Raw genomic sequence first — 57,671 nt, 5'->3', positions numbered from 1 at the left:
ATTTTATATTTAGATTTTTTTATATTTATATTCCTAACTATATTATAATTTTTATAGTGTTATCAGTTTTAACTATTTTTTACGCAGTTAAAGAGAATTCTGATAAAAAGAAAATTAAAATTGCTTTTGTAGTAATTTTGATTATATTATTTTTTCCCGCAAATTATTACCTTTATTCTAATAGAATAATAAAAGATAGAAATTTCGAAGCTGATATAAAACATTCTCAGGAAATATATAGACCTGCCTTTTTATCTTTAAAACAAGATGAGTTAAATAAGATAAATAGAATGGCTATTGGAAGTGTAAATAAAGTAAGGGACTTAAGAGGCATAGAAGAAATGAATGATCTAAAACAGTTGAGTGTAGATGATGATGGTTTTATCATAGATTATAGTCCTCTTTTAAAATGTAAAAGCCTAAAAATATTAAACATTTATGATGGTTGTTTAGATAAACTAGGTGAAATTGAAAACTTTGAAAATATAGAAGAGGTGGGCATTGAATGCATAAAGAAAGGTTCTTTGGAAGATATGCTATATTTTCCAAATGTAAAAAAACTTGATATTCAGACTAAGAAGCCTACTAGCCTTTTAGGTTTGAAAAATTTCCCAGAAGTTGAGAAGTTTTCACTATCTGTTACAGGGATTCCCAATTTGGAGGGTATAGAAAACCTTACTAATTTAAAAGAAATTACACTACATGATAAAGTTATTGAGAATTATGATAAATTGCTTAGTATACCTACATTGAAGAAAATATCATTATATTCACCACTTAATGTTAATGAAGAGCTTATAAAAACAGCCAAAGCTAAAGGCATAGAAATTGAGATTATGGAAGAATCTAAGATAATATTTGAATAAATTGAAGTGATATGTAAGATGAATTTATGAATAATTATAATAAATACCTATGGACTAAAACACTGTTGTGTGCCTAGTCCATAGGTATTGTTTTGTTAAAAAAAACTATGTTATATAAGTTTTTTATTAAGTTATTTTTCAATATTATATGTCATAAAATTATATTCTTTATGACTTTTTAAATATGTAGACATTAGACTTATTAGTGGTAATAAAATTAAATAAAAAGAGAATAAAATAGCTCTTGCATCTACACCTAAAGTGGTTAAAGGTACTAATACAGCTACATTCCAAGGTATTAATGGAGCTATTACAATAGCTGAATTTTCTAGATCAAGTGCCAAGTGTTCTTTATCATAACCTAATCTAATATAGGTATCATTCATAGTCATTTTTGTAAGCATTACTGCTAATACTTGAGTACAGCCAACCATGGAACTAATGATACTAGTTATTATAGTAGTGAGAAATAAAGTATAAGGTCTTTTTATTTTATTTAAATATTCTTCTATAAAATCTAGCATATTAGACCCTTGAAATATTCCGGTAAGTGCTGAAGAGAGAAATACTATAAAGGCTAACTTTATCATTGATATTATACCTCCACCCTTTATGATGCTGTAAAGAGGGTTATCAATAGGTAATTGGAAACCAAAGATGGCAGTTTTAATAATTTCACTACAGGTAGCATGTTGAAAAATGAAGGATATAATAGCAGCTACAGTCATACTGATAAACATAGAAATTTTCACTTCAATTTTAAAGAATGATAGTACAATTATAATTAATGCAGGAAGCAATGCTATTATATTTATATTAAAAGTTTCAGTTAGCTGAGATAATATATCTGAGTTACTATAATTTACAGGCATGAATAAGGATAGAAATAAATATAAACCTAGAGATAATATTAAGGGCATTAAAGAAGTTTTAGTCATTCTCTTAATATTATCGTAGAGATTGGTATTTGTAATCGATGCAACTAGATTTGCACTGGAAGACATAGGTGATGCTCTATCTCCAAGATAGGCACCAGAAAGAATTGCTCCAGCTATTATAAGTGTATTGCCACCACCAGCTCTAGCCATTACTATCAAAGAAATACCTACAGTACCAATGGTACCAAAGGAAGTTCCAAGGAGCATGGATATAAAAGCTGACAAAATAAAGGCGCTTACAGCAAAGAAGCTTGGATGAATAAGATTAATTCCATAATAAACAATTGAAGGAACTGTACCAGAAATCATCCAAAGAGAAACGATTGCTCCTATTAGAATAAATATTTTTAATACCCCTAAGGATTCTTTGCCTCCTTCAATTAAATATCTAAAACCATCCCTAATAGAGACACCTCTTTTTATTGCTATAATAAAGAATATACATAGTACCATGAATAAAGATATAACAGTATCTATATTTGTAATTACTCCTGTTATAAATATAATTGTAGAAATGATTAGCCCTAAAATTACGTCCATAAAAATCCCCCATATAAATAAATTTCACTTATATATTATCTTTAATATTATGAATTTACAATATAAAAAGAGATAAATTTATAGTCTACTGATTTTGAAAATATAGTAAACTTAGAAAGTGGAATTCTATGGAATAAATTTATTTTTATTTTATGGGATTATTTGGATGTATTTGCGTATATTATATAGAGAATATTTTAGGGAGTGATTGTTGTGAGAAGAAAAGTGATTCCTGTAATAATTTTTGCAGTAGCAGTTTTTCTTGCTGGTTGTGGTAATAAAAATAGTGAAGAAGATAAGAATATTCATGTAGATACTAATATAAATAATAATAATGTTGTAACAAACAACATTGATAATACCTTAAAAGAAGAAAAAAATACAGGTTCTAAAGAAACTACTAAAGAGAATAGCACTACTAAACCAGAAGAAAGTAATAATAACCATAAGTCAAGTTATAGTATAGATGACTATTTTAAATTTAAGGAAAATGTAAAATACAGTTATGCTGGTACAAATTCAGAGTATGCAGAATATGTTACCTACGTTGATTATATAAATGGTAATAAGGTTCAACTAAGAAGTAATAATGGAGGAACAGAAACGGTCACAGTTTTACAAAATAATAATGGAGAAATTGCAAAAATATTTGAAAGAAATGAGTGTTATTATAGAGAAAATTTCACCAATAAACCATATAACGTAAGTGAAGTATTACTAAAGGAGCCACTAGTGGTAGGTACTACATGGAAATTATCAGATGGAAGTAAAAGATATATTTCAAAGGTAGATGTAAAGATTTCAATAGGCAATGGAGATTGTAGAGCTCTTGAAGTTACAACAGAAAATACAAATGGCCAAATTGATTTACAGTATTACGCTGTTAACAAGGGGTTAATTAAATCTATTTATGATATTAAAACCATGAAAGTTACTTCAACTTTAAAAAGTATAGAAGAGAATATGAGATTAAATCAAAGTATAAGATGTTATTATCCAGATGAAAATTATAAAATTCATTATGAAGATAAAAAACTTACTTTTTCCACTAATGATATAACTAAAATTGCTATTCAAAATTTATTTAAGAACTTTCCAGGAAATAACAAGGGACAATTGTTAGGGAAAAATGTAACTATAAATAGTTTATATTTAAATGATGATGGCATGGTATATATAGATTTTAGCAGTAATTTTGTAAAAGAAATGAATGCAGGCTCAGGATTTGAAAGTGCTATCTTAGAGAGCATTGTAAATACTATAGGAAAATACTACGGAGTTAATAAAGTTTATATTACTATAGATAATAAGCCTTATAGTTCAGGTCATATAGTAAAAGCTAAGGGTGAATATTTTAAAGTAACATGTGAATAAGTTAGGAAAAATTTTTATAAAAAATGTGTTGAATATTAAAATGATATAAAAGCTATTTAAAAAGTAGTATATTAGATAAACAATTTCATTAAAAGATTACTTAATGGTATCTTTTAGGTGGAATTGTTTATTTTATGTAAAATATAATAACAACAGAAAAACCAACAATAGACACATAAATACAATAATTTATTATAAAAAGAAAATGAATTTAATAAATTAAGAAAATTTATTTGTTTATAAAACATTATATAAAACAGTAGAATAAACATAGAAAAGTTAAGATGATATTAAGATAATTATTATATAAATTAAGGGGGATATAAAGACAATGAAAACGAATAACATTTCTCAGGAAAAACGACCTAGCTTTGGAGCAGCAATATTTATAATTCTTTTCTTATGTGTTGCAATGGCTTTACAAATTTTTGTTTTTAAACAAAACTATGCTACTCATATTACACTTATCATAGTAACAGCTGTTGCTGCAGTAGTAGCATTAATATCTGGGTTTACATGGAAAGATATTGAAGATGGGATTGTATATGGATGTAATATTGCATTAGTACCAATGCTTATACTTATGCTTGTAGGAGTTCTTATTGCTACATGGATTGCAGCCGGAACTATACCAACTCTTATATATTATGGGTTAAAAATAATATCTCCATCATTCTTTCTAGTTACATCAGCATTAGTTTGTTCTATAGCTTCAGTTTCAACAGGAAGCAGTTACACTACAGGAGCTACATTTGGAGTTGCATTCATGGGAATAGGAATGGGACTAGGAATTCCAGCACCATTAACAGCAGGTGCAGTAATTTCAGGAGCTATTTTTGGTGATAAAATGTCTCCATTGTCAGATTCTACAAATCTGGCAGCTGGTGTGGCAGAAGCTAACCTTTTTGATCATATTAAATCTATGTGTTATACTACAGGACCGGCTTTTATAATATCATTAGTGCTTTATGCATTTATAGGATTTCAATTTAAAGCGGATGCTATAGATGCTTCACAAATTAATATTATACTTAACGGATTGAAAGATAACTTTACATTAAATCCATTAATGTTAATTCCACCAATTATAGTTGTTATTTTAGCAGTAAAAAAAGTTTCTGGACTTGCAGTAATGGTTATAGCATCTATTGTGGGATTAATATTTGCTGTGATATTTCAGGGGTTTGGAATTGGAGAAATGCTTGGATTTATGAATGATGGATTCATATCTAGCACGGGAATTGCAGAGATCGATGCACTTCTAAGCCGAGGAGGACTTCAAAGCATGATGTGGACAATATCACTAGGATTTATTGGAATAAGTTTTGGTGGACTACTAGAAAAAACTAAAGTTTTAGGTGTTTTATTAGAAAAGATGTCAGGGCTAGTTAGTAAACAGGGAGGATTAATCACTACACATGTTATTTCATCTATTGCAGTTAATTTATTCTCTGCAAGTCAATATATAGCATTAATAATTCCAGGAAGAATGCTTGTACCTGCTTATAAAAAACTTAAAATTCTTCCTCAAGTTTGTTCAAGAACTTGTGAAGATTCTGCAACGGTTACTTCACCATTGGTTCCATGGGGATTATGCGGGGTATATTTTTCAGGAGTTTTAGGGGTCTCTACCATTGAATATATACCTTATGTATTTTTAGCATTACTTTGTCCTTTAATTACAATTATATATGCATATACTGATAAATTTGTATTTAAAGAAGGCGACATAAAATCTTCAAGTACTTATGAAAATAAATCTGTATAGTTAGGGGTATATACTTATGAAAAGAACAGCAATTGATTATATAAATAAAGAAAGTGTTACGTGTCTTTTAAAAACACTTGTTAATATTCCGAGTCCTTACTTTCATGAAAAGGAAATTATGGATACTGTTTATACCTGGCTAGAAGAGCATAACCTAAGCCCACAATTTCATCACTACAATGAAAAGAAAATTACTCAATTTCAAGGACTAAATGTTATAGGTACTATTAAGGGGGAAAAACATGGACCTAAAGTTTATTTCAATGGACATATAGATACTGTAAATCAGTGTAATGGATGGGATACAGATCCATTTAAAGCTGTAATTAAAGAGGGAAAGCTTTATGGATTAGGAGCTTTAGATATGAAATCAGGAGTGGTAGCTATAATGCTTGCCCTTGAAGCATTCAAGTCACTTCATAATGATTTTAATGGAGAAATTGTTTATTCAATTGTTTCTGACGAAGAAGGACCATATGGATTAGGTACAGATGCGGTTATAAGGGATGGTATTGCAGACAATGTTGATGTGGCAATAGTAACAGAACCTAGTAGTGGATTTTGTAAGAAACCTTTTCCATGTGTTTGTTTAGGGGCAAGAGGTGGATTCAATTATATTGTAACTTTAAAGGGAAAATCATCACATGCAGCAAATCCTGAAAGAGGAATAAATGCATTAGTCGATTCCGCAAAATTAATGATAGAGCTTGAAAAGTCATCTCTTATTGAAGATGAAAAGTTAGGTAAGGGTTCAATATGTATTTTAGGATGCAATAGCAAAAATGAAGCTTGTAGTGTACCAGATGAAGCATCTTTTACAGTATTTAGACATGTAGTTAATGGCGAGGATGAAGATTATGTTAAGAAAGAATTATTTAATGCGGTAGCAAGAGCTGGTATTAGTTCTAAGGTTGAATATTCATTAAGAGAACATCCCAATGAAGAGACTAAGGGGTTTCTTCCATATACTATTGATGAAAATAACTCATATGTTGAAAAATTCATAGAAAGCGTAGAGGAAGCTTCTAAGAAGAAGTGCACTATTGACTATTTTAAAAGTATAGGAGATTTTAATTATGTAGGTTCAAGATTAAAGGTTCCAACTATAATATTTGGTCCTGATGGAGGTAACTATCATACAAGTAATGAATATGTGATAATAGATACTGTAATAGAAACAGCTTTGTCTATTTACAATTATTTATGTAACCTTCTATGTAATTAGAATTCTGTAGATTGTTAAAAGATTTTAAGGAGAGGTAACGTTAAAAGTTTTATTAAAACATTTTAGCGGCCTCTTTTAAATATGTATTAATAAAATTATAAGTGTTATAATGGGGTATATAATGAAAATTCGAGGTTGTTAATATGGCTGACTTAATTTTATATAATGGGAATATAATAACTTTTTCAGAGATGCAATGCTTTCAGTGGATTGCAATTAAAAATAAAATGATAACACAAATGGGATTTGAAGAAGATTACTTACATATAGCAGATAATAACACAGAGCTAATAGATTTAAAAGGAATGACTGTGCTTCCAGGATTTTATGATAGCCATGTTCATCTTGTTCAAACGGGATTGAATTCTATCAGTGTTGATTTAAGCAATGCTACAAGTTTTGATGAAATTTTTAAGCTTATTAAGAAATATTGTGATACTGCACCAAAGGATACCTTAGTTAGAGCAACAGGGCTAGATGAAACTAAACTTAAAGAGAAGAGACTTCCAACAAGATATGAAATTGATAAAGTTTCTCCAGATCATCCAGTTTGGATAAATAGAAAAGAGTATCATACTAGTATTTTAAATTCCTTAGCATTACACAAATTTACTATACCTTTAAATCTTAAAGGTGTAGTAAAGAATGAAGCTAATATTCCAACTGGTGTCCTTACCCATACTGCGAATGCATTAGTTAGAAAGCAGATATTGGAAAGTATTAGTAATAAAGCGCGATTTTCTGCAGTAAATAATACTTTAAAAAGTGCTATTGCGAAAGGTGTAACTACAATTAATGCTATGGAGGGGGGATATACTTTCCATGATAAGGATGCAGAGTTTATTTTTGATACAAAGGATGATTATCCAATAGATATCATATTATTTTATCAAACTATTAATGTGGATAAGGTGATGGAGAAAAAATTAAATAGGATTGGTGGAAGTATTTTTTTAGATGGATCTTTTGGTTCAAGAACAGCAGCGTTATGTGAACCATATGAGGATGATGTTACCAAATCAGGTATATTATATTATACTCAAGAAGAATTAAATGAATTTGTATTGAAATGCTATGAAAATAATATTCAGTTAGGTACCCATGCTATAGGTGAATTAGCTATTGAGCAAATAATTTCTGCCCATGAATTTGCAAATAGTATATATCCAGATAAAAATCTTCGTCATCGAATAGAGCATTTTGAACTTCCATCTAATGAGCATATTAATCGTGCAAAAAAGTTAGGATTGATTGCATCTGTTCAACCCACCTATGAATATTTTTGGGGGGGAAAAGGGAAGATGTATGAGAAGCGATTGGGAAAAGAACGAACTAGAAAGACAAATCCATATAGAACTATGATTCATAATAATCTTATAGTTTGTGGAGGCTCTGATAGTGATGTAACTCCTATTAATCCATTACTAGGTATTTATTCTGCAGTAAATCATCCTAATGAAAATGAGAGAATAACTGTGTTAGAAGCTATAAAAATTTTTACTATTAATAGTGCCTATGCTGTATTTGAAGAGGATAAAAAGGGATCTATAGAAGTCGGAAAATATGCTGATTTAGTTATATTAGACAAAAATCCCCTTAGCATAGATTCTAAGGAAATTAACGATATAGGTGTTGTGGCAACTATTAAAGAAGGTAATATACTATATGAATGTCGACTTAGACAGGATACTTATTAGTTAGTAGGTGATAAATATTGAGTAGAGTTCATATATGTGTTTTAGGTGAAGTAGATATCAAAGTAGATGGTGTAAGTGTAACCGATAAGCTTAGTAATAAGGCTATAGGATTGCTTTGTTTTTTATGTACTAATAAAGGTAAAAAATTTACTAGAGATAGGCTTTGTACGTTTTTTTGGAATAATGCAACTATTGAAAATGCTAGATATAATCTAAGATATAGCCTTTGGGTATTACGTAAAATATTTAATCGCGAGGATTGTGATTTATTTATTAGTTCAAAAGATAGTTGCATGATAAATCCAGAATTTGATTATTATATAGATGTTCTACAAATAAATTTTGTAATGGAAAATTTAGAAAATGAAGAAAATCCTATATTATCTTTAGAAAAATGTAAAGATATTTATAATGGTGAATTTCTTCAAGGATTTTATTTGAAGAATTGTCCTGATTTTAATGATTGGATTTTCTTTGAGAGAGAAAAATATCAGGAGTGTTATAGCACATTGTTATTTAAATTAGCTAAGCTATATTCAGAAAATAGTATGTATAATGAATCTATTATAGTATTAAATGAAGTACTAAAAATTAATCCCTATAGAGAAGATATTTATTTGGAGTTAATGAATTTATATATGCAAATTAATGATATACAAGCTGCTTTAAAGGAATATAAGAAATGTGAGTATATTTTAAGAGAAGAGTTAAATATACGTCCTAGTGAAGAAGTTATAAGCTATTACAAAAGTATTATTTGTAATAGTGAAAATACAAAAATAAATTTTTATAGGGTAGATAAAGTTAATGTGAATAATGTTAAAAAGACTAGTATAATTGTACAGTGTTATCCTATAAATGAGATTAAATATTTTGGTATAGCATGTATAGTGGAAAAAATTATGCAGAGGTATTCAATTGAGCAGTTAATGGATTTAGATGAGTTTATTCTAAAGGACCTGTTAAGAATACAGCCAAAAGTTTTGTTAATAAATAAAAATCTAAGAATTGAAGATAACTTAAACCATTATAACGAAGAGAATAGAATTTATTTTTCTTTCGAAAGTTTACTTTTATATATTGAGAAAGTTTATCCTTTAGAAATTCATATTAAAAATGTCAGTAATATTGATGATATATCGCACAATATACTTAAATTATTTAGTTTAAAAAACCCGGAATGTAAAATAAAAATCTTAGTAGATGGTAACAAAATTATATTATAGATAGAGTCAAAATAAGACTTTAACAAGAAGAATAAAATGAGTATTATCAGATATATTTAAATCTATAGGAAAAAATTTCATGAATAAAAGGTGTTGACTATTAAATTAAAATAGGATACTATGATAACAGTTAAATATGAATTTACAAATGCAACGAAAAGGGAAAGTAATTAGTATAAGTTATTACAGAGAGGGTTAATTTGCTGAGATAACCTATAATAAGTATTAGTGAAGTGCCCCTTGGAGCAGAAAAGCCGAAGCAAGTAGGTTTTTATGGGAACTCCCATTACAGAGTTAGGGTATGTAGTACCTAAAATGAGATGGATATTTTTATATCTAATAAGAGTGGAACCGCGGAAGTATACCTTCTGCCTCTGTATATTACAGGGGCAGAAGGTTTTTTGTTCTATAAGTTTACGTGGAAAATTAGTAGCTTATAGAATTTTGCTGGCCAGCAAAGAACAAATGAAATAAGGAAGCTCTACTAAAATGCTTATAAGTAAATTCAAAATTACTAAACAAAATTAAAAATAAAAGGAGATTTTAAAATGAATATAAATTTAATATTAGCAGTAATACTATCATTACTAGCAGTGTTTACCATATATGCAGTTGAAGAAAAGACTAATAAATTTACTTATACTACATTAACAGCACTTGCTTTAGGAGTTATTTTAGGAGCGATATTTAAAGAAAATATTTTGTTTTTGGATATAGTTGGAAAAGGATATATGTCCTTAATTAAAATGATAGTTGTACCTTTAGTTATGGTTTCACTAATTACAAGTATAGTTAGACTTAAAAATTTAGATACATTAAAGTCTATAGGAATAAAAACACTAGGGATTTTATTAGGAACTACAGGTATAGCAGCAGCTATAGGAATTGTAGTAGCTAAGGTATTTAACTTAGGACAAGGATTAACTTTTCCGGGAGCAGAAGACTTTGTAGCTAGGGAAATACCTACATTTACTCAAGTGCTAGTGGACATGCTACCATCAAATCCAATAGCAGCTATAGTAGATAATAGAATAATTCCCATAGTTATATTCTCACTATTTGTAGCTATAGCTTTAGTTACAGAAGATAATATAAATCCAACTAAAGCAAAACCTTTTAAAGATTTTGTGTTATCAGCTCATACTATAGTATCAAGAATAACTCAAATAGTATTAAAATTTATACCTTATGGAGTTTTTGCTTTAATTGCAAAGACTGTAGCAAGCAATGGATTAGAAACTATTAAATCCTTAATATGGGTTATTGCGGCAGTTTATATAGCAGCTATACTTCAGTTTATAGTGGTTTATACTCCACTTATTGCTTTTGTAGCGAAGAAAAATCCTTTAAAATTCTTCAAGGGAATCTTTCCAGCTCAAACAATGGCTTTTACAAGTCAAAGTAGCTATGGAACACTACCAGTAACTATAAAATCTTTAGTTGAAGGAGCTGGAGTTTCTGAAAATATAGCTAGCTTTGTAGCACCTCTTGGATCGACTATAGGAATGAATGCTTGTGGAGGATTGTATCCAGCTATAGTAGCTATATTTGTTGCTAATGTATTTAATGTGGATATGACAATTTACTCATATGCTTTAATAGTATTAACTACTATAGTATCTTCAATAGGTATTGCAGGAGTTCCAGGTTCAGCAACTATGTCTACAACAGTAGTATTAGCAACATTAGGATTACCTATAGAAGGTATGGCAATGATAATTGCCGTTGATTCTATAATTGATATGATGAGAACAGCAACTAATGTTACAGGCTCTGCAGTGGCAGCTTTAGTAGTAGATGAAACAGAAAAGAGAAAAGTTGCCAAAAAGAACAAATAGTAAACGAATATATCATTATAATATTTAAACACATTTTAACAGTGAGTTAAACTAAATTCTGAAAACAAATAATAATAAATTCAAAATAACTTCATCCTAAAGATAATTAGCTTTAGGATGAAGTTTTTTATATGCAACTTAGCATAGGATTTATGCAGCTTAGAAGGATATGATTGTCTTAATAAATTTTAAAGAATATACTTAAATTATAGATTATAGATAATTCAAATTTTTTAACTGGTTAAAGAATTTGAATAGAAAGGAAGGCGTTAAATGAAGATTATAATAAATGAAGTTGAAGATATTGAAGATGTAGAAATAGTAATTAACTGCAAAACAATAGATGAAAATGTGACAAGAATTATATCTAAACTTAAAGCCTTAGAAGAAAAAATAACAGGGAATAAGGATGGAAAGATATTTATTCTAGATACAAATGAGATATTTTACTTTGAGTCAGTTGATAAGAAAACCTTTATTTATATGGATAAGGAGGTTTTACAGACACATTTAAGACTCTATGAATTAGAAGAAAGACTTAAAAATACAGATTTTTTTAGAGGTTCTAAATCTACTATTATAAATCTGCGAAAGGTAAGAAATATAGTCCCTATGTTTGGAGGACGAATAGAGATACTTCTAGATAATGATGAAAAATTAGTAGTTTCAAGACAGTATGTACCTATCTTAAAAAATAAGTTAGATTTATAGGAGGAGTATTGTATGAAAGAATTTTTTAAGAACACATTAGAAATAAAGATAATAACATGTATGTTCTTTACATCTCAGGTTGTTATTTATACTCTTATTGCTCCTTTTTTAGGAGAAAAAAGTATTCAGCTAAGTTTAATATGGCAGATGATATTTATATCTATAATTTTAACTCTTCTCCAATATGTTATATATGCATCTAATATATTTATGAAGGTAAAGACTTGGATTAAGATAATTGTTCATTATTTGCTGCTTGTTTTTATAGGTTATATATTAGCTATGATCTTTAATTGGTTTGACTTAAGTAGTGGTAATAATTTTACTATTGCATTAAGTATATTTACTGTATGTTTTATTTCCTTTACTGGGTCTATTGCATTATACAATAAGGTTTCAGGAGAAAGATTTAATGAAAAATTGAAACTGTATAAAAGTTCAAAATTTGATGATAAATAGGGGGATAGTAATGAATATAATTGAAACTAACAAATTAACAAAGAGTTATGGAAAAAATCGAGGAATAGTAGATGTGAACTTGCAGGTTAAAGAAGGAGAAATTTTTGGATTTGTAGGTCCAAATGGAGCAGGAAAATCTACTACTATTAGAACTCTTTTAAATTTTAATTTTCCGACTTCTGGGTATGGAACAATTCTTGGAAAGGATATAGTTAAAGAAAGTAGTGAAATAAAAAAGTATATTGGATATGTACCTAGTGAAGTAAAGTTTTATGATGAATCAAAGGTTAAAGATATTATAAGATATGCTGAGAGTTTTTACGAAAATACTAATAAAGAAGATACTGATGAACTATGTAAAGAACTAGAGGTAGAGTTAGAGAAAAAAATGAGTGAATTGAGTCTTGGAAACAAGAAAAAGGTAGCTATAGTACAAGCACTTATTCATAATCCTAAGCTCTTAATTCTTGATGAACCTACTAATGGACTAGATCCACTTATACAAAAAAAACTTTTCAATATACTAGAAAAACAAAGAGCTAAGGGAACTACAATATTCTTATCTTCTCATAATTTAGTTGAAGTTGAAAATCTATGTGATAGAGTTGCAGTAATAAAAGATGGAAAGATTATTGATGTAATTGAAATAGATAAGCTTGCCAGAAAAACGGGAGTAAAAATTACCTTAAAAGCTGAGGGGATAGATAATAAGAAGGTTGAAGAGTGTAAGGGAGAGGTTATAGAAAATAATAAAGGTGAAATAACTTTTAGTTTTATAGGAGATATTGATGAATTAATTAAAGAAATTGCTAAGTTTAATGTTGAGAAGTTACTTATAGGTGAGCATACTTTAGAGGATACATTTATGGATTATTATAAGAGGGAAGGGGAGAAGTAGGATGAATATATTCAAGTTTGAATTTAGAAGACTATTAAAATCTGCTATTATTTGGTCTGTAGTATGTGTAGGACTAGTAATAATGTTTATGGCATTATTTCCTAGCATGAAGGATAGTGGAATGCAAGAAATTGTTGCTACAAAACTAGATGCTTTGCCACCTGCACTATTAGAGGCTTTTAATCTTGAAGATGCTGTAGATTTTGGAAACATTTCAGATTATTTAGCCTATGCAATTCAATATATATCTATGGCAGCTGGAATATATGGAATAATTCTTGGAATAACTGCTTTAGTAAAAGAAGAAAGTGAAGGTACCATTGAGTTTTTATATTCAAAGCCAATTACGAGAAATAAAATAGTAACTTCAAAATTAATTTCCTCAGCAATTATATTTTACTTATTTATTGTTATAGTTGGAGTTGTAACTATGGGAATTTCTATGGCTGTAAAGCCAGAAGAGGTTGAGACTATGACACTATTAATGGATATAAAAACTTTATTTATAGGAATGGCTTTTCTCGGATATATATTTATGGCCATAGGATTTTTATTATCGGTTATAATAAAATCTAGCAAACAAGGGACATCTATTGCACTAGGAGTATTCTTTACAACTTATATATTTGGAATTATAGGGAAGATGAAAGATGAACTAGAAGGATTTTTATATTTATCACCCTTTGATTATGTAGTTCCAGCTAAGCTGCTAAAGAATGGGTTTGAAGTGAAATATGTACTTTTAGGATTAGGAATAATTGCCATATCTATTGTAACTACTTATGCTATTTATAATAAAAAGGATTTAGCCTAAACAGAGTTCTTAGCTTCTTCGAAGCTTTAGAAATCGTTATCCAGGGACGTAGCAGATCTTCGCACCCACTTTGAAGAAAGATGGGAGTATTAGAGCTGGTAGTCATCGGATAAACTTATATAAATAAATACCTAGCACTTTAATTAAAGAGCTAGGTATTTATTTTCATTTAATATTTAGTTCTTCTTTGTTTCATGATAACTAATCCTACTCCTAAGAAAGCTACTGAAAAAGCTAACATTATTAACATTTCAAATAGGAGTGGAGTGAGAGTATCCATATTAAATGTTGATAGGGCATTAAGTTTATCATTTACATTTATAAACCAATATACTGGATTAAATATAGCAGTACTTTTTACTGTTTCGCTGAGAAGTTGCTGAGGAACAAAGGCACCTCCTAAGAAGCAACAACCTAAAGACACAAGGTTAGAAATTGGCCCTATGGAATTTTTAGTGGATATATTGCTAATTAAGAAGCTAAGGCATAAACAAGTTATTGTAAATATTAGAGAGTTTATACCATGTAACACTCCACTAAAAGAAAACATGTCTTTAGGATACATTACTATTGCTAGTGCCATGAATATAGTCCAAGTAGATAATGCTAAAACCATATCTCCTAAAAATATCTGCATGTTGAAGTTATAGGAATTAATAGGTGAGCATAAATTTCTCCTTTTTAAATCTGGAGAATTGAAAATATTTGATACTATAGATATTCCAAGTATTAACATACATAGCATAGGATAAGCTAAATAGTTAAAGTAATAGGTAACGCTACTTTTAGTATCTTCTTTATTATTCTTTGCTAAAGTAACTTCTGTATCTATAGATAAATCTTTATTTACTAGATCACTTATTTTTTCAAAATCTAAGTTCTTAGTATTATCAATGTAAACTTTGGTTGTGTTAAGATAATTATTTATCATTGATTTTATAAAAATACTACTGGAAGAGTTAGGTATACTTTGAGTTTCTAAAGTATAGGAATTATCTTTAAGAAAACTATCTTCAAATCCTTTAGGGATGGTGATTACAATTTCTGCTTCTCTAAAAAATAATGCATCTCTTATTCCTTCATCGGTAGTTTTAATTTTTACCAATTTAGAATTTTCTTCAATGTATGCTTCTAAATTATTTGAAAGAGGAGAATTATCATTATTTAAAACTGCTACTTTACATTTTTCAGTTTCAAAAGAGGTTGAATCTGTAGAATTCCCAACATTACTAAAAATAATTGTCATAAATATAAATATAGCCATATAAAGCAATAAAGAGGAAAGGGCACTTTTTTTTACTATTCTAAAATACTGTTTAAATACTTGCATACTTTTGCCTCCTTAAAACTAGATAAGTAACTATTGAGAATATAACTCCATACAAGGATAGAAGACCAAGATTAAGAAAATATCTATCATAGGTACTATAATAGTATAATGAATAAAATCCGTCAGTAATTAAGTTAACAGGATTTATATAGGATAAGATAGGAAATTTATCTTGAATGAAGTATTTAATCTGAACTGCCATCATTCCAGACAAAAAAGAGCATACCATTGTAAATGCCAGTAAAATGCCTTCCTTTACGCTAGCTTTTTTATTAATTAAAGAACTTACCATGGCACCCAAAGTTATTCCATTAAAACAGCCTACAAAGCAAAGTAAAATTACATAACCTATGGAGTTACCAAAGTCTATTTTTAAAACTTGAGAAATATATAGTATAACTATTAGCACTGTTGAAAAATAAAATAATAAAGTAGCACTAATTGCAGCTAAAAAGGTTTTTATTTTATTCACAGGAGCTATATTAATTCTTGCTGCTCTTTGAGATTGATTTCCTTGGATGTTTATAACATCAGTACAACCAGGGGTTGAACCTAGAATGCAAGTCATAGCTAAAAGGGTATAAAAATAAATTACAACAACGTTTGTAGAACTATTCAATTCTTTATCTTTAGTGTAGTTATTATAAAGAGCAATATTATTCATAAAATCTTCATTCATAATACTTGGGTTTATGGATACTAAATTTGATATGGTGGAATACTTTTGACTATAACTATCTACAAAAGTTTTTATTATGGACTCGTTAATACCAGACTTTGCAACAGTTATTTCAATATTATTTACAAAAGTTATATACCCTGAAATTTTACCTTTAGAAAGCAATTCTTTCGCACTATTCTCATCAGTACTTTCTATATTAAATAAATCACTTTCCTTCATAGCTGTAGAAAAGCTTTCAGGTATATTGCTATTACTTACAAGAGCAATATTAACATTCTCAAACTCTTCACCGGTGAGTATATTTGAAAAGGCTAAATTGAAAATTGTAGCTAATGCAATTGGAAATAATAAGGTCCAAAAGACACTTAATTTATCTCTAAAACGACATTTAAGTTGATACTTAAAAATATGCCAAAACATTCTATATTCCTCCTTTAATCTCTAAGCTCTTTACCTGTAATTTCCAAGAATACATCATTTAAGGTAGGTTGCTCTGAGTAAATTTTCCCATAACTTATTTTATTATCTCCAATATAACTAACAATGTCACCAAGAGAACTATGTCCACTTTTTGTTCTAATATTTAGTAAATTATTTTTATAGTCTACTGATATAACATTAGGGAGAATATTTATATTTTTTATATGATTTTCATTTAAATTAAAGGCCTCAATAGTTATTTTCTCACCTAAATCAATAATTGACTTTAGTTCTTCCTTTGTGCCCTTAGCAATGACTTTTCCCTTGTCCATAATAGCGATTGAAGTACAAAGCTGTTCAATTTCTTCCATGTAGTGCGAGGTATATATAATGGTGGCTCCTTCAGCATTTAATTTTTTTATTCCCTCTAAAATGTGATTTCTACTTTGAGGGTCAACAGCTACCGTTGGCTCGTCTAAAATGATTAGTTTTGGATTATGAGCTATACCACAAGCAATGTTTAATCGTCTAAGAAGTCCTCCACTTAACTTTTTAGGAATAAATTTTTTGTAATCTGAAAGACCAACAAAATCAATAGCCCTCTCCACAAGTACTTTCCGTTCCTTCTTATTGGTTACATATAATCCACAGAAATAATCAATGTTTTCATACACTGTTAATTCATCAAAGACGGCTACATTCTGCATGACGATTCCAATATCTTTTTTTACTTTATAAGTTGTTGGAGTCATTTCCTCTCCTAGGATTTCAATAGTCCCTTTATCATATTTAAGTAGAGATAGCATACAGTTTATAGTAGTAGTTTTACCAGAACCATTTGGACCTAAAAGACCAAATATTTCACCTTTTTTAATGTCCAAATTTAAGTGATCTAAAGCAATTAGTTCACCATATCTTTTTACCAGGTTTTCTATTTTTACAATCATAGTTAATACTCCTTACTTTATTTAGTTTATACTTATAGTTTATTAGAGAATCTCTTTGTAGGTAAGTGCTATTTGTCATTAATATTACATTACATTTGTCACATTAAGAAATTTGTATATGGTATTATAGATATATAAAGTGAGGGAGTATAGATGAATAATATATTAAATAAAATTATTTTGATTATAGGTTCGGCATTATTACTTATAGAAAATTATAGTATAGAAAAATTAATCTTACCCATTTTAGTTACAGTGGCAATAACTTGTTTTCTAGAATATTTTAGCCAGGATAAATTAAATGTAATAGTATTAATAATATATAGTATCCTTTGCATTTTATATCCTGAATTTCTTATGGGCATTCCTATAATATTTTATGATACTATTTTTTCAAAGTATAAATATATATGCATCTTAACTTTAATTCCGTACCTTATGAATATACATAAATACTCACATATTATTAGTATAATGATTCTTGGACTTCTTATTACGTCAGCAACCTTAAAGTTTAATACTGTGAAATATGAAAAATTGCATGATAAATTTATAAAACAAAGAGATGATTTAACTGAGATATCTATAGTATTAGAAGAGAAAGTAAAGGAATTACAATATAAACAAGATTTTGAAGTCAATTTTGCAACATTAAAGGAGAGAAATCGTATTTCAAGAGAAATTCACGATAATGTAGGACACCTTTTAACTAGCTCTATATTGCAAATTGGTGCTATTATGGTAGTTACTAAAGAGGAACAAACAAAAAGGCTTCTAGAGGACATTAAATCTACCTTGGACCAAGGTATGGATTCTATTAGAAGTAGTGTTCATAATTTACATGAAGATTCTATTGACTTATATGTACAACTTTCAAAGCTTATAAATGAATTTAAGTTTTGTAAGGCTACTTTAAATTATGAGTTTTCTTCTAATCCAGATGTTAAGATTAAATATGCTATTATTGCTATTGTAAAAGAGGCACTATCTAATATAATAAAACATTCAAATGCAACCACAGTAACTGTAAGTTTATATGAACATCCAAAATTATATCAAGTAATTATTTTAGATGATGGAAGTAAAAAGAAGGTAAGTATGGATGGTGGAATGGGATTACAAAGCATTGAAAAGAGAGTAAATAGCCTAAATGGTATTGTGAATTTTGATAATTCAAAAGGGTTTAAAATATTTATTTCTATTATGAAGGAGGGGAAACTATGAGAATAATTATTATAGATGATGATAAGCTTATAGCAGCATCATTAAAGACAATCATAGAGACATCAAGTGATATAAAAGTTATATCTCTTGGATATAGTGGTGAAGAAGCTATAGAGCTGTATAATAAGTATACTCCAGATATATTACTTATGGATATTCGTATGGGGGGAATGTCAGGGCTAGAGGCTGCACAGAAGATTTTAAAATCTCATAATGAGGGGAGAATATTATTTTTAACCACTTTTGAGGATGATGAATATATTATAACTGCATTAAAAGTTGGTGCTAAGGGATATATTTTAAAACAACATTTTGAAAGCATAGTACCTGCCTTAAAGGCAGTAGAACTTGGACAAAGTGTTTTTGGACAAGAAATTATATCTAAAATTCCTACCATGTTAAATAGTACTGAAAATAAAAAAGATATATCAAAGTATGATTTAATTGATAGAGACATTGAAATAATCACTTTAGTTTCTAAAGGACTTTCAAATAAAGAAATATCAGCAAAATTATTTTTGAGTGAAGGTACAATAAGAAACTATATAAGTAGTATTTTAGAAAAATTAAATCTTAGAGATAGAACACAACTTGCAATATTTTATTTTAACAATATAAAGTGAAAAAATTCTATATTTAAAAATAAATATAACTTTAATTTATTAGAAATTAAAAAATTTAATTATCCTTATATATTGTAGAAAGAAAGGATATAATAGGAAAAGCAATAAAAGAATAATAACTGTGTATATGCTTATACTATAATTATAAAAATATGCATAGGAGGTTTATTATGAAAAAAATAGCGCTTTTAATTGCAACAATAGCATTAACCACAGGACTTGTAGGATGTACTAATAATGGCACTGCAAGAAATAATAAAAATACTGGTGGTGAAATTGCTCAGAATCAAACTAAAAATGGAATAGCTAATAATGCAACTAATAATAACGGAATTAAAGAGAGTGGAGTTTTAGGTATAAATGATACGAATAGTAATAATAATACACTCTTTGGTATGGACTTAACTAACAATAATTATTCTAACGGTATATATCGTGGTTCATATATAGATGAGGATGAATTAACAGTTGAATTTACTTTAGCTAATAATCAAATTAAGGATATTAAATTTATAGCATTATCTAATAATGATGATAATTATTTAAAAGATAGTAATTTCAAGAATGTGAAAAATCATTACGAAGCTTTGATAAACTATTTAAAGGATAAAGATATAAGACAAAGTCTTAATGATTTATATAACCCTTCTTCTATAGTTAAGGATATGGATCAAAAAGTTGAAGTAGGTAAGGTAACATCAGCTATACATGATGCTTTAAATAGAGGTGTATATTCTACTACTAATGGTACTAATAAATAATATATATTAGATTGGTAATAAAAAGGGACTGTCTCAAAATGAATTACTAAACTTTACATTAAGGTTTAGCTTATTTTGAGATAGTTTTTTAGTTTAATGATATTAAAATGCTATTTATATAAGAATAGAGTAGCATTGAAATTCTATATACATATAATATACTAATAGAATAAAATCAAGGATAAAAAATTATTCGAAAATTACAGATGAATTAAATATATAATCGAAGGAAGTACTGTAATTAAAACAAAATATATTAGTGTATGAGGTGTAATATATGGATACAATTGAAAATGAATTAAAATATGTGACAAATGAAAATTCTGATTCCATAGAACTAGAGACAAATCTAATTCAAGAACAGAGTAAAGATCCAGGGCCACAAGGCACACCTCCTAAATATGGGACAGATAAAATGTTAAATCCTTGCGAATGCCCACAAGATTTTGGACAAGTAAAAATAATAGATGCTGAAACTAAATGCAGAATAGTTAAATTTTCTATTAAAGTTAAGAATCTTTGTAGAGGAAAAGAATATTTAGTTGATGTAGTATTATATAAGTGGGTTTGGGTTTGGCCTCATAAATGGGTTAGAGTACCTATCGCAGAAGATTGCAAAATTGCAAAATTTACTGGATGCGACAATTGTGGAGAAGATATAGTTTATTTTAAATTAGCTATTAAAGAACCTTTATGCTCTGGACAATATATAGGCTTTGATGTTACTGGAAACTATGTGAATTCTTGCGAATTATAGTTTTGAAATATTATTAGGTAACTTTAATAAAATAATAGGAGCTAAGATTGTCATCCTAGTACCTAACTTATAATTATTATGTAAAAACTCCTTAGAATATAACTTTCTAAGGAGTAATTTTTTTTATTAAGCTATTACGGTTTTAGTAGTCTCTTCTTTTTGATCCTTTTTCCAAGTACTATTTAATAAATAGAAAGATGTTACTGCAGAAATTAAATCTGAAGCAGGATATGCTATCCATGCACCTATGGTACCAAAAATATTTACAAAAACTATAGCTAAAGGAATGAATACTATTAACTGTCTAAATAAAGATAATCTAAATCCTTTTTTAGCTTCATCAATTGCTTGATAGTAGTATATACCTATATAATATAAACCAACTAAAGGAAGAAGGAATATACATATTCTAAGGGCCTTAACAGCCTCAGGTAATAACTTTGCATCAGTTAAAAACAAACCTATCATTTTTGGAGCAAAATACATAATAAATACTCCAAATATTAAAGAGATTATTGTTACAGTTTTTATAGATGCTTTAACTGTATTTTTAACTCTATCAAAGTTTCTTGCACCAAAGTTAAAGGCTACAATCGGCTGCATAGCAGAACTTATACCAATTATTGCAATAAACATAAACATAGATATTTTAGTAATAACACCTACTATTATTATAGCTTCGTTACCACCTCTAGAAATTAATAAGTTATTTAAAACTACAGAAACTATTGCATCTGATATTTCAATAACAAAGGTTGAAAATCCCACAGCAATTAATCCTTTAATTAATGTAATATCTATATTTGGTAGAATATTATTTATTGAAAGTTTAATTTTAAAGTGTTTAGTTACATCTTTAAACTTGTATAGAACAAAAATTAAGCCTACAAATTGAGAAACTACAGTAGCAATAGCTGCACCAGCTATACCTATATTTAAATGAGCTACTAATATGTAGTCAACTACAATATTTAGAAGTGCACCGATACTGTTAGCATAAAGTCCTATTTTAGAGTTTCCTAAGGCTGTCATTACTTGAGAGCATACTATAGTTAATCCTTGAAATATTGCTCCTATAAAAATTATAGATATATAATCATTAGTTAGCCCAAAAGTAACGTCACTTGCACCAAGTTTATATAATAATCCACCTCTAAATAAGAATAAAAGTAGAGGGATTATTGTTAAAGATCCTATTGTAATAGATATTGAATTAATTATTGTGGATTTAATCTTTTCAGGTTGTTTTTCACCGGAATATCTTGAAACGTAGGTTGAAGCTCCTACACCAATTAAGAAAGCGATTGCTATAAGAAAACGTTGAATTGGAAATGCAACTGTTAAGGCACCGATAGCATTAGGACCAATATATCTACCAACAAAAACTGTGTCTACCATGTTATAGAGTTCTGCTACTAGTAAAGAAAAAATTGCAGGTATGGCAAATTTAAATAATACTCTGTATGTTCTTCCATCCGAAAATATTTTAGGGTTAATTCCCATTAGTCTCACCTCATTTATTTGAAAATTCTGCATATTATTCTTGAGTTTATTTTATAAAAAGTTCTCTTTATTTTTATAGAAAAATACGTTTTGTCTTCATGTTTAATTTATTATTAAAATATTTTATCTTATATTAATATTATAGTTGAAAACAATTAAATAAACATTCACTTAAGTGTCCATCAAAAAGTACTATTCTGCCCAAATAGTTATTGGTTAAAAATAGGAAAAAGCACAAAAGCACCTTAATTAGGATGCTTTTGTACTTAAAATCAATATATTTTATACATAACATAATATATTTTAACTGAAAGTATATATATATTCATATAAATTGAGGTAAAATTAATTAATCTTAATAGGCTTCTGAACTTCATTGATTATAACTAATGTAGCTCCATAGGTTTTTAGGGTAACTAAAATATTTATAACTGTACTCTTCTTAAAGTATTTAAATCTAATATTAGGATAAGAAGCTTTATGAAGAATACCATTTTCATCTTTGTTAAGTCTAGTTGGTCTCCCCATATCAATCCAATAGTTATAGGATGAACCAATCTTTTCATTTATTTCATAGGTAGTTACATTAATATCTGAGTGAATATTAGTTATATTAAGAGAAAGTTTTTTCGAAGTCGCATTTTTTATACCTCTAAGCTTTGAAAAACTTGCCATAGAAATTAAATCATTGATTTTATCATGATAAGTATAAAGTAAAATCTCATATTGATTGTTAGTTTTAGTAACTACATATCCATCACCTTTAGCTACTAATGTATTACCTAATTTATTTAAAAGTGAATAGGCATAAAAGGCAGGTTTTTTTATTCCCTTATCATTTATAAGACCAGGATAACCAAAGAATAGTTCATTGGTTATATTTACTTGCTTATCAAGGACGTCAAAGGCCCTTATAAAGCTTAAATCTCCCTTATGATTTACTACATTATCAATAATAAATGGAATCATATAGGCTGTATCATATATATTATTTACTTCATTATTTATCATAAAAGGTTCTTCTTCAAAATCTAATTTATTGTAAATTAATATTTCTTCAATTGAAATCCTCAAATTTTCAGGAAAGGTAGAGGAAAATTCAAATCTAAAATTTTTGTAATTAAGAGTTTCTATTGCACTGAAATATTCCATGAAGGATAGAAGAATATTTTTAAAATCTTCATGTATATCTATAGAATTTTTAAGGGATAATATATTTTTAGAGGCAACTTCATAGCTTTCATCGTTAATGTCATTTATATGTTCTTCATAGGTGCTATTCATATCTAAAACAATTATAGGCACTATATCTAAAAATTCTATAAACTCTAGTACATCCTTTGCTCTATTCCAGTTATGAAATTTAGAGCCAGGGAAAATAGCCATATCAGTACTAAATAAATTTAGGATCCGTCCATATTCAAAATCCATTTCCCTTTGAAGTTCTTCTAGTGTATCTTTATTATCTTCAATTAAGAGGTCAAAGGCATCACCGATGGTTATAATTCTATTAAAATTCTTATCAAATTCACCTATACAATTTTCCATATTAATATTTAACTGATGAATTTTATCCTCATAATTAAACCTGTCGTAGTCCTCCAGATAATATATTACTTCATCTAGACTTTCTTCTAAAGGATGAGTTATATATTTAGTCAACTTTTCTAGGACTTCAGGAGTAGATTTATATTTTTTTCTGAATTGTAAAGGCGTAAGCTTATAGTGAAGTTTAAAGTGCTTATTAAAGTATCTAGTATGAGAAAAGCCAATTTCCTCAGAAATTTCAGATAGTGTCATATCTGTATCCAAAATTAATTTTATAGATTCTTCAACTCTAATAAGATTTAGAAAATCAGTAAAGGAATATCCTGTAGCATATTTTATTTCTCTTGATAAATAATGGGTGCTTAGATATTCGTTACTAGATATATCTTTAAGGGTTATATTATTTTGATAATTATTATAAATATATTTAGATATACTATGATATCTTTGAAGTTGATCTTTATTTTCTTTAAGTTCTTGTTTTTCATGAATTAAATAGTTAAAGTTATTTATTAGATGATAAAGGAGTTTTACAAGGATATCTTCGATTTCTTCATCATAATTATCTTGTTTTTGTACTGTTTCACAAAGCACTTGACAAAGAAATACTCTTAAATCTTCATACTCTTCACCTAATTGCGAAGCCTTACTAGAAGAGTTTGTATAAAAAAACATATTCTCAATATCGTTATAGTACTTTTGAAAAAAGTATGGATCTATTTGAAATATGAGTACTTTATTGTCAGGATCATCACTTTCAATGCTATGAACTTCATCTATATTTATAATTTCAATTTGATTTTCACTTATTACATATTTTTCAGTATTTATATATAGATTGATTGTGCCTTTTATAACATAAAGAATTTCGATGCAATAATGCCAATGGATTGGATAATTTTTAATGGTATTAAAAGAAATAGATACAGGCATATTTGCAGAATAATTAATATATTGTCTATGCATTATAAACTCTCCTTGCCAGTTTCTTTAGTATTAATAGTATTATAGCATTAATTAGAAAAAACATGCTAGGGGAATAAAAGTGAGAAAGGGGAAAACCTCAAGAAACTATTTTTCTTGAGGTTTTTGGATTTATTATGAACTTGCATAGCTAATTTTTACCTAAGCAATATTTTAAGGCTCTATAACATTTCTATAAAAGCTGCCATTCTAGTGTTAAGTTGTCCAATGTCAGCAGTAGAATAATCTGTTTCTATACTGATGTAAGGTATTTTTTTAGTGTTATTAACAAATCTTTTAATTTGCAATGTTTCTACGCTATAAGTATGACAAGCTTGAAGTACTACATCCACCACTGCATCAACTTTATATTCATCTATCATTCTATTAAGTAGCTCTGTACGGTTAGGATTAGGTGTCATACAAGAACATCCAATATTTAAATATTTACGAGCAATAGCATCATAGATATCAGGATTATTTTCATCTACTAATTCATCGATAGCTTTAGCACCAGTACAGTTTTCAAAAGCCACGACATGAGCTCCATTATCTTCTATTGCTTTTATAACTTTTTCTGTAGCTCCACCAATAGGACATCCAGTTATAAGAATACGAGGTTTCTTTTCATATTTTTTTTCTACTTCATATTCACCCTTAATTTTCTCACTTAGGGCATATATTTCTTTTGGTACCTCTGCTTTATCAAATTTAAATGTAGTACCATAAAGAACTTTAAACATATCTTGTCCTAATATCGCTGGTGGATCAAGTTTTCCAAGACCGTAGAAGGCTTTAAGAGCTTTTCTTTCTTCATTTTTTAATTTAATGGCCTTTTTAATATTTTCATCACTTATAGTAGTTTCAAATTGTTTTTCTAAAACTTCTTTAAATTTTATTACTTCTTTCTTCCAAAGCTTTAAACCTTCTTCACTTTGAGAGTTTGGTAGTTCCATAACATGAACAGGCTTAAACTCACTTAAATATTCATACATTTTTTTCTTTCCATCACAAGTAGTTTCACCTACAACTAAATCAGAAAAGTAAAAGAATGGACATTTATCTGTTTTTGCAAATCCATAACTTGATTTGATAAGTGGACATAGATTACGCGGTAATTCTTTTTCAGCTTCTGCAATTGTCTCATCAGACATAGAACAAAGAGATACAACACTTGCACCCATTGCAAGAGGTAATTCCTGTGGCATATAAGTACAAAATACTCCTACTAAAGGTATATTTTCATCTTTAAGTTTTTTGGCTGCAATAAAGGAGTTTCTCCTAGCCTCTGCAAAGTCTTCAAATATTTCAGGTAGTTCTTTTCTTATTTTCATTTTAATTCTCCTATCATTTTACGTGGTTATTAAAAAATAATCTATCTAATAAGATTATACATAGAAATTATGTAATATTATGAATTATAGTGTTATTTTATACATTTACATCTATCTATAGAATGTTATAATACTACATTGATAAAAATAGTGATAAAATTATATTGTATATAGTAGTTTAAGTAGTAAAAATTATTATTAATTTATTAGGATTTTATAGGAGGTAGGGAAAATGAAATACAGTTTTGATGAAAAAGTGGACAGGATAGGCAGTAACTGTTTAAAGTGGGACTTAATAAATAGAACATATAATGATAGTGAAATTATACCTCTATGGGTAGCAGATATGGATTTTAAAGTGCCAGAAGAAATAGGAGATGCTATAAGAAAAAGGTTAGAACATCCTATTTTTGGATATTCCCTTACACCACCATCATACTATAAAGCTGCTATAAATTGGTTTGATAAAAGATTTCAATGGAAAGTTGAAAAGGGATGGATGAAGTTTGCTCCGGGAGTTGTACCAGGTCTAAAAACTATTGTTGCTGCTTACACAAAACCAGGAGATGAAATTATAATTCAAACGCCGGTATATCATCCTTTTTATAGTATTATAAAAAATAATGGGTGTCAGGTTGTAGAAAATCCCTTAACTTGTAAAGATGGTAGATATGAAATGGACTTTGATAACTTAGAAAAGATAATTACTAAAAAAACTAAGATGATAATTCTTTGTAGTCCTCATAATCCAGTAGGAAGAGTATGGACTGTAGAAGAATTAAAAATGGTTGGAGAAATATGTATAAAGAATAATGTACTAGTGGTAGTAGATGAAATTCATGCAGATATAGTTTATAAACCTAATATACATACAGTATTTGCATCTATCAATGAAGAATTTGCTGATAATTCTATAATATGCACAGCACCAAATAAAACCTTTAATATTGCAGGGTTTAAAACTGCAAATATAATTATTAAAAATGAAAAATTAAGAAATCAATATATATTGCAAATAGAAAAAGACTGTATAGAAGGAGCAACTACTTTAGGTGCAGTAGCACAAGAAGCAGCGTATACTAGTGGAGAAGAATGGTATCAAGGTCTTATGGAATATTTAGCAGGAAATATAGACTTTACTTTAGAATTCTTTGATAAAAGAATACCTAAAATTAAGATTAGAAAACCAGAAGGAACCTATTTATTATGGCTTGATTGCTCAGGATTAAATATGAAGCCAGAAGAATTAAGTAATTTCTTCCTTAAAAAGTGTAAAGTATGGTTAAATGATGGTAGCGTGTTTGGACATGATGGAGCTATGTTCCAAAGAATGAATATAGGAACTAGTAGGGTTGTTCTTCAAGAAGCTTTAGAAAGAATAGAAAGAGAAGTAAATAAATTATAGGTTTATAATAAGAGGTTGCCTAAAAAGTAAGGCAACCTCTTAAATAGTTACTTTAAATTATAATTTTCAATAAGTTTTAGAGTTAGTTCTAAAGCATCTTCTCCATTTACCCATAGGTCGGGTTTGATACCTTCACCTTCCTTAAAAAACTTTTCATCATATAGCCTTAACCAGTTTCCGTAGGAAAATTCAATATGGGAATTGGGAAGGTAACCCAGTTCTACATTAGAACTTTCAAGAGTACCATGAGTATTAGTACCAACTACTACAATATTTTCAAAATCCTTTAGATGCTCTACAAAGAATTCAGCAGCTGAGGAGGTTTTTTTATCTGTAAGAACAAAGATAGTATTTAAATTTTTATTAAGCTCTTTTTTAGATTTAGGTATATGTTCATAATAAAAATCATGAATTTTTTCAAGTTGTAAAGTTTTTAGATCCTTATGAAAGGTGTTAAAATCGTAGTAGGAGGGGGCATCCTTAGATCTTCCATAAAGAAGTAGAAAAAGACCCTTCCCTTGAGATGAAACTCCAAAATATTCATTTATCCAGTTTAAAGCGGTCAATATATCGCCACCATTATTACCACGTAAATCTAATATACTTACAGGAGAATCCTTTACTTTAGAAGCAGTATTAATGAAATCTATTCCTTCTAAACCTATATTGTAGGGAACTTCTCTGGAAGATATTATAGGAACATCATCTATAGTTGTGTAGTCAAAAGGTGAAATAGACTCATCTGAAAGAGTATTTGATAATTTAAGTTCAATATCTTTAGTATATTCTGATTCACCTCTATAAAAAACAACATTTAAGTTCCTTGAAGCTTGTCCAGAACATTTTGCTAAAACACCTAAATTGTATAATAGCTTACCTTCAGTATTTATTGAAAGATATAAATAATTTTCGATGTTTTCATCTTTATTTATAGATTTAATGTAGTAAAAAACACCTCCATATTCTACATAATAGCCTATTCTGTTTTTGAAAATTCCTAGAGTTGAATTTGTATAATATCTAGAGGTATTTTCTAAGTCAAAGCCATTGTTACCTATATAAAAATGTCTATCAGGTATAAAAGCAAGATTATCTTTTATGGTTTTTGTTAGTTCAGCTACATTAATTACATCATTATCACCAATAAAACTTAAAACTGATTCCTTAGCCTGTAAAAAAAATTTATCACTACCATAATAATTATATGGTGCGTAGCTAGATTTTAAAGCTTTAAAATATAGTTCTACATCATAAATAGCTTCTTTTCTGGTTATAGCAGTAGGAGATATTACGTGAGGTGTTGAAAAAAGTAGAGCGTGCTCTTTAGCAGTTAGTATATCTTCATTTGGAATTTCGGATATAAATTCTCTAATATTTAATTTAGATATGGGAATATTTAAATTTTTATGATTTATCTTTTCTAAAGCTTTTTCAAAGGAAATATCTTTTTTATAATAAGGTAAATAAATTAAAATTAAACCTAAAATTATAATAAAAAGAATTTTAAAAGTTTGTTTCAAATTAAAATCCACCTCCCTATAATTCTATTAAATAAGGTTATTATACCATAAAATGTAAAAAAATAAAGACTTTATGAATAAAAATAAAACAAATTAATAATTGACTGCCTTTTAGTTACACTATGTTTTGGTTATAATGTTATTAATAAGAATTGGAAAAGTATTTCAACTAGTTTTAGTATAGATAAACCTTAATTTTGAATTAATGTAAATATATAATACAAAAAATAAATTTGGGAGTGATAAAGTGGCAAAGATTATTATAATAGAGGATACAGAAACTATTAGGCAGGAGCTTGCAACATTTTTAAATAGATATGGATATGAGGTCATAGCACCTACTAATTTTGAAAATATAATATCTATTATTGAAAAAGAAGAGCCCAATCTCATACTCCTAGATATAAACTTACCTGTATTTGATGGATTCTACATTTGTAGAGAAGTGAGGAAAACTTCTCAAGTACCTATAATTGTGGTTACAAGTAGAGATAGTGATATGGATGAGCTAATGAGTATGAATTTAGGAGCAGATGACTTTATAACTAAGCCTTATAATACACAAATACTTTTAGCAAGGATAAATTCAGTACTAAAGAGAGTAAATCAAGGGAATGAAGGGAATCAAGAAATATTAGTATATAATGATTTAAAGTTAAATCTATCTAATGGAACCATAAGCTGTGGAGATAATGCTTTGGAAATCACTAAAAACGAATTAAAAGTTCTTTATTACCTTATAAAGAATAAAGGAAACATTGTATCTAGGGAGGATCTAATGGATTATCTATGGAAGTCTAATTTGTTTGTAGATGATAACACTTTGTCAGTTAATGTGACAAGACTTAGAAAAAAATTAGAGGAAATTGGAATTAAAGATGTTATAGAAACAAGAAGGGGACTTGGATATATAATGCCATAAATATATAAATATTTATGTAGAGAACTATTTATACATAAAACTATTTAAATATGGAAAAATAAAACTATTTAAATAGTTGTTCTGTTTATGCGGGTTTGAAGGAGTTTTCTACTATAAATAGTAGAGAGGAATAGATAAAATGAAAGTTAGGGATTATCTTAAATCAAGAATTGGCTTTTTAATAATTAATGGAGTCCTATTTATGATTTTTGTATCTATTTTAATATTTTTAAATGTAGGGAGTGGACTAATATTTTTATCTTTCATATTATGGTTTACTCCATTAAGTACATATTTAACCCTTGAAGTTATTAAACATAAGAAATTTCTAGACAATATTACAGGAACTATAGATAGCTTGGATAAAAAGTATTTGCTTCCAGAGGTTATGGAAAAGCCAGATTTTTTAGAAGGTGAAATAGTTTATCAAGTTCTTAAGGAATGTAATAAAAATATGCATGAAAATGTAAAAAAGTATGAATGTACCCAAAAAGAATATAGAGAATACATAGAAATGTGGGTTCATGAAGTAAAGACGCCTATTGCTTCTGCTAGACTTATTATAGATAATAACGAAAGTACGGTAACAAATAAAATTGGACATGAATTGAAGAAGGTAGAAGATTTTATAGAACAAGTCCTTTATTACTCAAAGAGCAACGATGTAAGTAAGGACTATATTATAAGAGAATTTAATTTAGAAGAAGCTGTTATGGAGATTTTAAGAAAGAATTCTAGAGATTTCATAAATAAAAAAATATCCTTAGAGATAGGAGATATGGGAGGTAAAATTTTCAGTGATATAAAATGGGTGGAATTTATTTTAAATCAAGTTTTAGGAAACGCCATAAAGTACTCTAAGGAATCAAATGGGATAATAAAAATATATTCAACTTCTACAGAAAATAAAATAACTTTAACTATAGAAGATAATGGTGTTGGAATTTCAGAAAGAGACATTTTTAGGGTTTTTGAAAAAGGTTTTACTGGGGATAATGGAAGAAAGTTTGGTAAATCCACAGGAATGGGATTATATCTGTGTAAAAAACTTTGTAATAGACTTGGATTGGGGATAAGTATTGAGTCAAAGTTAGAATATGGAACTAAGGTGTATATAAATTTTCCCCTAGGAAGATTTACTAGTTTCTAATAATAGCTAAAATAAAAACTGATTGGATAAAAATTAATCTCAATCAGTTTTTTTGTGGTAAATATTTGATTATATTATACTTATACCTAGGACTTCAATAGTCTAAAAAACAGGGCTACTCCTAATTTTATAGATGAACTTCTAGACTTTCATTATTATCTTACGAAAATGAAAGATTAATGACATGAAATTAAATACAACATACTTTTAGAAAAATATATAATAAGCTCATAAAGTTAAGGAAAAACTTAAAATGTATTTTAGGAGGATGAATTATGGAAAATGTCTTAAAGGTTGTAAATATAGAAAAATATTATGGTGGAAAGGGAAATGTGACTAAGGCTATTGATAATATAAGTTTTGATGTAGAGAAGGGGGAGTTCCTTGGAATAATGGGACCTTCTGGAAGTGGTAAAACTACACTTTTAAATTGTATATCTACCATTGACACAGTGACTACAGGAAATATAATTATAAATAATAAAGATATAACTAGTCTTAAGAATAATGATATTGAAAAGTTTAGAAGAGATGAGCTTGGATTTATATTTCAAGATTTTAATCTTTTAGATACATTAACTGCTTATGAAAATATTGCATTGGCACTTACTATACAAGATGTAAAACCTAAAAGTATAGATGGAAGAATTAAAGCAGTAGCAAACAAATTAGGTATAAGTGAAATTATAAATAAATATCCTTATGAAATGTCTGGTGGTCAAAAACAAAGAGTTGCTTCAGCTAGAGCTATCGTTACTAATCCATCACTAATTTTAGCTGATGAACCAACAGGAGCATTAGATTCTAAGTCTTCTAGATTATTACTAGACTCCTTTGAGAAATTAAATGAAGAACTAGAAGCTACTATACTCATGGTCACACATGATGCGTTTACAGCTAGTTATGCTCATAGGATTTTATTTATAAAAGATGGAAAAGTATTTAATGAACTAATTAGAGGAAATGATAGTAGAAAAGAATTCTTTAATAGAATTATTGAGGTAGTGACATTACTTGGAGGTGACAGTGGAGATGTATTCTAAAATTGCATTAAATAATGTAAAGAAAAGTTTTAAAGACTATACCATATATTTTTTAACTTTAACCTTTGCCGTTTGTATATTTTATAGCTTTAACTCTATAGAATCACAAAAGGCAATGTTTGAAATAAGTAAGAAGGAAGCTAGTTTTATAGATATGTTAACTACAGTTATTTCTTGGGTATCTGTATTTGTGTCAGTAATTTTGGGTGGACTCATTGTTTATGCAAATAACTTTATGATAAAACGAAGAAAAAAAGAACTTGGTGTATATATGACATTGGGTATGAGTAAAAGAAAAATCTCAAGTATTTTAGTGTCTGAATCTTTTTTCATAGGTCTTATGTCTTTAGTAGCAGGGTTAATCTTTGGTATAGTTTTATCACAAGGATTATCTCTTTTTACAGCGAAGTTATTTCAGGTAGGCATGAGTGAATACAAATTTGTATTTTCACAAAATGCTGCTGTAAAGACTATAGCTTATTTTGGAATAATGTTTTTACTTATAATGATATTTAATACCTTTGTAATTTCAAAATACAAACTTATAGATATGATAAATGCTAATAAGAAAAGTGAAAATATAAAGATTAAAAATCCTATAGTATCAATTATTATCTTTATTTTAGGAGTAGGAATACTTATAACTGCTTATAAGTTTATAATAGAAGTGGGATTAGACATAACTGATTCTAGATTTACTATTTCTATAATACTGGGGATTCTAGGAACTATATTATTTTATTATGGATTAGCTGGATTTATATTGTATGTAATCAAGAATAGTAAAAATATATACCTTAAAAAACTAAATATATTTGTTACTAGACAGATAAGTAGTAAAATTAACACAAATTTTGTATCTATAACAGTTATATGTTTAATGCTCTTTATAACTATTTCTATATTATCTACGGGATTGAGTTTTAAAAATTCTTTAGAAAGTAGTCTTAAGGATACAGTACCTTTTGATGTCTCAGCTAGAATTATAAATTTTGAAGGCTCGGAAAACAAAACTATAGAACAGGCCATTAAAGAATTAGGGTTCAATTTCACAGATAAAGAAAAGTATGTAGTATTACAAGAGTATAGACTAGAAGAAAGTTATGGTGATTTATTAAAGGGATATGGAGATGGCAAAGAAGATAAATTTCTAGATAAAGGTTATAATGACATGTCAGCTCTAAAGATAAGTGATTATAATAAACTAAGAGAGTTAAATGGACAAAGTCCTATAGACTTAAAAGAAGATGAAGTATTAATAACCTCTAACTTTAGTAAATTAGTGCCTTTAGTTAAAAGCTATATGAAGGAAAACACAGTAATTAAAATAAATAATATAAACTATAATATAAAAAATCAAGAGCTTATTACAGAAGCTTATGAAAGCACAGGCTTTGCTAATAATTTCTTTACAGTAATACTTCCAGATAAAGCTTTAGAAAACCTTAAGCCCTATGACTCTATATTAAATTGTAACTTTGTAGGTGAAGATAGAGAAAAACGAGAATCAGAAATAGGAGAAATATTCAAAAATAGCAGAGATGAAAATGCTTCGGGTAAAGACTTTATAATATTAGGTGATACTAAGACTGGCATATACAGTATGACAAAAGGAGCTACTACAACAATTTTATATATAGGTATATATATAGGGATTGTATTTTTAATATCTAGTGCAGCAGTCCTTGCTCTTCAACAATTATCAGAAGCTAGTGAGAGCATTGATAGATATAAAGCTCTAAGAAGGATTGGAGCTTCAAGAAAGATGATAAATAAAACTATATTTATTCAAACTTTAATATACTTTGCAATGCCATTAGTATTAGCTATAATTCACTCCATAGTTGGAATTAGTGTAGCTAATGAATTTATATCTCTTTACGGCAATGCAGAGATAGGGGCTTCAGCCACTATAACAGCACTACTGATAATAGCTATATATGGAGGCTATTTCTACGCCACTTATATAGGCTATAAGAATGTAACTAACACTCCAAATCTATGATTTGGCTAAGTGTTAGTTACTCCAGGGAATGAAATGAATATATTTTTTAGTAGTAAAGGTAGCCTTAATGGCTACCTTTATATTTATATTTAACTGATATTACATTAATTATATACTTATACAATTTAATCCTGTAAAATAATATTATGATAGACAAATGGAAAATATAAAAATTTATTTAAAAAGAATGTTAAGGCGGTTTTTGGAAAGTTTTTATAAAAGCTTTTAATTTATAGATGTAGAGGTGGAGAAAATGAAAAAAGTCTTAGTTCTTGGAGGAAGCTATTTTATAGGAAAAGCCATTGTAGAAGCTTTATTAGGTTCTCAGAAAGATTATGAAATTTACACCTTAAATAGAGGAAGCAGAAAAACCGAAGATAAAAGAATTACTAATATAATTTGTGACAGAGAAGATTTAGATGAAATGAAAAAATGTCTTAGTGAGCATGAATTTAATTATATAATTGATGTGTCTGGACTTAATGTAAATCAGTTAGAAATTCTTCATGAAGCCTTAAATTATGAAAAGTTAGAGAAATATATTTTTATTAGTTCAAGTGCTGTCTATGATGTAGAAAATTATAAAATACCTTTTAAGGAATCATTTATGTTAGGTAAAAATAAATATTGGGGAGATTATGGAACAAACAAAATAGAGTGTGAAGAGTTTTTAGAGGATAAGTATAACTATAGTAATGTTCAGCTTATAATACTACGCCCTCCTTATGTTTATGGAGAAAATAATTATGCAGCAAGGGAAGGCTTTATTTTCCATCATATTATCAATGATAGGCCTATTCTAATTCCTAATGATGGAGAGACTAAAATTCAATTTATCTACTCTAAGGACCTAGGCAATTTAGTAGAAGGATTTTTAGAGACAAATCAAGATAATCTATCTATTTATAATGTTGGGAGTAGTGAGGCAGTGACCTTTAATACATGGATAGAATTATGTGAGAAGGCTGCTGGCAAAAAGGCAATAAAGTATCATTTTTATTATGAGGAGAAGGGGTATAATGAGAGAGACTTCTTTTCATTTTTTAATTATGACAATGTGTTGGATGTAAAAAAAGTCCATAGTATATTTAAAGAAGAAACTTCTATGGAGGAAGGCTTAAAGAAGTGCTATCAATGGTATCTTCATAATGAATCTATGGTTATGATGAAAAAGCATGTAGCAGAAAAGGAAGAAGAAATTTATAAATTACTAGAGAAATAATTTGTAATTAATTTTGAATGAACTATATGATAAAATTAATTACTTTAGAATAATTTAAATAAATGGTATAAGAGAACAATTAGATAAATTAAGAAGTATGAAGTAAGTCGCAATCGTAAGATATTGCGAAGAATTAATTATTTAAGTTACTTGAAGAGGTGAGCTTATATGAAGTTGTTTTTATCATCAAAAGCATTTGGAAATTCCGTTATAACAAAGAAAATATTAAGCCGATTAAAGAAGGATGTAGGAATAATAAGACTGCTTCTCATACCAACAGCTTTGAGTGGAATGCACCAGCCTGATAAATATATAAATGAATTGATTGTTGCTGGCTTCAGTAAAGACAATATCATTGTTTTTGATGAAGACAACTGTAAAGAATATTACAATTTGAATATTGATATTATTTACGTATGTGGCGGTAACACTTTTACATTAGTAAAATTGATAAATGAATGTGGATTTGGTTCAGAAATAGCAAAATATTTAAGTAGAGATGTGATATACATTGGAAGAAGCGCTGGCACTCATCTTGCGACAAAAAATATAGAACATGTCTTACCTTTTGATGAGAATCAAATTGGGTTAGAAAACTTTGATGCAATGGGGCTATTTGATGGCATAATATTCTGTCATTATAATGAAAGCAGAGAGAAGTATTATTTCGAAGCAATAAAAAAAGAAAAATATAATGTTTATAAAATTACTGATGAAGAAATGATTATTTGTGACAATGGACAACTCTCTATTTTGTAAAGTTTAATAGAAATTGAAGATGGAGATTAAAATGAGTAAGTTAATATTTTGGGATTTTCAAGGTACATTAGCTCATAATGAGTGGATGCTTAGTAAAGCTTTATTCAAGGTTTTATGTAAGTATGAACCATATACGGAAATAGGTATTGAAGATTTTAAGAAAATCTCATTAGTGGGATTTCCTTGGCAACAACCTGAAAAGGAATATGTGAATCTCACTTCTAGCGATGCTTGGTGGAACCATATTGAAGAGATATTAATAAAGGGATATATAAAGTTAAATATATCAGAAGAAAAAGCAGCTATCTACTCAAAAGAAATTAGACAAGTCCTTGCATCAGGAGAAAGTTTTCAAATATATGAAGATACAATAGAAGTATTACAGTACTTTATGAAAAAGGGTTATTCAAACGTAATACTCTCAAATCATATTCCTGAATTACCTAAGATAGTAGAGAAATTAGGATTATCACCGTATATAATCGATTGTATATCATCTGCTAATGTTGGATATGAGAAGCCAAATCCTAAAATATATCATTATGCTTTGAAAAAGCATTGCAATTATAGGGATATATGGATGGTTGGAGATAGTATTTTAGCTGATGTAAGAGGTCCAGAACATGTTGGAATTAAAGCAGTATTAGTAAGATCTAATACAGAAGAAAATGTTAGATATTACTCAAAGGATTTATTAGGAGTGAAAGAAATAATAGTATAGAAAATTAATATTGAAAATGGTTAGCAATAAGCTATTGAGTTCATACAAGATAAGATAATCATTAGATTTAGAAAAACTATTTATTATACTGTGATAATTAAAAATACATTGGAGGATAGCTATGATAAAACAGTACACAAATTTAAATAATTTGGATATGTCTAGAGAAATAAAAGAAAATATTGAAAGAATATTCATGGGGAATAATGGAGAAAAGACCTTAGAGCACAGTATTAATGTTGCTAAAACTAGTATTATAATTGCAGAAAAATATAACTTAGATAAAGATGTTTGTGAAATTGCTGGATATCTTCATGACATTAGTGCAATTATTAGCCCTGAAGACATGCTACAGTATGCTAAGGATAATAATTGGTATATAGATAAAGCTGAAGAAAAGTACCCATTTTTATTACATCAACGTTGTTCAGTTGAATTAGCAAAGGAAATTTTTAACATAGAAGATAATAATATACTAGATGCAATAGGTTGTCATACTACTTTAAAATTAAATCCTACACCATATGAGATGACTTTATTTATAGCTGATAAACTTTCATGGGATCAAGATGGAAGACCTCCTTTTTATGATTTGGTAAAAGAAGAATTAGACAAGTCATTATATCATGCATCTTTAGCATATATGAATTATATTGTAGATAATAAATTAATATTATATCCACATAAATGGTTTATAGAAGGAAAACAATGGCTAGAAGGGCATTGTAATACAAGGAAGGAAGTAGTTATGAATAAAGAAGAAAAGAATCAGTTTATAGTAGATACCATAGCTAAGGTAAATAAGATATTCTCTATTCATGAAAAAATAAAGGATATAGATACATCTTTATTAAAGCTTTATACAGTAGCTGTAGTAGAAGATGGGTATTTTTTTATATTTGATTTATCTGACAATGGTACTTGCTATGAATTTAAAGGTGAATATAAATCACCTATGATTGTACCAGAAAAAGTGTTGGCCTCCTTTCCACTAGATTTTTATGATATGAAGCCTGCAGCGGTAGTATCTAAGGATGCATTTAATACATTGGAGGGATATATATTTATATTTCATGAGTTTGTTCACTGCTATCAATGGGAGCAAGGAGATAGTGAAATTAGAGAAGAACTAGAAATTGCTAAAATAGCTAAAGAGAAAAAAGATTTTATGTGGGAGATAAATCATCCATTTCCTTATGAGGATAAGGTGTTCATAAATGAAACTTCTAAACTAGAATTTGTGGATAAAAAACTACAATATAAAGATATGGTAGATTATCATAGAGTTATGAAGAACCATTTAAATCAAATAGACTTTGAATATATGGTATGGCAAGAGTTTATAGAAGGATTTGCTAGATATATTGAAAATCTTATTAGAGAAAAGTTACAAGTAAAATTAAATTCTAATAAATTAGAAAAACCTTTTAGTAGAGTAATCTTTTATGAGTTAGGTAGTAGATCCATAAGTGCTATATTAAAAGAAAATCCTGAGATTAAGGGGAATATTAAATGTATATATGATAAAATTAATATATAATGGATGAACTTTAGATAAAGGGTAGGGGGAGTTTTATATGGATTTTTTATATATTGTTATAGGGGTTATAGTTGCTGAGTTTATATGTTCAATATTGTTTAAAGGAGTTAATGATAGCATTATTGGACTTTTTAAACCGATGCAGAAATTTGTATCAAAATCTAAGAAGAAGAAAATATGGAGTGCTATAGGGTATGGTATTGCTGTTTTTATTGCTTTGACAATTAAGGATAGTTTTGAACTACATTACATTTGGTATGGTATATTAATTGGAGTTTTATTGTCTCTTAATGACATAATCTTTGAGAGAGGAGTATTTGAGAAGAGAATAGACAATTTATAATAATATTAAAGTATAAAATTTTATAGTATTAATAAGGTATAAAGCTAGTTTTATGATAGCTTTATACCTTTTATTTTAATTTATTTTAGACATAACTCTTTTAAATTCGGATATTGCACCACTAAGAGAAACTAAATCTTCATCTGGTAGCACAGATAACTTTTCCTTAAGAAAGCTTTTCATTAAATCCTTTTTGATTTTAAAGACTTCATGGGCTTTTTCTGTTATTTCAATTCTAATAACTCTTCTATCCTTTGGATCTTCATATCTATTAACATAACCACACTCAAGGAGTTTATCTATTATTGGGGTCATATTGGGTTTAGATATACAAAGGTCTCGGGCTATACTAGACACCGATGAAGGTCCATTTTGAGCTAGGTAAAAAACCACTTTTACATGAGATGGTGGCACAACTGTATTTTTCATAAAGTCTTCTAATTTTATAATCTTTTTATGAAGTAGCATCATAAGAAGGAAAAAGTCCTCAGATAGTTTAGTTAAATTTTTTTCATCCATAATAATTCTCCTTTGGCTGCAGTATTGAATTTCTATATTAAAATCGTTAATTAAAAATTAAAAAATCCACAATAAAATAGTTATTGACTTATAATAGTTATAAAACTATAATTAATATATGTTTATAACTGTTATATACTTATAAATAATATAATATCATAATTTATATAAATTAATAAGTATTTTATAAGATTATTATAAATAAATTTTTTTTAAATTGCAAATAAACTGATAAATTGTAAATACTATTGTTATCTATGTTCATATAGCATAGGTAATAAAGTATTTTGTTTTTAGTTTATTTCTTAGTGATTCATTATTGTAAGAGGGAGTGGAGGAATATGTTCAAGTTAATTAAATATTTAAAGAACTCAGTGGTGCCAATTATCATCATAATTGGATTACTAATTGTTCAAGCAGTCTGTGACCTTTCTTTACCTGACTATACTTCTAATATAGTAAATGTTGGAATTCAGCAGGGGGGAGTAGAAAAAGTTACACCAGAAGTAATTAGAAAGAGTCAATTAGAAAAGTTAGAACTATTTATTAGTGAAGAGGATAGAATAGAAATTAAGAGTAATTATACTTTGTTAGATAAAGATTCTCTTAGTGATGAAGAATACAATAAATATGTGAAGAAGTATCCTTCTTTAGAAAATGAAGGTGTATATAAGCTTACAACTAAGAAAAAGGATAAAGAAACCATTGAAAAGTTAAATGGAATATTTGCAAGGCCAATGTTAGTAGTGCAAGGCTTTGAAAGTGACAGTGAAGAAAGTAAGGCCATGAAAGCAGCAATTATAGCGGAGTTTCCTCCTAATATGGGTATAGATGAAAATGCAGATATATTGGAAGTGATGTCACAGTTACCGCAGGAACAGCGAGATACTATGATGAAAGATATAGATAAAAATTTTGAGAACTTACCTAATACTATGATAGACCAAGCAGCTATTAGTTATGTAAAAAATGAGTATAATAATATTGGTTTGAATATAGACAAAATGCAAACTAACTATCTTCTTTATACAGGAGGATTAATGATACTTATAGCCCTACTAAGTATGGCTGCTACAGTAACTGTTGGATTTATTGGGGCTAGAGTGGCAGCAAACCTTGGTAAAAACCTTAGAAGTAAAGTATTTTCTAAAGTTATAGGTTTTTCTAATGCAGAATTAGATAAATTTTCTACTGCGTCACTTATAACTCGTAGTACCAACGATATTCAGCAAATTCAAATGCTTATGGTAATGCTTCTAAGAGTAGTATTCTATGCACCAATCTTAGGAATTGGTGGAGTAATAAAGGTTTTAAATACAGAAACTTCAATGGCTTGGATTATTGTTGTTGCAGTAGTTGCTATTTCAGCAGTAGTAATTGTTTTATTTACAGTAGTTATGCCAAGATTCAAGAGGGTTCAGAAACTAGTTGATAGGATTAACCTTGTAACTAGAGAAATTTTGACTGGTATGATGGTAATTCGTGCCTTTAGTACAGAAAGACATGAAGAAAAAAGATTCGATAAAGCAAATAATGATTTAACCAAGAATAATTTATTTGTCAATAGAACTATGGCTTTAATGATGCCAACTATGATGTTGATTATGAATGGAATTACTATTTTAATAGTATGGAATGGATCACATAGCATTGATGCAGGAACCATGCAAGTTGGAGATATGATGGCATTTATTCAATATACAATGCAAATTATAATGGCATTCTTAATGATATCTATGGTTTCAGTGATGTTACCTCGTGCTACAGTTTCAGCTGGGCGTATAGATGAAGTATTATCCACTGAATATGTAGTTAAGGATCCTGTAGCTCCAATAAAACTTGAAGAAGATAAAAAGGGATTTCTTAAATTTAATAATGTTTCCTTTAAGTATCCAAATGCTGAAGAAAATGTTCTAAGTAATATAACTTTTACTGCTATGCCTGGAGAGACTACCGCATTTATTGGTAGTACAGGAAGCGGTAAATCCACCCTTATTAATCTTGTACCGAGATTTTATGATGTGACTGAGGGAGAAATACTTTTAGATGGAATTGACATTAGAAAAGTAAGTCAACATGATTTAAGAGAAAAGATAGGTTATGTACCTCAAAAAGGAGTGCTATTCTCTGGTACCATTGAAAGTAACTTAAAATATTCAGGTAAAAGTATTACAGACGAAAATATGATAAAGGCTGCAGAGATTGCACAAGCCACTGACTTTATTAAAGGTACTAAGGAGAGTTATAATACTGAAATATCTCAAGGGGGTACTAATGTTTCAGGGGGCCAAAAACAAAGACTTTCTATTGCAAGAGCTATTGCTAAAAAACCAGAGGTATATATTTTTGATGATAGTTTCTCAGCTTTAGATTTTAAGACTGATGCGGCATTACGAAAAGCCCTTAAAAAAGAAACATTAAATAGTACAGTTCTAATTGTAGCTCAAAGAATAAGTACGATTCTACATGCAGAGCAGATAATAGTTTTAGAGGAAGGTAGAATTGCAGGTATTGGAACTCACAATGAGTTAATGAAAACTTGTGATGTGTATAAACAAATAGCACTATCTCAACTTTCAAAGGAGGAGTTAGCTAATGAGTAAGGAGCAAAATATGAAAAAAGGGCCTATGGGTGGTGGAGGACCTATGGGACGTGGACCAATGGGAGGTCCTGGAGAAAAAGCTAAAAACTTTAAGGGCACCATGAAAAAGCTTATTAGTTATCTTAAACCTTTTACTGCATCCATAATAATTGTTATAATATTTGCCGTTGGAAGTGCTGCTTTTTCTATAATTGGACCTAAGGTTTTAGGTAAAGCTACCACTAACATTTTTAAGGGACTTGTAGGTAAGATAACAGGTTCAGGAGTAGGCATAGACTTTGAATATATAGGAAGAATTTTATTATTACTTTTGATTTTATATATAATTAGTACATTATTCTCTTTTGTACAAGGTTTTATAATGTCAGGAGTTACTCAAAAGGTTTCATATAATCTTAGAAAAGAGATTTCTGAAAAAATTAATAGAATGCCTCTTAAATATTTTGATAATAAGACTCATGGTGAAGTTTTATCTAGGATAACAAATGATGTAGATACCGTAAGTCAAAACTTAAACCAAAGTATGACTCAAGTTATAACTTCAATTACTACATTAATTGGAGTACTAATAATGATGATTTCAATAAGTGGTATCATGACAGGGGCAACTCTCCTTATATTGCCAATATCTATGTTTTTAATATCGGTAGTAGTTAAGAAATCTCAAAAACACTTTAGAAATCAACAGAAATATTTAGGAAATGTTAATGGTCAAGTAGAAGAGGTTTATGGAGGTCATAATATAGTTAAGGCCTTTAATGGAGAAGAAGAGGCAATTAGAGAATTTAATAAGTTAAATGATAAATTATACGACTCGGCTTGGAAGTCTCAATTTTTATCTGGAATGATGATGCCTATTATGACCTTTGTAGGAAACATAGGCTATGTAGTAGTATCTATTTTAGGTGGATGGCTGGCTATTAAGAAAACTATTGAAGTTGGAGATATTCAATCCTTCATTCAATATGTAAGATCTTTTAATCAACCAATAGCTCAGTCAGCTCAGATAGCAAATCTAATGCAATCTACAGCAGCGGCTGCAGAAAGAGTTTTTGAATTCTTAGCAGAAGAAGAGGAAGTGCAATTTGCAGAAAACCCTATTAAAATAAAAAATCTGTTATTGTCAGAAGATGAGGGAGAAGAAATTCAAGGTGAAGTAAACTTTGAAAATGTTCACTTTGGGTATAAAGAAGATAAGATTATTATCAATGATTTTTCAGCACATGTAAAACCAGGACAGAAGGTTGCTATAGTTGGACCTACTGGAGCAGGAAAAACTACCATGGTTAAATTGCTTATGAGATTTTACGATGTGAATAGTGGAGCTATCTTAATAGATGGTCATAATATTCAAGATTTCAACCGTCAAGATTTACGTAGTATATTTGGTATGGTACTTCAAGATACTTGGTTATTTAATGGCTCTATTAAGGAAAATATCAGATATGGTAGATTAAATGCCAATGATGAAGAAGTTATTGCTGCAGCTAAGGCTGCCAATGTGGATCACTTTGTAAAAACTTTACCTGATGGATATGATATGATTTTAAATGAAGAAGCTAATAACGTGTCTGCAGGTCAAAAGCAATTACTTACTATAGCTCGTGCAATTCTTGCAGATCCTAAGATTCTAATTTTAGATGAAGCCACTAGTTCTGTAGATACTCGTACTGAGGTTTTAATACAAAAGGCAATGGATAATTTGATGAAGGGTAGAACTAGTTTTGTAATTGCTCATAGATTATCTACTATAAGGGATGCAGATTTAATCCTTGTAATGAAAGATGGAGATATAGTAGAACAAGGAAATCATAATGAGTTACTTGCAGCCAATGGCTTCTATGCAAACTTATATAATAGTCAATTTGAAGACATTAAAGAAGATGTAGTTTAATAACTAAATAAAAAGTAAATAGAGTTTTTTAACTAGGATAGAGTTTATTCCATCTGAAGTTTATTGACATAGTTTTTAAGAACTAGCTTAAATTAAGTAAATTAATTTGAGTTAGTTCTTTTTATTTTAGAGATAAGTATAACCTAGTATTTAGGAAATAATAATAAAGTAATTAATTAAATATATAATAAATATAAGTTCATTTAATATATAAATAATTAATAGACAAATATGAAAAAGATGATATAATTACCATTAATAAATGTGTAATATTAAATATGCTAAAAAATAATTATAGTAAACTGAATAAAATTCATGTTTATTAAATATATGGAATATTAGAAGGAGATTTATCATGAAGGCAAAACAGGTTTTAGATATAGCTCTTTCAGCAGGTGAACTACTTATTAGTAATGGATCAGAATCCTATAGAGTAGAGGAAACTATTGAAAGGATATGTAAAGCATATAATTATAAAAGTGAATGCATAACTACAGGAAAAGGAATTTTTATATCTATTTTAGATGAGGATCAAGAAAAGGTTACATCACTAAAAAAGGTTAGAAGCAAGAGTGTTGATTTATATAGCATAGAGCTAGTAAATAGTTTTTCTCGAAGCATCGAGTCAGAGAAGATTTCCTATGAGGAAGCAATGGAAAGACTAGAAGATATAAGAAAAACGCCTACTTTTAAATTACCTATTAGAGTGTTAGCTGGTGGAATGACTTGTTTTATTTATTCATTATTTTTCAACGGAACAATTTTTGCAGCCTTTATATCTACAATTATTGGTATGATAATATATTATATGGTAGATAAGGTATCCAATGTAGGATTTTTTCAGTTCTTTATCTTCTTTTTCTCAGGATTTCTTATAGCTAGTATAAGTATTTTATTTGAAAATATTATAACTATAGTGAACAAGGACAAGATTATACTAGGGTCTATCATGGTACTATTACCTGGTGTAGCCCTTACTAATGGAATAAAAGATATAATTTATGGTGATTTTACATCAGGAATTTCAAAGGTGGGTGAGGCTGTTTTAATAATTACAGCAATTGGTTCAGGAATTGGTACTGCATTAGCCTTTAGAAATTTTCTAGGAATCTTTTAGATATAATATATTTAGATGAAAGTAGAGGCTATGTTATGATTAGACAAATTGTTTTAGCGTTTTTTGGAAGTGTATTTCCTGCCATATTATTTAATATAGATAGAAAAAAATTAGCTTGGGCTGGGATTTCAGGAACTCTTGCATGGTTAAGCTATTTAATAGTGTTCAACTATGGAGGAAGTGTAATTATTGCTACTTTCATGGGGGCATTTGTAGTAGGAGTTTATAGTGAAGTAATGGCAAGAAGGTTAAAGGCTCCAAGTATGCAGTTTTCAATACCAGGAATATTCCCGTTAGTACCAGGAGTCATGGCCTATAACACAGTATTATATATAGTAGCTCAAAATTATGACCTTGCTTATAGCAGTGCAATGAAAACTATTATAGTAGGTGGAGCTATTGCCTTTGGAATGATGTTATCTTCAACTACTTATAAATTTTTTAGCAAAATTCAAAGAGATATAGAAACAAAGAAAGCAGCACAAAATAAAATAAAATAAAATATTAGGCTATGTTTTAAACTGTTGTTAAAACATAGCCTATATTTAAATTAAGTTTAAATTTATACTTAATTATTGAGCCTTCTTTTCGTTTTCCTTGTTATCTTCAGGGTTACACTTATTATCACACTCTGGTTTTCTCATATGTTTTCCAGGAGTCTTTGTATTTTGTTTTTTCTCATCAGTTTCGTTTAGAGTTGGTTTCTTTTCATCTTCTTTAGGAGCTTTTTCATTCTCAGGCTTAGACTCACTTATAGTTTGCTTCTTTTCATCAGGTTTTTTTGTCTTTTCTTCTTCCTCAATCATAGTTGGTTTCTTTTCCTCAGTGGGTTTTTCATCCTTAGATTTTTCTGCTGGAGTCTCTATAGTAGTCATTTTTTCACTATTAGAATCCATTGATATATTATCATATCCAAAGGCTACAGTAGAAGAAGTCATGATGGCACCAACTAATGTTAGCATAATTAAAGATTTTTTCATTGTAATACACCGTCCTTTTAAAGTATTTACTTAAATTCTTAAGTATGAGTATATTTGATGAGAACAACAAGAATAAGGATAAGCTATTGAAAAATAAAAGGTTTAAGAAAACTCGACTTTAGTTTATCCTTAGAAAGAAAAAATATGTTATTAAAAATTTTCCATTAAAAATGTGGATAATAATAAATTAAAAGTAAATTTGAAAATTATAGTTTTTATGTTATAATGAAGTTAATTTAATAATTATTTAGCTAGGGGTGCCTAATGCTGAGAGAAGCAATAATTGCTTTAACCCTTGAACCTGATGTGGATAATGCCATCGAAGGAAAGCTTTAAAAGATTTTAATAATAGCTTATTTATAAAAATGTTTATAAATATTTATTTTATGAATTCATCTAAAGGCTTACCTTGTGTAAGCCTTTATTTTTTTAGATAAGAATTAATAAAGATTTGTAAAAAAATATGTAAGCAATTATTTTCTCCTAAAGAAAGGCGCTAAATTATTAAATTAAATAATTATTGTACTTAGGGAGGAAGAAAGTATGAATTTTACAACACAAATGGATGCCGCTAGGAAGGGCATTGTAACAAGAGAGATGGAGATTGTAGCTAAGTCAGAGAATATGGATATTCAAGAGTTAAGGGCTTTAGTAGCGGAAGGAAAGGTAGCTATACCTGCTAATAAAAATCATAAATCCCTTGTACCACAGGGAGTAGGACAAGGTCTCAAAACTAAAATAAATGTAAATTTAGGTATATCCAAAGATTGTGATGATATAGATAAAGAAATGGAAAAGGTAAAAGTTGCTTTAGATATGAAAGCAGAGGCTATTATGGACCTTTCTAATTATGGAAAAACTGCAAAGTTCAGAGAAAAGTTAGTAGAAATGTCTACAGCGATGATTGGAACAGTACCAATGTATGATGTAGTTGGCTTTTATGATAAGGAACTAAAGGATATCTCTGTAGATGAATTCTTTAAAGTAGTAGAAAAGCATGCACAGGATGGAGTAGATTTTGTAACTATCCATGCAGGACTAAACAGGGAAACTATAAATACTTTTAAAAGAAATAAGAGGATTACTAATATAGTTTCAAGGGGAGGATCTCTTTTGTTTGCTTGGATGGAATTAAATCAGAGAGAAAATCCATTCTATGAGTATTTTGATAGATTATTAGATATATGTGAAAAATATGATTTAACTTTAAGTTTAGGAGACGCATGTAGACCAGGTTCGATAGCTGATGCCACAGATGCTTCACAAATTAAGGAGCTTATGGTATTAGGTGAGCTTACAAAAAGAGCTTGGGAGAGAAATGTACAAGTTATAATTGAAGGTCCAGGGCACATGGCTATAAATGAAATAGAAGCTAATATGTTACTTCAAAAAAGACTTTGTCACGGAGCACCATTTTATGTTTTAGGACCTTTAGTTACGGATGTAGCTCCAGGTTATGATCATATAACTTCTGCCATTGGTGGAGCTATTGCAGCAAGTTATGGAGCAGACTTTTTATGTTATGTAACTCCAGCAGAACATTTAAGACTTCCAAACCTAGATGATATGAAGGAAGGTATAGTAGCAGTAAAAATTGCAGCTCATGCAGCGGATATTGCTAAAGGAATTAAAGGTGCATCGCAGTGGGATAATGAAATGAGTAAGGCAAGACAGGAACTTGATTGGGAGAAGATGTTTACCTTAGCTTTAGATGAAGAAAAGCCAAGAAAATATAGAAAAGAATCTACACCTCATCATGAAGATAGTTGCACTATGTGTGGTAAAATGTGTTCTATGAGAAATATGAACAAGATTCTTAGTGGAAAAGATATTAACCTTTTAAGAGAAGATGATTAATAATTAATAAAAGGACACTATTAAAAATTAAGCTTTTATTGGTAGTTTAAGCTTAGTAATTTTAAGAGTGTCCTTCTTTATTATACTTTTATGTTTAATAACTTGAATAATATAATTAATAATAAAGGAATAACTGTTTTAAAGTTTAAATTATTAATATATATCTGCAGTTGCTAAGTTCACTGAATTTATTGAATTTAGCATTAATTCATCTTCTAAGGTGTTTATTAACGTAACTTTATCTCTTCCAGATTCTTTAGAGATATATAATTGTTTGTCTGCAATTTCAATCATATAGTCAGTTGATCTAAGAGAGGAAAGGTTTCCATAGACCCCACCAATACTAACAGTAATTACAGAACTCTCATTATCATGAGTAGATTTTATTTTTAAGTCCTTAACTTTACAACTTATTAGATTACCTAGGTAAATAGCTTCATCATAGGTTAAATCCTCAGCAAGATATATAAATTCTTCTCCACCGTATCTACCACAAAAATCGTGACGGGAGGTAGAAATGTCTTTTAAACATTGAGCAATACTAGCAAGACATTTATCACCATGCATATGACCCCAATAATCATTATATAATTTAAAGTTATCCACATCTATCATAAATAAAACCATATTATTTTTATTGAGTTTAGAATATTTCCATAGTCTACTAAACATTTGGTCAATGGCATGTCTATTTGAAATTTTAGTAAGAGAATCTTTCAATGCTTTAAATCGTAAATTCTTATTCTCATTTTTCATATATTGTAGCCTTTTATTTTGGGATTCTATTTCCATTTCTAGTTTTTGATTTATTATTTTAATTTGTTCTAATTCTTCAGCTTCTATAGCATGATTACATTGAATTCTTATAATTTCTAGTTTAGATTTCATAGTAGATGAAGAAACTTCTTCTTCTGAAAGGTGGTACTGCCTGTAATATTCTAAGGCTGTTTTAAAATCTCCTAATGATTCGTAGTATTTAGAAAGCTGCAAATGTATTTTACTAAGCTTATGTTTGGAATTAAGTTCCTCAGCACAATGTATAGCTTTATTTAAATATTCTATAGCATCACCAGAAGAAGTGGAAAGCTTTAAAAAACCAATGTTAAAGTATAAATCTATGATATAAAATTTGTTACTAATGGTTTCTAAGTGTTCTAAGGATTTATTATAGTATTCCATGGCTTTATCAAACTCTTTATTTTTAAAGTGAATGAAACCAATATTATTTTCTATTTCACCTAGGAGTATAAAGTTATTAAATTCAATAGCTATATCATAGCTTTCAAAAAATATTTTTAAAGCTTTATGGTAATTATTCTTCTCTAGAAGAACTTGTCCTATATTAAATAAAATAGATGCAGATAGTGAAGTATAATTAAATTTTTTAGCTTTAGCTAAAGCTTTCTCATAATATTTCAAGGCTTTATTATATTGGGTAGTTATCCTGTGAATCTCTGCCATATTATTAAGGGAACAGGTGTGAATAAAGCTATGTTTATCATCAATACACAAATCTAGAACTCTAAGACAATTTATTAAAGAATCCTCATAAAGTCCAACGTGAAAATATGCGCAACTTAAAAGATTTAAAGCTACAACAATGCCTTCCTCTTCATTTAATTCCATAAATATATCTAGAGCATGATGACCATATTCTACCCAGTTGGCAAGATTTGATAGTGATCTGTAAATTAAAGCAAAATTAATAAAGCAATAGCCCATTGCAGATTTATTATTAAACGCTTCAGCTAATTTTAATGCTTCTTTTGTTATTTCATAAGCTTTTCTAGGATCGCTATGTACAATAGTGTTTCCATCATCAATAAGTTTAAAAAGTTCTTTTGAGTTATTATCCATACTAAACAACCTACTTTTCTTAGAATAGTTTAATTATAATTTGAATTTAAACTTATAACTGATTAACCAATGAATTTTTAACCTTGCGGTTACAATAATATAATAACATAAAATTAGATGAAAAATAATAAAAAATTATATGTTACATAAAAATTACTTAGAGAATTTAAGTAATATAAGTCTAAATAAGTAATTATATGTTACATTTAATTTACTTGTTATTAGTCACAATATTTTTTTAATCTTTCAAAATCTAGAATAACTATTTTTTTAGATGTGCTTGCTAATATTCCTTGGGATTTTAACTCATTAAGAACTCTAGTAACGGTAACTCTAGAGCAGCCGATTAAATTTCCTAATCCTTCATGGGTAAGCGGGAGACTTAGTTCAATTGGATCATTACATTTAGAATAATTATTTATAGTTTGAGCAACAATTCTACAAAGAGCAGAGCAAATTTGAGCTCGTGGTGATCTCTTTAAAAGGTCTCCCATCTGAAATAAAGAAATTTGATATTTTCTTAATATACTTTGAAGAAAATACTCATAATTTTTAGGTTTATCATTTAAATAATTATATAAAGTTTCATAATCAATAAATGAGATTGAAGTATCTTCTAATGTAACTGGAGTAATGCCTATATGAGAGTGATGAAATAAACTTTCCTCCCCATATATTTCTCCTGGTATTAAAAAAAATAAAATTTTTTCAAGACCATTTTTAGTATAGATACAAACCTTCACTTTTCCTTCAGTAACTATTGAGAGTTTACCCCCAGGAAAGTAATCTATATGCTCATTTTTTTTATAATGTTTTATAATTCCTAAAGGAGCAAGTTCTTCAAGAAAAAAGGTTCTCATTTTTTCTTGTGGAATATGTTTAAAGTATTCTTCATACATATATTAAATCATCCTTTTCAATTTAATAGAGTAATAAGTAATGTTTATGTTAAATCTTAAAAAACGTCTATAGTATAATATAATTCCTCATATTATAGGAATTATTTTTAAACTAAATTTTATTCATTAGTATTATTTTTGTTATTAATAGTAGATTCATTTTGTGGAGTAACAGTAGCAATAGTTGATAGGTTTGTACCTATAGCTTGAAAAAGATTTCCTAATAGATTAATTTCATCAGAAGTTCTATTTTTAGCTATATATATAGAGAGAACAGCAGCTGCTACAACTAATTCTTCGGGGTTTAGATTATAAGACATAAATTCACCTTAAGAAAATAATTATTATTTTATATATTATGCAATAGAAATAGAGATGTCAATAAATTTAAATATAATTTTAGTTTATTGCAATAAAAAATCTATCAAATAAATGATAGATTTTTCTACTTGTATTATTATAGGCTATTCATATACTTTTTCCAGTCTCCATGATGAATATAGATTGCATGGGAATTAAAGTTTTTATCATTGCCATCTACGTATTTATATACATAACAATTTTCAATAGCCTTTGTTTCAAGATTTTTGACATTTATAGTAGTTCTTATATATTCATTGATTGATATATCTTCAAAGGATCTGAATCCTTCCATTTGATCTAAGGAAACTATATCTTCATAAAAATCTTTTAGTGTCATAATTTCTCCAATAACAGTATCTTCTCCATCTAGTAAAGCAGGGTATCCCTTGTGAGGAAGATGGAAAAGCTTTCCCCTTACTTCGCCTAGAGAAGCTGGAGATACTTTATTTTTTAAGTATTTATCATAGTTAAAGAAACCTTCTCTTAAGCTTCCATATACAAATACTTTTTTTTCTTCTGTTGGGTATGTCATTAGCAGATTGTACCTCCTATAGTTTTAATGTCTTCATTTCCATTATTAACTAGGGCTTCTATACAAAGCTCAAGACATTTTGAAATATCTTGAAGATTCATATAAGGTGTATTTGGCTTTGTAACCACTTGATTTGGTATATATGGAACGTGAATAAATCCACCTTTCATATGAGAGTACTTTTTATCGATAAGATAAAGTAATCCATACATTATATGGTTACAAACAAATGTTCCAGCAGTATTAGAAATTGCAGAAGGATAGCCATTATCTACCATGTTTTTAACCATTGCTTTTATAGGTAAGTTAGAGAAATAAGCATTTTCTCCATCTTCTTTAATTTTTATATCTATTGGTTGATTTCCTTCGTTATCTTTAATTCTAGCATCATCTATATTAATAGCAACTCTCTCCGGCATAACTGCAAATCTACCACCTGCTTGTCCGATGCAAATAACTGCATCTGGGTTATGATTTTTGATAGAGCTTTCAAGGGCCTCTATTGATTTATTAAAGACAGTAGGAATTTCTACCTTTATAACTTCTACGCCAGCAATATTATTAGGAAGTAATTTTACTGCTTCAAGAGCTGGATTTATAGGTTCTCCTCCAAAGGGATCAAAACCACTTATTAAAACTTTCATATATATATTTAATGAAGCATTAGCTTCATTAAAATTCACCTCCTTTAGTTATATCTTATATAAACTTTTAAAATGCTAAGAAATACATTAAAACTATGTGTGCTATTAGTAATGTCATAGCCACAGGAAATTGGCGTTTAATAATTGCATTTTTGTCGTCAATTTCTAGAAGAGCTGCAGGCATAATATTAAAATTAGCTCCCATTGGTGACATTAGTGTTCCACAATATCCAGCAGTAAGAGCTAAGGCACCAGCAACTACTGGATTAGCCCCCTGTGCAAATACAAATGGAATTCCAATACCAGCAGTGATAACTGCAAATGCAGCAAAGGCATTTCCCATAATCATTGTAAAGATAGCCATACCAATGCAGTAAGCAGCTACTCCAATTAAAAGATTTCCTTCAGGTATGAAGCTTGATATACCATTAGCAATAACAGTACCAACTCCAGCAGCTGTAAATAGTGAGCCTAATGCAGTAAGAAGTTGAGGCAAGATACTTACAGGTCCAACAGAGTCAATCATTCTAGCTCCATCCTCTAAAATGAACTTTGGATTAGCTTTTGTGATAATTAAGGTTGCAATAGTTGCTATCACAGCAGCTATACCAATAGCAGCTGTTCCGCTAATAGAGGTAAATTGTGCTATTCCTAGAGCTACAATTGCGATTACTAGAGGTGGTAAGAAAACTTTATTTTTAAGTTTTCCAGATTGAGTTTTAGCAAACTCTCCATCGAGGGGTTTGGTAGGTAGCATTTTAACTTGCTTAGAAACGGTCAAGAAACCTAAGGCTATTATTAAAATCCCAACTATATTAGCTGGGATATAAGGTCCAGCTATGAATATAATACCTAGAATTGACCAAAATATTGAAGTACCAATTCTAGCTTTATGATCTTTATTTGTAAATGTATAAACTGATAGGGAAATCATTAGGAAGCCCACTAAGGCATAAAAGATTTCCAATAAAAAATTTGATAGTGCTGCCATATCCATAATCGATTCCTCCTTTAATTATTTTTTTTAGAATATTTCTTAATTAATGATTTATCTAATAAATGATTTTGTACTAATACCATTATAAATAGTATTACAGCTATTGGGATAGAAGCTTTAGCTACATCAAGAGCATCTACTACATAGCCTTGTTCCTGAAGTGTACTGGTTATTAGAAGTACTCCTGAGCTAGCCATAAATAAGTTTTGTCCAAAGAAGTTACCATAGTTGTCCATAGCTGCAGAAGAAGCCTTAATTCTATCCTCATCTTCCTTATCAATTTCTCCAAAGTTACTAACGGCAGCACCTTGTGCCATAGGGTTAACAAGAGGTCTAACAAATTGAGGATGTCCACTCATTCTAATAGAAAGGGCAGCTGCCACTTGTCTAACTAGGGCATAGACACTTAATAGCTTTCCAGCAGAAAGAGATTTAGCATTACTTATAAGAGTTGCAGCTCTTTCTTTAAGTCCATATCTTTCACACATACCAATTACAGGTAATGTTAATATGAATAATGTTATGGCTCTTTGAGATACAAAAGTTTGTCCTAGAGTAGTCAATATTTCGTTAATACTCAAACCAGCAACGAGCCCTGTTAAAACCCCCGCAGAAAGAACCACAGCAATAGTATCGAGTTTTAACGTAAAACCAATGATAACAATTATAATACCGATTAATTTGATCATTATTATCCTTCCTCCCATGAATTTATATAATTTTTTAAAATTATACACTATTATGAAAAGTAAATATGTATACAGGTATACAAAGAACGGATAAATATTAGGTATAGATGAGGTTGATTGGATAAAAATAAAATTTAATCATTATGCATCAATAACTATTTTTATCCATATTGTATTAGTAGTTGTAGTATGATAATATTAGTCTAGTAAAATGGAATAATTAATATTTATAGCATATTTTTAGGGAGATGATAAGAGTATGGGAAAAATTATACTTACCATAGTAATAACAGTATTGATGCTCCTGTTTGCAATTTTCTATTTTGGAGGTATCATATTTGTTACTTTTGCAGAAGGAATAAAGTTATTGCCAATAATTTTGCTTTTAATTGCCATAGGTATAGCAGGAGCAATTATTTATAATATGATAGAAAGAATAAAAGAAATAAAAGGGGGAGACGAAAATGATATTAGTAAATACTAATTACATTGCAGGAAAAGAGTTAGAAATGTTAGGAATGGTTAAAGGGTCAGTGGTGTGGTCTAAAAATATAGGTAAGGACATTCTTAGTGGTCTTAAAACCGTTGTAGGTGGAGAGATAAAAGGCTATACAGAAATGATGAATGAAGCTAGAGCCATATCTACAAAGCGTATGGCTGACGAAGCAGAAACTATGGGTGCTGATGCTATAGTAAATATAAGGTATGCAACAAGCTCAATAATGAATGGTACATCTGAAGTTATTTGTTATGGAACTGCAGTAAAATTTAAATAAAATTATCTGAGATAGACTGAGTCAAATAAAAAATTTTGACTCAGTCTTTATTATTTATTGCAAAAATAATGTTTTAATACGACCTTTAAAGAAGGACTACTAATATTCCTATAGCTTGTATATTATAATAATGTAATTTTAAATAGAGGCTAGAAATAAAAAGTTTAAATCTTTTTGTATAAATAAGCGTATATAAATAAAGGATATTTCTTAAGATATAGGTATTAAGATTTAAAGTATGAGTAGAGAGTTAATACGTTCTTATATAACGATCTTCACTAAAGTACAACGACTTCTAAGTATCAAAAATACTGATACTAAGAAGTCTGTTAGTAAGCTTCAGTGGGAGAAAACTCCATCTTAAGCAAAGAACTCTATTTATATGAAATATGGAGGTATATATATGAAAAAGAATAAATTTAAATTGTTATGTAGTACTTTAGTTTTAACTACGGTGGTACTTTTTTCAGGGTGTAATAATATAAATGCAGGTAAAAGTGAAAAAGAGGAGGAAACTGTTGAAGTAGGAAATACAGAAAATCAAGATAATGATGAAGTTTCAGCAAGCACAGAAGATAAAGGGGGGATTATTAAAAAACCTAGTGATTCTGCGAGGGAGCTTGAGTTTAAGGATAGTTATGAAAGATCTCCATATTATAATTCAAGTAAAAAATATCCTATTATCACTATTTGCAAATCAAAAGAATGTTTAAGGGAGCATGAAGGGAAAGTAAAAGGACTTACTGTAAGTATGCTGTCATGTGTAAATGAAAACCGTGACGTAGATGCAAGCAAATATGATGATGAGTTTTTTTCTAAAAAAGCTTTAATTGTTGTAACACTAGATGAATCAAGTGGATCTGTGAGGCATAAAGTAAAAAAGGTAATTAAAGAGGGCAATGAAATTTCTATAGCGATTGAGAGAATGGTTCCTGGAATTGGAACTGCAGATATGGCAGAATGGAATATATATATTGAGTTAAATACTGAAGACGTAGATGAAAATGATATAGTGAATCTTGGTTTGATTAAAGGTCTAAACTAGTTTTTAAATTTATGGTGAGCATGTAATTATATTAAGATTCATGCTCACCATTTTTTATGTAATTATTTATAGTTCATATTTCTTTTATAGTTGGAAATTATAGAAAAGGTGAATTACTTTAAAATAAATGCGCTATAAAGATGTAAAAAGGTATATAATAAAAGGTAGAGTAAATTTATTGAAAAAGGAAGAAATTTTAATTAGGAGAATTGTGAGAATGAAGTTTGATTTAGAGTTGAGAGAGATAAAGGATATATGTGGAAATGTTATTTTTAATAGAGCCATGGATATGTACCTTAGAAATAAAGTTAGAAGTATAAGGATCAATGAAAACTCTATAAATATATTATCAGTTACAGCCATAGTACAGTCAGCATATGATGTAAATAATTATAAAACTAGTGTACTTATAAATAATAAAAATTTTAAATTATATCCCAACTGTAGTTGTGAAGCTTTTAGTCAATATCATATGTGTAAGCATGTAGGAGCTGTACTTATAAAGTTAAATAAGGAAGGTGTAAGAGGCAGGGGTATAAATATTCCTAAGTCTGGAGAAGAAGAGCTTCTTGAAACCTATAAAAGTACCTTTGACAAGGCTATTAGAGGAGTTAAGAAAGAACCTCTAAATATGGATATTACCTTAGTGGTAGAGGATGAGCACTACGGAAGTAAGAAAAAAAGTTTTTATTTAGAGTTAAAGATAGGAACTAGTAGATTATATGTGGTAAAAAATATTCGTGAACTTATGGAGTGCATGTATACAAGTGGTGGAACTATTAATTTTGGAAAAGAGCTTCAGTATAATAACACTAAATATATGTTTAAAGATAAGGATCAAGAAATCATGAATATTATAAAGGAAATTTATGATTTAAATTTAGAAGTAATGAATAGGGTATATACTATTCGTTCTGTATTCTTTAGTGGGAAAAGGGTATTTCTTTCAGAAGGACAACTTAAAAATATTCTAACCATTAAAAATGGGAAGACTATCAATTTAGATTATAAGGGAGAGCATTATAAAGATATAACTGTTTCATTAGGAAACATGCCTACTAGTTTTTATATGTTTATGAAGGGAGAAAATCTAAATATAGATATGAATGGTGAAATCTCACAGGCCATTTGTGAGAATACAGGACTTTATTATTTAAATAATACTTTATATCTATTGTCTGAAAAGGAAAAAAGTGATTTTACTCCACTTCATAGAGCATTTATGAAATCAAAAAATAATACTATATCCTTTAAAAAAAGTAGTATTAATGATGTGGCAAATTTTCTTCTACCTAAATTAAAGAGTATAAGCCCCATTGTTATTAAAGATGAAAGTGTAAAGGAACTTATAAAGGAGGAGCCTTTAGTAACAGAATTTTACTTAGATAAGGATAAAGATAGAGTAACTTGTGATGTGAAGTTTAATTATGGAGAAGAAAGCTTTTATTATAATTTAGAAAATGAAAGTAAAAATATCAAAGAAGAAAATCAACAATTATTAAATGAAAAAGAAGTGGGCGTATCTGAAGATATTAGTGAAGATATAATTATTAGAGATTTAGTGAAGGAAAGAAAGACTATAGAGAAGCTTAATGGACTTGGATTTAAAAATATAGATAAAAGTTTTTATATTGAAAATGAAGATGAATTAGTAGAGTTTTTAACCTATGGTGTGGAGGAATTAGCTGAGGTAGGAGAGGTTTACTACTCTGATAGCTTTAAGGAGATAAAAATATTAACGCCTAAATCCTTTAATTCTAGCATTAGATTAAATGATTCAGATCTTTTAGAGTTTAATTTTAATATTGAAGGAATTTCTAAAG

At 28.6% G+C, this 57,671-nt stretch carries 51 protein-coding genes, 1 riboswitch and 1 other annotated feature (1 of these 53 only partly in view); of the genes, 34 read left to right on the top strand and 17 right to left on the bottom strand.

Features of this window, described 5'->3' with window-relative positions:
* Positions 1-56 precede the first annotated feature (56 nt).
* Positions 57-866, top strand: a complete 810-nt coding sequence (locus B3B03_RS18005) for a hypothetical protein (protein WP_346878001.1) — start codon at positions 57-59, stop codon at positions 864-866.
* A gap of 131 nt (positions 867-997) precedes the next feature.
* Here B3B03_RS18005 and B3B03_RS18000 read toward each other — a convergent pair whose 3' ends face one another.
* A complete protein-coding gene (locus B3B03_RS18000; RefSeq protein WP_346878000.1) occupies positions 998-2,344 on the bottom strand; it encodes a Na+/H+ antiporter NhaC family protein in 1,347 nt (448 codons plus the stop codon).
* Between the two features lie 213 nt (positions 2,345-2,557).
* Between B3B03_RS18000 and B3B03_RS17995 the strand changes: the two genes are divergently transcribed.
* From B3B03_RS17995 to B3B03_RS17950, 10 genes are all read left to right on the top strand, one after another.
* Complete coding sequence (locus B3B03_RS17995; RefSeq protein WP_346877999.1) at positions 2,558-3,718, top strand: GerMN domain-containing protein; 1,161 nt, start codon at positions 2,558-2,560, stop codon at positions 3,716-3,718.
* A gap of 331 nt (positions 3,719-4,049) precedes the next feature.
* A complete protein-coding gene (gene nhaC, locus B3B03_RS17990; protein WP_035135290.1) occupies positions 4,050-5,486 on the top strand; it encodes a Na+/H+ antiporter NhaC in 1,437 nt (478 codons plus the stop codon).
* A gap of 16 nt (positions 5,487-5,502) precedes the next feature.
* Positions 5,503-6,711, top strand: a complete 1,209-nt coding sequence (locus B3B03_RS17985) for an ArgE/DapE family deacylase (RefSeq protein ID WP_346877998.1) — start codon at positions 5,503-5,505, stop codon at positions 6,709-6,711.
* Between the two features lie 143 nt (positions 6,712-6,854).
* Positions 6,855-8,408, top strand: coding sequence for an amidohydrolase (locus B3B03_RS17980; protein ID WP_346877997.1), 1,554 nt, complete (start codon positions 6,855-6,857; stop codon positions 8,406-8,408).
* 17 nt (positions 8,409-8,425) lie between these two features.
* Positions 8,426-9,634 carry an AfsR/SARP family transcriptional regulator gene (locus B3B03_RS17975; protein WP_346877996.1) on the top strand — a complete coding sequence of 403 codons (1,209 nt, stop codon included), beginning with the start codon at positions 8,426-8,428 and terminating at the stop codon, positions 9,632-9,634.
* 144 nt (positions 9,635-9,778) lie between these two features.
* Positions 9,779-10,013 (top strand) — a binding site (T-box leader).
* A 169-nt stretch (positions 10,014-10,182) separates the two neighbouring features.
* Positions 10,183-11,472 carry a dicarboxylate/amino acid:cation symporter gene (locus B3B03_RS17970; RefSeq protein WP_346877995.1) on the top strand — a complete coding sequence of 430 codons (1,290 nt, stop codon included), beginning with the start codon at positions 10,183-10,185 and terminating at the stop codon, positions 11,470-11,472.
* Positions 11,473-11,745: 273 nt separating this feature from the next.
* The gene (locus tag B3B03_RS17965) at positions 11,746-12,183 is read left to right on the top strand and encodes a LytTR family DNA-binding domain-containing protein (protein WP_346849139.1); all 438 of its coding nucleotides are present in this window, start codon (positions 11,746-11,748) and stop codon (positions 12,181-12,183) included.
* A 12-nt stretch (positions 12,184-12,195) separates the two neighbouring features.
* Complete coding sequence (locus tag B3B03_RS17960; RefSeq protein WP_346849138.1) at positions 12,196-12,642, top strand: hypothetical protein; 447 nt, start codon at positions 12,196-12,198, stop codon at positions 12,640-12,642.
* 10 nt (positions 12,643-12,652) lie between these two features.
* Entirely contained in the window at positions 12,653-13,540 is an 888-nt protein-coding gene (locus B3B03_RS17955; protein ID WP_346849137.1) for an ABC transporter ATP-binding protein, read from the top strand.
* A 1-nt stretch (position 13,541) separates the two neighbouring features.
* Positions 13,542-14,354, top strand: coding sequence for an ABC transporter permease subunit (locus B3B03_RS17950; RefSeq protein ID WP_346849136.1), 813 nt, complete (start codon positions 13,542-13,544; stop codon positions 14,352-14,354).
* 169 nt (positions 14,355-14,523) lie between these two features.
* On the opposite strand, the gene B3B03_RS17945 is transcribed toward B3B03_RS17950, so the two are convergent.
* Genes B3B03_RS17945 through B3B03_RS17935 form a run of 3 tightly spaced genes read right to left on the bottom strand, consistent with a single transcriptional unit; the run spans position 14,524 to position 17,733 of the window.
* Entirely contained in the window at positions 14,524-15,684 is a 1,161-nt protein-coding gene (locus B3B03_RS17945; protein ID WP_346877994.1) for an ABC transporter permease, read from the bottom strand.
* Positions 15,671-16,786: an ABC transporter permease gene (locus B3B03_RS17940; protein WP_346849134.1), complete on the bottom strand. Its 1,116-nt coding sequence runs from the start codon at positions 16,784-16,786 to the stop codon at positions 15,671-15,673. The genes B3B03_RS17945 and B3B03_RS17940 overlap by 14 nt, the downstream gene beginning before the upstream one ends.
* A gap of 14 nt (positions 16,787-16,800) precedes the next feature.
* Complete coding sequence (locus B3B03_RS17935; RefSeq protein ID WP_346849133.1) at positions 16,801-17,733, bottom strand: ABC transporter ATP-binding protein; 933 nt, start codon at positions 17,731-17,733, stop codon at positions 16,801-16,803.
* A 153-nt stretch (positions 17,734-17,886) separates the two neighbouring features.
* Here B3B03_RS17935 and B3B03_RS17930 point away from each other — a divergent pair, with 153 nt between their 5' ends.
* The 4 genes from B3B03_RS17930 to B3B03_RS17915 all read left to right on the top strand — a co-directional run bounded on the left by B3B03_RS17930 (position 17,887) and on the right by B3B03_RS17915 (position 21,098).
* Positions 17,887-18,957 carry a sensor histidine kinase gene (locus B3B03_RS17930; protein ID WP_346849132.1) on the top strand — a complete coding sequence of 357 codons (1,071 nt, stop codon included), beginning with the start codon at positions 17,887-17,889 and terminating at the stop codon, positions 18,955-18,957.
* Positions 18,954-19,580: a response regulator gene (locus tag B3B03_RS17925; protein WP_035135308.1), complete on the top strand. Its 627-nt coding sequence runs from the start codon at positions 18,954-18,956 to the stop codon at positions 19,578-19,580. The genes B3B03_RS17930 and B3B03_RS17925 overlap by 4 nt, the downstream gene beginning before the upstream one ends.
* A 170-nt stretch (positions 19,581-19,750) precedes the next feature.
* Complete coding sequence (locus tag B3B03_RS17920) at positions 19,751-20,341, top strand: hypothetical protein (protein ID WP_346849131.1); 591 nt, start codon at positions 19,751-19,753, stop codon at positions 20,339-20,341.
* 277 nt (positions 20,342-20,618) lie between these two features.
* Entirely contained in the window at positions 20,619-21,098 is a 480-nt protein-coding gene (locus B3B03_RS17915; protein WP_346849130.1) for a hypothetical protein, read from the top strand.
* Between the two features lie 126 nt (positions 21,099-21,224).
* Here the strand turns inward: B3B03_RS17915 and B3B03_RS17910 are convergent, their stop codons facing one another.
* The 3 genes from B3B03_RS17910 to B3B03_RS17900 all read right to left on the bottom strand — a co-directional run bounded on the left by B3B03_RS17910 (position 21,225) and on the right by B3B03_RS17900 (position 26,446).
* Positions 21,225-22,601 (bottom strand): MATE family efflux transporter, encoded by a 1,377-nt coding sequence (locus B3B03_RS17910; protein ID WP_346849129.1) that lies wholly within the window; start codon positions 22,599-22,601, stop codon positions 21,225-21,227.
* A 345-nt stretch (positions 22,602-22,946) separates the two neighbouring features.
* Positions 22,947-25,115: a helix-turn-helix domain-containing protein gene (locus tag B3B03_RS17905; protein WP_346849128.1), complete on the bottom strand. Its 2,169-nt coding sequence runs from the start codon at positions 25,113-25,115 to the stop codon at positions 22,947-22,949.
* 179 nt (positions 25,116-25,294) lie between these two features.
* Positions 25,295-26,446, bottom strand: a complete 1,152-nt coding sequence (locus B3B03_RS17900; protein ID WP_346877993.1) for a double-cubane-cluster-containing anaerobic reductase — start codon at positions 26,444-26,446, stop codon at positions 25,295-25,297.
* Between the two features lie 232 nt (positions 26,447-26,678).
* On the opposite strand from B3B03_RS17900, the gene B3B03_RS17895 reads away from it, so the two are divergent.
* Complete coding sequence (locus tag B3B03_RS17895) at positions 26,679-27,851, top strand: MalY/PatB family protein (RefSeq protein ID WP_346877992.1); 1,173 nt, start codon at positions 26,679-26,681, stop codon at positions 27,849-27,851.
* Between the two features lie 47 nt (positions 27,852-27,898).
* On the opposite strand, the gene B3B03_RS17890 is transcribed toward B3B03_RS17895, so the two are convergent.
* Positions 27,899-29,371 (bottom strand): S41 family peptidase, encoded by a 1,473-nt coding sequence (locus B3B03_RS17890; protein WP_346877991.1) that lies wholly within the window; start codon positions 29,369-29,371, stop codon positions 27,899-27,901.
* Positions 29,372-29,618: 247 nt separating this feature from the next.
* Here B3B03_RS17890 and B3B03_RS17885 point away from each other — a divergent pair, with 247 nt between their 5' ends.
* The 9 genes from B3B03_RS17885 (at position 29,619) to B3B03_RS17845 (ending at position 39,076) form a co-directional block, all read left to right on the top strand.
* Positions 29,619-30,293 (top strand): response regulator transcription factor, encoded by a 675-nt coding sequence (locus tag B3B03_RS17885; RefSeq protein WP_346877990.1) that lies wholly within the window; start codon positions 29,619-29,621, stop codon positions 30,291-30,293.
* A gap of 139 nt (positions 30,294-30,432) precedes the next feature.
* A complete protein-coding gene (locus B3B03_RS17880; RefSeq protein ID WP_346849124.1) occupies positions 30,433-31,443 on the top strand; it encodes a sensor histidine kinase in 1,011 nt (336 codons plus the stop codon).
* A gap of 275 nt (positions 31,444-31,718) precedes the next feature.
* On the top strand, positions 31,719-32,486 hold the full coding sequence (locus tag B3B03_RS17875; RefSeq protein WP_346877989.1) for an ABC transporter ATP-binding protein: 768 nt from the start codon (positions 31,719-31,721) through the stop codon (positions 32,484-32,486).
* The gene (locus tag B3B03_RS17870) at positions 32,476-34,491 is read left to right on the top strand and encodes an ABC transporter permease (RefSeq protein WP_346849156.1); all 2,016 of its coding nucleotides are present in this window, start codon (positions 32,476-32,478) and stop codon (positions 34,489-34,491) included. Before B3B03_RS17875 ends, B3B03_RS17870 begins: the two co-directional genes overlap by 11 nt.
* 253 nt (positions 34,492-34,744) lie before the next feature.
* Positions 34,745-35,713, top strand: a complete 969-nt coding sequence (locus B3B03_RS17865; protein ID WP_346877988.1) for an NAD-dependent epimerase/dehydratase family protein — start codon at positions 34,745-34,747, stop codon at positions 35,711-35,713.
* Between the two features lie 168 nt (positions 35,714-35,881).
* Positions 35,882-36,472: a Type 1 glutamine amidotransferase-like domain-containing protein gene (locus B3B03_RS17860; protein ID WP_346877987.1), complete on the top strand. Its 591-nt coding sequence runs from the start codon at positions 35,882-35,884 to the stop codon at positions 36,470-36,472.
* 31 nt (positions 36,473-36,503) lie between these two features.
* Positions 36,504-37,193 (top strand): HAD family hydrolase, encoded by a 690-nt coding sequence (locus tag B3B03_RS17855; protein ID WP_346877986.1) that lies wholly within the window; start codon positions 36,504-36,506, stop codon positions 37,191-37,193.
* A gap of 121 nt (positions 37,194-37,314) precedes the next feature.
* The gene (locus tag B3B03_RS17850; RefSeq protein ID WP_346877985.1) at positions 37,315-38,733 is read left to right on the top strand and encodes an HD domain-containing protein; all 1,419 of its coding nucleotides are present in this window, start codon (positions 37,315-37,317) and stop codon (positions 38,731-38,733) included.
* A 37-nt stretch (positions 38,734-38,770) separates the two neighbouring features.
* Positions 38,771-39,076 (top strand): hypothetical protein, encoded by a 306-nt coding sequence (locus tag B3B03_RS17845; protein WP_346849117.1) that lies wholly within the window; start codon positions 38,771-38,773, stop codon positions 39,074-39,076.
* 75 nt (positions 39,077-39,151) lie between these two features.
* Here B3B03_RS17845 and B3B03_RS17840 read toward each other — a convergent pair whose 3' ends face one another.
* Complete coding sequence (locus tag B3B03_RS17840; RefSeq protein WP_346877984.1) at positions 39,152-39,595, bottom strand: MarR family transcriptional regulator; 444 nt, start codon at positions 39,593-39,595, stop codon at positions 39,152-39,154.
* A gap of 341 nt (positions 39,596-39,936) precedes the next feature.
* Here B3B03_RS17840 and B3B03_RS17835 point away from each other — a divergent pair, with 341 nt between their 5' ends.
* The 4 genes from B3B03_RS17835 (at position 39,937) to B3B03_RS17820 (ending at position 45,709) form a co-directional block, all read left to right on the top strand.
* Entirely contained in the window at positions 39,937-42,198 is a 2,262-nt protein-coding gene (locus B3B03_RS17835) for an ABC transporter ATP-binding protein (RefSeq protein WP_346849115.1), read from the top strand.
* Positions 42,191-44,092 (top strand): ABC transporter ATP-binding protein, encoded by a 1,902-nt coding sequence (locus B3B03_RS17830; RefSeq protein WP_346877983.1) that lies wholly within the window; start codon positions 42,191-42,193, stop codon positions 44,090-44,092. Before B3B03_RS17835 ends, B3B03_RS17830 begins: the two co-directional genes overlap by 8 nt.
* A gap of 355 nt (positions 44,093-44,447) precedes the next feature.
* Complete coding sequence (locus B3B03_RS17825) at positions 44,448-45,209, top strand: threonine/serine exporter family protein (protein WP_346877982.1); 762 nt, start codon at positions 44,448-44,450, stop codon at positions 45,207-45,209.
* A 5-nt stretch (positions 45,210-45,214) separates the two neighbouring features.
* Positions 45,215-45,709, top strand: a complete 495-nt coding sequence (locus tag B3B03_RS17820; RefSeq protein WP_414632766.1) for a threonine/serine exporter family protein — start codon at positions 45,215-45,217, stop codon at positions 45,707-45,709.
* A gap of 72 nt (positions 45,710-45,781) precedes the next feature.
* Here the strand turns inward: B3B03_RS17820 and B3B03_RS17815 are convergent, their stop codons facing one another.
* Complete coding sequence (locus tag B3B03_RS17815) at positions 45,782-46,189, bottom strand: hypothetical protein (RefSeq protein WP_035131622.1); 408 nt, start codon at positions 46,187-46,189, stop codon at positions 45,782-45,784.
* A gap of 243 nt (positions 46,190-46,432) precedes the next feature.
* Positions 46,433-46,534: riboswitch (TPP riboswitch) on the top strand.
* A gap of 198 nt (positions 46,535-46,732) precedes the next feature.
* On the opposite strand from B3B03_RS17815, the gene thiC reads away from it, so the two are divergent.
* A complete protein-coding gene (gene thiC, locus B3B03_RS17810) occupies positions 46,733-48,046 on the top strand; it encodes a phosphomethylpyrimidine synthase ThiC (protein ID WP_346849112.1) in 1,314 nt (437 codons plus the stop codon).
* A 153-nt stretch (positions 48,047-48,199) separates the two neighbouring features.
* Here the strand turns inward: thiC and B3B03_RS17805 are convergent, their stop codons facing one another.
* The 7 genes from B3B03_RS17805 to B3B03_RS17775 form a co-directional block, all read right to left on the bottom strand.
* Positions 48,200-49,903 carry a tetratricopeptide repeat-containing diguanylate cyclase gene (locus B3B03_RS17805; protein WP_346849111.1) on the bottom strand — a complete coding sequence of 568 codons (1,704 nt, stop codon included), beginning with the start codon at positions 49,901-49,903 and terminating at the stop codon, positions 48,200-48,202.
* Between the two features lie 221 nt (positions 49,904-50,124).
* Positions 50,125-50,802, bottom strand: a complete 678-nt coding sequence (locus B3B03_RS17800; RefSeq protein WP_346849110.1) for a Crp/Fnr family transcriptional regulator — start codon at positions 50,800-50,802, stop codon at positions 50,125-50,127.
* Between the two features lie 119 nt (positions 50,803-50,921).
* Positions 50,922-51,122, bottom strand: a complete 201-nt coding sequence (locus B3B03_RS17795) for a hypothetical protein (protein ID WP_346877980.1) — start codon at positions 51,120-51,122, stop codon at positions 50,922-50,924.
* A gap of 137 nt (positions 51,123-51,259) precedes the next feature.
* Entirely contained in the window at positions 51,260-51,697 is a 438-nt protein-coding gene (locus tag B3B03_RS17790) for a gamma-glutamylcyclotransferase family protein (RefSeq protein ID WP_346877979.1), read from the bottom strand.
* A complete protein-coding gene (pcp, locus tag B3B03_RS17785; RefSeq protein ID WP_346849107.1) occupies positions 51,697-52,341 on the bottom strand; it encodes a pyroglutamyl-peptidase I in 645 nt (214 codons plus the stop codon). The genes B3B03_RS17790 and pcp overlap by 1 nt, the downstream gene beginning before the upstream one ends.
* 67 nt (positions 52,342-52,408) lie before the next feature.
* Positions 52,409-53,338: a DUF979 domain-containing protein gene (locus B3B03_RS17780; protein WP_346877978.1), complete on the bottom strand. Its 930-nt coding sequence runs from the start codon at positions 53,336-53,338 to the stop codon at positions 52,409-52,411.
* A gap of 14 nt (positions 53,339-53,352) precedes the next feature.
* Positions 53,353-54,024 carry a DUF969 domain-containing protein gene (locus tag B3B03_RS17775; protein WP_346878008.1) on the bottom strand — a complete coding sequence of 224 codons (672 nt, stop codon included), beginning with the start codon at positions 54,022-54,024 and terminating at the stop codon, positions 53,353-53,355.
* A gap of 262 nt (positions 54,025-54,286) precedes the next feature.
* Between B3B03_RS17775 and B3B03_RS17770 the strand changes: the two genes are divergently transcribed.
* From B3B03_RS17770 to B3B03_RS17755, 4 genes are all read left to right on the top strand, one after another.
* A complete protein-coding gene (locus tag B3B03_RS17770) occupies positions 54,287-54,511 on the top strand; it encodes a hypothetical protein (RefSeq protein ID WP_035131633.1) in 225 nt (74 codons plus the stop codon).
* Positions 54,492-54,803, top strand: coding sequence for a YbjQ family protein (locus tag B3B03_RS17765; RefSeq protein WP_035131635.1), 312 nt, complete (start codon positions 54,492-54,494; stop codon positions 54,801-54,803). Before B3B03_RS17770 ends, B3B03_RS17765 begins: the two co-directional genes overlap by 20 nt.
* Before the next feature lie 403 nt (positions 54,804-55,206).
* Positions 55,207-55,848, top strand: a complete 642-nt coding sequence (locus B3B03_RS17760) for a hypothetical protein (protein ID WP_346877977.1) — start codon at positions 55,207-55,209, stop codon at positions 55,846-55,848.
* A 217-nt stretch (positions 55,849-56,065) separates the two neighbouring features.
* A protein-coding gene (locus tag B3B03_RS17755; protein WP_346877976.1) for a DEAD/DEAH box helicase crosses the window boundary here: on the top strand, positions 56,066-57,671 show its start. It continues 1,718 nt past the right edge of the window; the window shows 1,606 of its 3,324 coding nt (coding positions 1-1,606); the start codon lies at positions 56,066-56,068; its stop codon lies off the right edge, out of view.

The sequence above is a fragment of the Clostridium sp. UBA5712 genome (assembly GCF_002419845.1).
Lineage (GTDB): Bacteria > Bacillota > Clostridia > Clostridiales > Clostridiaceae > Clostridium_J > Clostridium_J sulfidigenes.
The sequence above is the reverse complement of the archived record's forward strand: the minus strand, read 5'-3'. Positions and strand labels throughout refer to the sequence as shown.

Coding starts and splice junctions, on each gene's coding strand:
- B3B03_RS17970 (WP_346877995.1), top strand. CDS start 10,183: ATGAATATAAATTTAATATTAGCAGTAATACTATCATTACTAGCAGTG.
- B3B03_RS17900 (WP_346877993.1), bottom strand. CDS start 26,446: ATGAAAATAAGAAAAGAACTACCTGAAATATTTGAAGACTTTGCAGAG.
- B3B03_RS17840 (WP_346877984.1), bottom strand. CDS start 39,595: ATGGATGAAAAAAATTTAACTAAACTATCTGAGGACTTTTTCCTTCTT.
- B3B03_RS17985 (WP_346877998.1), top strand. CDS start 5,503: ATGAAAAGAACAGCAATTGATTATATAAATAAAGAAAGTGTTACGTGT.
- B3B03_RS17940 (WP_346849134.1), bottom strand. CDS start 16,786: ATGTTTTGGCATATTTTTAAGTATCAACTTAAATGTCGTTTTAGAGAT.
- B3B03_RS17765 (WP_035131635.1), top strand. CDS start 54,492: ATGATATTAGTAAATACTAATTACATTGCAGGAAAAGAGTTAGAAATG.
- B3B03_RS17960 (WP_346849138.1), top strand. CDS start 12,196: ATGAAAGAATTTTTTAAGAACACATTAGAAATAAAGATAATAACATGT.
- B3B03_RS17770 (WP_035131633.1), top strand. CDS start 54,287: ATGGGAAAAATTATACTTACCATAGTAATAACAGTATTGATGCTCCTG.
- B3B03_RS17935 (WP_346849133.1), bottom strand. CDS start 17,733: ATGATTGTAAAAATAGAAAACCTGGTAAAAAGATATGGTGAACTAATT.
- pcp (WP_346849107.1), bottom strand. CDS start 52,341: ATGAAAGTTTTAATAAGTGGTTTTGATCCCTTTGGAGGAGAACCTATA.
- B3B03_RS17945 (WP_346877994.1), bottom strand. CDS start 15,684: ATGCAAGTATTTAAACAGTATTTTAGAATAGTAAAAAAAAGTGCCCTT.
- B3B03_RS18000 (WP_346878000.1), bottom strand. CDS start 2,344: ATGGACGTAATTTTAGGGCTAATCATTTCTACAATTATATTTATAACA.
- B3B03_RS17870 (WP_346849156.1), top strand. CDS start 32,476: ATGTATTCTAAAATTGCATTAAATAATGTAAAGAAAAGTTTTAAAGAC.
- B3B03_RS17950 (WP_346849136.1), top strand. CDS start 13,542: ATGAATATATTCAAGTTTGAATTTAGAAGACTATTAAAATCTGCTATT.
- B3B03_RS17850 (WP_346877985.1), top strand. CDS start 37,315: ATGATAAAACAGTACACAAATTTAAATAATTTGGATATGTCTAGAGAA.
- B3B03_RS17855 (WP_346877986.1), top strand. CDS start 36,504: ATGAGTAAGTTAATATTTTGGGATTTTCAAGGTACATTAGCTCATAAT.
- B3B03_RS17925 (WP_035135308.1), top strand. CDS start 18,954: ATGAGAATAATTATTATAGATGATGATAAGCTTATAGCAGCATCATTA.
- thiC (WP_346849112.1), top strand. CDS start 46,733: ATGAATTTTACAACACAAATGGATGCCGCTAGGAAGGGCATTGTAACA.
- B3B03_RS17955 (WP_346849137.1), top strand. CDS start 12,653: ATGAATATAATTGAAACTAACAAATTAACAAAGAGTTATGGAAAAAAT.
- B3B03_RS17980 (WP_346877997.1), top strand. CDS start 6,855: ATGGCTGACTTAATTTTATATAATGGGAATATAATAACTTTTTCAGAG.
- B3B03_RS17875 (WP_346877989.1), top strand. CDS start 31,719: ATGGAAAATGTCTTAAAGGTTGTAAATATAGAAAAATATTATGGTGGA.
- B3B03_RS17800 (WP_346849110.1), bottom strand. CDS start 50,802: ATGTATGAAGAATACTTTAAACATATTCCACAAGAAAAAATGAGAACC.
- B3B03_RS17880 (WP_346849124.1), top strand. CDS start 30,433: ATGAAAGTTAGGGATTATCTTAAATCAAGAATTGGCTTTTTAATAATT.
- B3B03_RS17760 (WP_346877977.1), top strand. CDS start 55,207: ATGAAAAAGAATAAATTTAAATTGTTATGTAGTACTTTAGTTTTAACT.
- nhaC (WP_035135290.1), top strand. CDS start 4,050: ATGAAAACGAATAACATTTCTCAGGAAAAACGACCTAGCTTTGGAGCA.
- B3B03_RS17895 (WP_346877992.1), top strand. CDS start 26,679: ATGAAATACAGTTTTGATGAAAAAGTGGACAGGATAGGCAGTAACTGT.
- B3B03_RS17860 (WP_346877987.1), top strand. CDS start 35,882: ATGAAGTTGTTTTTATCATCAAAAGCATTTGGAAATTCCGTTATAACA.
- B3B03_RS17865 (WP_346877988.1), top strand. CDS start 34,745: ATGAAAAAAGTCTTAGTTCTTGGAGGAAGCTATTTTATAGGAAAAGCC.
- B3B03_RS17920 (WP_346849131.1), top strand. CDS start 19,751: ATGAAAAAAATAGCGCTTTTAATTGCAACAATAGCATTAACCACAGGA.
- B3B03_RS17965 (WP_346849139.1), top strand. CDS start 11,746: ATGAAGATTATAATAAATGAAGTTGAAGATATTGAAGATGTAGAAATA.
- B3B03_RS17910 (WP_346849129.1), bottom strand. CDS start 22,601: ATGGGAATTAACCCTAAAATATTTTCGGATGGAAGAACATACAGAGTA.
- B3B03_RS17815 (WP_035131622.1), bottom strand. CDS start 46,189: ATGAAAAAATCTTTAATTATGCTAACATTAGTTGGTGCCATCATGACT.
- B3B03_RS17790 (WP_346877979.1), bottom strand. CDS start 51,697: ATGACATACCCAACAGAAGAAAAAAAAGTATTTGTATATGGAAGCTTA.
- B3B03_RS17795 (WP_346877980.1), bottom strand. CDS start 51,122: ATGTCTTATAATCTAAACCCCGAAGAATTAGTTGTAGCAGCTGCTGTT.
- B3B03_RS17830 (WP_346877983.1), top strand. CDS start 42,191: ATGAGTAAGGAGCAAAATATGAAAAAAGGGCCTATGGGTGGTGGAGGA.
- B3B03_RS17905 (WP_346849128.1), bottom strand. CDS start 25,115: ATGCATAGACAATATATTAATTATTCTGCAAATATGCCTGTATCTATT.
- B3B03_RS17825 (WP_346877982.1), top strand. CDS start 44,448: ATGAAGGCAAAACAGGTTTTAGATATAGCTCTTTCAGCAGGTGAACTA.
- B3B03_RS17930 (WP_346849132.1), top strand. CDS start 17,887: ATGAATAATATATTAAATAAAATTATTTTGATTATAGGTTCGGCATTA.
- B3B03_RS17835 (WP_346849115.1), top strand. CDS start 39,937: ATGTTCAAGTTAATTAAATATTTAAAGAACTCAGTGGTGCCAATTATC.
- B3B03_RS17805 (WP_346849111.1), bottom strand. CDS start 49,903: ATGGATAATAACTCAAAAGAACTTTTTAAACTTATTGATGATGGAAAC.
- B3B03_RS17845 (WP_346849117.1), top strand. CDS start 38,771: ATGGATTTTTTATATATTGTTATAGGGGTTATAGTTGCTGAGTTTATA.
- B3B03_RS17915 (WP_346849130.1), top strand. CDS start 20,619: ATGGATACAATTGAAAATGAATTAAAATATGTGACAAATGAAAATTCT.
- B3B03_RS17780 (WP_346877978.1), bottom strand. CDS start 53,338: ATGGATATGGCAGCACTATCAAATTTTTTATTGGAAATCTTTTATGCC.